Raw genomic sequence first — 55781 nt, forward strand, 5'->3', positions numbered from 1 at the left:
CCTGTACTACCTGCCCAAGATGACCCCCGCGGTCGCGACGGCCGCGGTGTTCTTCCTGCTGCTGAACGGCAACACCGGCGTGATCAACGAGTTCCTGCGCCTCTTCGGCATCGAAGGGCCCCAGTGGCTGGTCGACCCGGCATGGGTCAAGCCCAGCATCGTGATCATGACGCTGTGGACGGTCGCCGGGACCATGGTGATCTTCCTCGCGGCGCTGAAGAACGTGCCGACCGAGCTGTACGAGGTGGCGTCGCTCGACGGCGCCGGCAGTGTGCGCAAGTTCTTCTCGATCACCCTGCCGATGATCTCGGGCGCCATGTTCTTCAACGTCATCGTGCTGTCGATCGCGGCGTTCCAGATCTTCGACCAGGCGTACCTGCTGTTCTGGCGTGACCAGAGCAACTCATCGCCCGAGGCGTCGCTGTTCTACGCGATCTACCTGTTCCAGCAGGCTTTCCGGCAGTTCAACTTCGGGTTCGCCGCGGCCATGGCCTGGCTGCTTTTCGTGATCATCATGGTCATCACGGTCATCCAGGTGAAGTTCGGCAACCGCTTCGTCTACTACGAGGGAGACCGCTGATGGCGACGCCGCTTCAGAATCTGCCCCGCCGGAGCGACGGCGAGAGGCCAGACCCGTCGACGGTCGTGAACACGGTGCCGAAGCGCTCGAAGTGGCGCCGCAGCATGAGCCAGCCGCGCAGCTTCGCCGCGCGGATCGTGCTGACGATCATCCTCGTCGGCTTCGGGCTGCTGTTCCTCTACCCGTTCGCGTGGCTGCTCGCGGCGAGCTTCAAGCCCCGCGGCGAGGTGTTCGACAACTCGCTGATCCCGAAGACGTTCGTTCCCGAGAACTACATCGAGGTGTGGAACCAGCTGCCGCTGATGAGCTGGCTCTGGAACAGCGTCGCGATCGCCCTGCTCGCCGCCACCGCGGTGGCCGTGTCGAGCTCGATCGTCGCCTTCGGCTTCGCGTACTTCAAGTTCCCCGGGCGGGGGCTGCTGTTCGGCCTGGTGCTCGCGACCATGATGCTGCCCGGCGCCGTGACCATGATCCCGATCTACCTGATCTGGAAGGAGACTGGGCTGCTGGGCACCTGGGTGCCGCTGTGGGGCATGAACCTGTTCGGCTCGGCCTTCTACATCTTCCTGCAGCGCCAGTTCTATCTCGGGCTGCCTCGCGAGCTGTTCGAGGCCGCGCGCCTCGACGGCGCGAGCTACTGGGGCCTGTTCTGGCGCATCGCGATGCCGCTGTCGGTGCCGTCGTTCGTGATCGTGTTCCTGTTCGAGTTCCAGGCGAGCTGGAACAACCTGTACTCGGCGCTGATCTACCTGAACGCCGGCTCTGTCGACGAGTTCACCGCGCCGCTCGGCATCGCCTACGCCATGACCAAGTACAGCCCGACGGCCGGCGGCCACGGCGACTACCAGTACGTGATGGTCGCTTCACTCATCGTCACGGTGCCGATGCTCATCCTGTTCGCGTTCGGGCAGCGGTACTTCATCGAAGGCGTCGCGACGCAGGGGCGCAAGGGCTGAACAGGGCCGGCGTATCACAGCATCCGGATGGGGAATCCGGGACGGGAGAGAACCGCGGCGGAGCACAGCGACCGCCGCCAGACCGAGAGGGAAGAAGATGCACAAGCGCATTCTGGGAATCGCGGCGATCGTCGCGGCATCCGCTGTCGTGCTCACCGGCTGCGGAGGGGGTGGGGATGCCTCTGACATGGCCGACGAGGTCGACTGGGGCGCCAAGGCCACCGGCGACCTGAAGGCCTGGGGATTCGAGAACGCCGACGATGTCGGACAGTCGCGTCTCGACTACGCTGCAGAGCAGCTGAAGGACGTCAAGGTCGACCTCGACGCGACGGCCTTCGACGCGCAGAAGTTCACCACGCGCCTCGCGGGCGGCAACGTGCCCGACGTCGTGCAGATGGACCGCCGGTACGTCACCACCTATGCGGCGCAGGGCCTCATCATGCCGCTCGACGAATGCCTCGACGAGCAGGACGTGAAGCCGCGCGAGCACTGGTACCCGTTCGTCGTCGACGACGTGACCTACGACGACGAGATCTGGGCGGTGCCGCAGTTCTACCAGCCGCCGGCGATCATGCTGAACAAGAAGGTGCTCGACGAGGCGGGGGTGAAGGCCGAGGACTTCGACACCTCCAAGCCCGACGTGCTGCTCGAGGCGATCGGCAAGATCTATCAGGAAGAGGGCGGGGTGCCCAAGCGGCTCGGCTTCGATCCGCAGGCCACCGGCCAGAGCGGACTGTGGATCCTCGGGATGGGCGGGCAGCTCAACGACGAGAAGGGCGCCCCGACGCTCGACGACGAGAGCAACATCGCGGGCATCGAGATGCTGAAGAAGATCACGGATGCCCAGGGCGGCTTCGCCGCGGTGAAGAGCTTCACCGACTCCTTCGACACGTTCGGCGACAACAACCAGTTCGTGGCCGAGCAGGTCGGCGGCCAGGTGAACGCGCAGTGGTATCCGAACGTGCTCTCGCCGTACATGGACAAGCTGCAGCTCGAGGCGGTGCCGTTCCGCGGAGCGGACGGTGAGCCCTTCTCGGTGGCATCCGGAACCGCGTTCGTCGTGCCGGCCGGGGCGAAGAACCCCGCCGCCGCGTGCGCGTGGATGGTCGACCTCACGTCGGACGACGCCTGGGCGGCAGCCGGCGAGGCGCGCGGCGAGACCCGCAAGAAGGACGGCGGAGTGAACACCGGCCTCTTCACCGGCTCTCCCGCCGCCGACAAGGCGATCCGCGACGAGTGGGTGGTCGAGAGCGGCAACGCCGGCTTCGACCAGGTGATCTCGACGTACTACGACGTGGTCGACTACGGCCAGTCGTTCGGGTCGTCGCCCGCTGGTCAGGAGATCCAGAACGAGCTCAACAATGCCATCACGGCGGCGCTGCTCGGCGACAAGTCGCCGGAAGATGCGCTGAAGGATGCCCAGAAGGCGGCGATGCGGGCATACGAGAACATCGAGAAGTGACGCCGGTCGCCGCGAGCTGAGGTCGCGGCGGCCGTAACGGGATCCGGATGCCTGTGTCTCGGGCATCCGGATTCTGCGTGCTTCACGGGGCTGCGCTGCGGGACGGAGCGACGGTCGAAGATTCGGCGATCGGATCGGGCTTTCGGCGGGCCATGTCGAGGATCCCGCGCATCCGCGGCCCTACTCATGCAGAATCTGCGTGCTTGCATCCGGAGCCGCTCGGAATCTGCATAATCACACGTGTGGGTGCTTTCTCGCGCCCACGAACAGCTGTCTCAGGAGGACGCAATGTCGCGGACGATCGTCGTCGGTGCCGGAATGGTCGGGCTCGCCACCGCCTGGCACCTGCAGGAGCGCGGGGTCGAGGTCACGGTTATCGATCGGGTCGGCGTTGGTGCCGGCTCGTCGTGGGGCAACGCCGGCTGGCTGACGCCCGGCAAGACCATCCCCCTCGCCGACACGGGACTGTGGACCTACGGGCCGAAGGCCCTGCTCGACCCCGATGCCGCACTGCACGTGCCCTTCCGGGTGGATCCGGGGCTCTGGATGTTCCTCGGCCAGTTCGCCGCGCACGGCACGAACCGTGCGTGGGACAAGACGATGGCCGACCTCACGCCGATCGACAAGATCGCACTGGAATGCTTCGACGAGCTCATCGACGGCGGCGTGAAGTCATGGACCCGCGAGGGTCCGTTCGTGATCGGCTTCAAGCAGGAGGCCGATTCGAAGGGATTCCTGCACGAGATCGAGGGCGTCGTGCGCCACGGCCAGGACGTGCCCTTCGAACGGCTCGAGAACCCGCGCGAGCTCGCGCCCGTGCTGTCGGATGCCGTGACGCACGCCTACCGCCTCGATGGTCAGCGCTTCTTCGAGCCGGCGCCCTTCCTCGAGGCGCTCGGCGCCGCGGTGGTCGAGCGCGGTGCCGAGCTGATCACCGGCTACGAGGTCACCGACGTCTCGTCGACCCGCCGCCCCGTGGTGACCATGTCGAACGGGCAGCGGCTCGAGGCCGACTCGGTCGTGATCGCCACCGGCGCCTGGATGCCCGCACTGGCCCGCAAGCTCGGTGTGCGCACACGCGTGCAGGCCGGGCGCGGGTACTCGTTCACCGTCTCGACCGAGGTTCCGCAGGAGCATCCGGTGTACTTCCCGTCTCAGCGCATCGCGTGCACCCCGTACCAGGGCCGCTTCCGCATCGCCGGCACCATGGAGTTCCGCGGGCCCGACGAGCCGTTCCAGCCGCGGCGCGTGCAGGCGATCATCGCGCAGGCGCGCGAGATGTTCGTCGGGCTCGACCTCGACGATCGCCAGGACGAGTGGGTCGGCTCGCGCCCCGTCACGCCGGACGGACTCCCGCTCGTCGGCGCGACCCAGGCCCCGAACGTGTACGTCGCCGGTGGTCACGGCATGTGGGGCATCGTGCTCGGACCGGCGACCGGCAAGCTGCTCGCCGAGCAGATCACTACGGGCCGCATCGCCGAGGAGATCCGCCCCTTCAACCCGCTGCGCTAGCCCCGCGCGCCGCGCGCCGCGTGCTGCGGCGGGGCCGAGGTCGAAAAGGCACCGGTGCGGGGCGCTTCCGGTGCCTTTCTGACTTCTCGGCCCGGCGGCGGTGCCGTGGCGCGGGCTTCGCGTCGGGCGCGGGTGCCGAGGGGTCGAAAAGGCACCGGTACGGGGCGTTTCCGGTGCCTTTCTGACCTTTCGATCTGTGGCCGTGCCGTGGCGTGGGCTTCGCGTCGGGGGCGGGGGTGCTGAGGGGTCGAAAAGGCACCGGTGCGGGGCGTTTCCGGTGCCTTTGTGACTTCTCGATCTGTGGCCGCGGCGCGTGCCGCCCGGCGCGGCGCGCCCGCCTAGCCGAGCACGATCCGCTTCGAGTGGCCGTGCCCGTCGAGGTCGAACTCGAGCGTGAGGGGTGAGGTCGAGACGACGCGCGCCCCGGAGTCCGCCTCGATCACCGAGGTTCCGGCCGACGAGGGCAGCGTCACCCGCGCGACGGTCTGCGTGCGGCTCGGGTCCGAGAGCGCGACCGTCGTGCGACCGTCGGCCGTCCGCACGGCCAGCGAGCACGGCCCGGTCACCGAGAACCCGCCCGCCGAACCCGCCGCGAAGAAGTTCGCCAGGGTCAGCCCTGAGTCCGCCACAGCGATCATCTGAGCCGTCGAGTTGTTCGCGACCACTGACACCGTCGGCGTCTCGGACTCATCGAACGTCGCCGAGTGGTGCACGTTCGGCAGCACGACGTACGCGTACCCGCCACCAGACGGGTCGGTCCCGTGGTGGTGCGTGATCGTGACGTAGTCGCGGGTCTTGACCTCGTCGGATCCGCCGGTGTCGGAGCCCGAGTTGATCGTCATCCAGTCGCCGCTGCGCCGCACGACCCGCACATCGATGTCGCCGCTGACGCCCTCGCCCTTCAGGAAGACGTATCCGCCGTGACCGTCGATGTGCACGTTGCGACGCACCTTCACGGCAGCGGCATCCGCAGCCAGCGACCGGTAGCGGTTGTCGGGCCGCAGCATCGGCACAGCTCCCGCGGGGAACGACCGGTTCTCGATCGTCGTGAAGACGTCGAATCCGGATGCCGACGTCACACCGGCTCCGAGGCAGACCATCTTGTCGTCGAGGAAGAACCACGACTTGCGGGCGCTGAGCGTCTTGTTGTGGTTGAGGTGGTCCATGCCCTGGATGCCCCAGCGGTCGTCGAGGGCGAGTCCGCCGGCGAAGCGCTGGAATGCACGGGGGATGCCGGTGCCGTCTGCTGCTCCGTTCTTGCGCGGCTCGGCGGTGACGGTCGTGCCCGGAAGACGGTACGGGTCGACCGTGGGCCAGAAATCGGCGCTGAACTGGGCCTGGTCTGCCGTGCTGTAGACGTAGGTGAGGCCGTCCCCCTGGTACCAGCCGAGGTTGTTCTCGCGGTTGCCCCATTCGTAGCGTCCGATGCGGTTCGACGAGATGTTGACGACGGCGCTGAAGGTCGGGCGGTGGTGCACCAGGCGGTCCTGGTCGCCGAAGGCCTTGGTGTACACAGGGGCCGGCGCCGCCTGCACCGTGTCGTCGCCCAGGATCGAGGTGACCAGCAGCGACTTCGCGACGGTCTGCGAGGGCAGGCCGTACTGCTTCTCGCTGCTGCGCTGCAGCCAGCCCTTCACGAGCGACAGGTAGCGCTCGCGGTACGGCTCGCCCGCGCCCTGCGCGAGCAGCAGGATCGCGGTCATCGCGCCGGCTCCGTCGATGTAGTCCGGCGCCTTCTGGCGCGACACGGCGCGCCCGCGCACGGCATCCATCATCCGGCCGTTCCAGATGAACGGCGCGAAGGCGCCCTCGACGGCGTCCAGGATCACCGACTTGTTCGGGTCGACGACGTCCCACTCGCTGCCGCCGAGCAGGCCGAGGATCTCGGCCAGGCCGCCCAGCGTCACGACGCCGTAGGTGCCGACGTAGGGCAGGTAGCTGTGCTGCACGAACGAGCCGTCGCGATAGAAGCCGTCGCCGCTCGTCACGTAGCCGAACACGCTGTTGCGTCCCCCGCGGACGGTGTCGCTCAGAGCGTCGCGGGCGAGCGCGATCTCGTCGGGGCGGTTGTCGAGGATGCCGCGAAGCGCGCACGACAGTGACTTGTCGGTGCGGTTCGCGCCGGTCTCGGCGAAGCTCGTGCCGCGTCCGCGCCAGTTGGGGTTCGGGGTGAAGTAGCGGGCCGCCGCCATCAGCGCGGTGCGCACCTCGGCGGGCACGACGGCGTGCAGCAGGATGAGGGTGTCGGCGGCCTTGCGGGGCACGCCGATCTCCCAGAACCACCAGTTGCCGACGGCGGCGCGTCCTGCGATGTAGACGTCGGTGCTGAGGTAGGTGAGCGCTGCGACGAGGTCGGATGCCAGGGCCTGGTCCTGATGCTGGCGGGTGCCGGCCGTGGAGTAGGCGAGGGCCAGGCTGAACAGCCGGTCGAAGGTGACGCCCATGTTGCCCGACAGGGTGGTTCCGGTGACCCCGGCGACGGGCAGGTCGGCCCAGATGCCCGGTGCGCCGATCGGGCGGACCATGGCCTTCCAGCTGGCGTCGGCGGCGTCGCTCATGCCGCTGAGCACGCTCGCGAGCTCTGGTACGGATGCTGCGCTGCCGTCGCCCGCGAGCATGACGCGGCGCTTCTCGATGAGAGCGGCGAGGGGGTCTGCAGTGGCTCCGAACGCGCTGGTGGCGGTGCCTGCGGTCATCGTGACCAGGGCTCCGGCGCCGAGCAGCGCGAGGAAGGAACGGCGGTCTACTTCGAGGGGGGACATCATCGGCCTCCTGAGGGGTGGGAAGTGCTACCACGGTAAACGCTTGCCTGCACTATGTAAAGAGGGTGAACGAATTCCGTCCGCCGAGCAGGCGCGGGTGTCAGGTCATCGAGAAGTCGTATCGTGCGGGCACGGGGCGGTCGGGGAACGCCTGTCGCCACAGCTCCGACATGCTCAGCTCGCCCTCGCGGATGTCGGGCACGTCGAACTCATCTTCCAGCATCCGTCCTGCCTCGGCCCGGTCTCCGGATGCCAGTGCCGAACGCACCGCGAGCACGCGGAACCGGCCCCGTTCGCGTAGCTCCGCGGGCAGCGAGGCGACCAGGCGGGACGCCTCCTCAGCCCGCCCCGCGGCCAGCAGCGCGTCACCGAGCTCGAGTGCGATGGGGGCGAGGTCCGCGGCCAGCGTGAGGGCGTCGGAGAGGTGGGCGACACCGGCATCCGGATCCCCGCTCGCCATCTCGACCAGACCCAGCCCGCGCAGCGCCCAGGCCGAGCGGTGGGACCGCAGCGATGCCTCGTAGTGCGCGGTCGCTCCCGTCAGGTCGCCGCGAGCGTGCGCCATCACCGCGCGGTGATAGTGCGTGAGCCAGCTCGCCGGGGCCTCGGCGAGCAGCCGCTCCCACCGCGCGCCGGCGACGTAGCTCGCGGGCGGGGTGGCGACGTCGGCATCGCCGGCACGGTCAGCACCGTCAGCACTCGCGTCGGCACCGTCGGCATCGGCGTCGGCGCGGTCGGCACCATCGGCGCGGTCGGCACCATCGGCGAACCGCGAGTCGCTGTGCAGCAGATCCCGCCAGTACGCGGCGTCGTCTCCCGCCGACGGGTCGAAGCGCACCCCCGGGAGGCTCTCGAACGCCGCGCCGTACCGCTCGGCGAGCGTCGCCTCGAGCGCGCCCCATGGCGATCCGACGTTCAGCACCTCGCCTGGTTCGAGGTCCGCCACGGCCTCCAGGCGCGAGGCATCCGTGGCATCCGCCGCCCGGCCGATCTCAGCGCCGACCGCCTCGACGGCCGACGGCCAGTCGGCAGACGAGACGCCAGCTACCTGCAGCGGCAGGAACGTCTCGGTCCACTCCCACGTCGCCCGTCCGGGCATCCGCAGATGCTCGTACTGCGTCGTCGCGAGCCCGCCCTGGATCTCGAAGTACGAGCCTGTCGCGCCGCCCAGCCAGTGCTGCCAGTGCCTGCCGCCCGTCGTGTCACCCCACACGAACAGCTTGCGGCCGGCCAGACGCGGCGATGAGACGTGACCGAGTCCGGAGCCGTCGGGCTCGAGCGCCGCGATCCATGGGGTCTGCGAGTCGTCGAGCGCGTAGAACCAGTCGGCAGCCGCCTGCGCCTCGGCAGGGCGACTGACGTCGGGCGACGCGACGTCGACCTGCGCGAGCGTGCCGTCGTACTGCGTCTGATACGCGTGCGTCGCCGGGGCGAAGACCCGAGACCCGTCGGTCTGCGCGACAGCGATGTTCGTCCACCAGTACATGCCCGTCTCGTCGGCGTGAGGATTGCGCACCCTCACGTGCACGTGCAGGGCCGCCACGGTCGAATCGAGCGTCGCGTCCATCTGCACGATGAGTCCTCGTACGCGCTCGTACTCCCACATGCGCAGCACCGGCTCGCCGTCGGGCGCGGTGATCGCCGCAGCGTACAGCGGCGCGCAGGTCAGTGGCCAGTGCCCTCGCATGCCGATGTTCCACTCGACTCCGCCCGAGAACCACGCGTTGCGCAGCCCGAGGTTGGCCGGCTGGAAGACCTCGTTGCGGTACACGAGGTCCCGCCCTGTCGCCTTGTCGAGCAGACGAACGAGCCGGCCGCCGAGGTCGAGTGCGAACTCGGCCCTCATCAGGTCGTTCTCGAGCACGGCGAGCCGCATCGGCGCATCCGTCCGCTCGCGGGTGTACTGATCCTGCAGCAGATAGGGAAGGATGCTGGTGACCTGGCCGTACCGGATGTTCTCGGCGATGGCATCCGGAAGCCCGACGGTCGACGCCTCGTACGGAGCCTGCGGCATCGCCGCGACGGCCGGCAGGGGGTTGGGCGCGCCGACCGGCGCCGACGGGAGGGTGACCGAGGTGAGCGTCAGCGTGGCAGTCATGATGTCGCTCACGCTAGGGCATCCGGGGTCGGTCGTGCACGGTTTCGCGACCGACCGACCCCGCACCCTCACCGGGGGCCGCGGCGCGTCAGAGCGTGTGGGTGTCGATGACGAAGCGGTAGCGGACGTCGGCCGAGAGCACGCGCTCCCACGCCTCGTTGATGCCCTCGGCCGCTACCGTCTCCGTCTCGGGCATGATGCCGTGCTCGGCGCAGAACGCGAGCATCTCCTCGATCTCCGAGATGCTGCCCGTGGTCGACCCGGCCAGCGAACGGCGACGCGGGATCAGCGAGAACGCCGGCACGCGGAACGGCTCGGTCGGCGCGCCGACGTTCACCAGGGTTCCATCGACGTCGAGAAGCCGCAGGTAGGCGGCGATGTCGAGCTCGGCCGACACCGTGTTGAGGATCAGATCGAAGCTGTCGCGCAGCTCGCGCATCGCCGCCGCGTCGGTCGTGTCGACGTAGCGCGCCGCACCGAAGCCGAGCGCGTCATCGCGCTTCTTGGTCCCGCGCGAGAGCACGGTGACCTCGGCGCCCAGAGCCACCGCGATCTTCACGCCCATGTGCCCGAGGCCGCCCATGCCGACGACCGCGACACGCGTGCCGGGGCCAGCCTTCCAGTGCTGCAGCGGCGAGTAGAGCGTGATGCCTGCGCACAGCAGCGGGGCGGTGCGCTCGGGGTCGAGCCCCTCGGGGATCGCGACGACGTAGTTCTCGTCGGTCACCACGGCCTGCGAGTAGCCGCCCTGGGTGATGGTGCCGTCGGCCGGGTCGACCGAGGCGTACGTCTGGGTGTTGCCGTTCAGGCAGTACTGGTCGTTGCCCTGCTCGCACTGCGCGCACGTGCGGCACGAGTTCGACTGGCATCCGACGCCGACGAGGTCTCCGACGCGGTGCCTGGTGACGGCTGAGCCCACCTCGGCGACACGTCCGACGATCTCGTGGCCGACCACCTGCGGGTACTGGATCGGGCCCCAGTCGCCGCGGATGGTGTGGATGTCGGAGTGGCAGATGCCGGCGTAGTCGATGTCGATGCGCACGTCGTGCGGGCCGACGTCGCGACGCTCGATGGTCAGCGGCTCCAGGGGTGCGGTGGCGCTGGTGGCGCCGTACGCCTTCACGGTGGTGGTCATTCGCTCTCCTCGTTCATGTCGCCGAGACCTGCATTTCTCGCCGAGACCTGCAGTAGCAACTGTAGGTCTCGGCGGGAGGTGCAGGTCTCGGCGCGGGGGAGATCGCGGGGGAGATCGCGGGGGAGATGGCGGGGGGATCGCGGGGGGAGAGATGGCGGGGTGGGTCAGCCGCGCAGGTCTCGGCGCGACAGCGCGAGGGCGGATGCCAGTGCCAGCACGATCGCGATGCCCCACATCAGCAGCAGGCCGCCCACCTCGACGCCGTCCTTCAACGGCGGCTGCTGATAGACCCACGCGTACGGCGACAGCGCGTTCAGCCACTCGAGATCGTCGGACTGCTTCGCCACCGCCTGGAACACGTAGCCGAGTACGGCGACCGCCGCCGCGACCCCGGTCGCCCAGGCCTTGCGACCGGTCAGGGCGCCCGCGAGGAGTCCTGCCATCGCGCTGAGGAAGGCGAGTCCGGTGAGTGCGAGCGAGGCTCCGGCGATGTGGGGAGGATGGATGCCCAGCTCCGCAGGACCGTTCAGAGCGAGCACGACAGCACCCGAGAAGGCGCCGAGCCAGAGCAGTCGCACGAGCACCGCGAGCGCCGACTCGGCCGCGTACTGCGCGCGCCCGATGCCGTGGGCGAGGTCGAGCTCGAGCCGGCCCGACTCCTCGGCCCCGGCGATCGCGGCCGACCCCCACAGCACTGCGGCGATCGTGAACAGCAGAAAGCCCATCAGACCGAAGAACGTGCTCTGCGCGTAGCCCGCCCCGGTGGCGATCTGGTCGTAGCCGATCGTGTCGACGAGCTGCTTCGGCAGCGCCTTGATGACGCTGTCGAGCTGCCCGTTCGCCCCGAAGCTCGGGTACAGCGGCAGGTACAGGAAGAGCACGGCAGCGATGCCGAGGCTCCAGCCGATCAGACCGCGCCACGACTCGCGGATGCTGCGCCGGAACACCGGCAGCACGGCGCTCATCGTGCACCTCCCTCGTGGTCAGCGGCCGGGCCGTACAGGCGCAGCACGCTCTCCTCCAGATCGGGCTCCTCGATCGTCAGGTCGCGCACGGTCTGCTGCGCGAGCGCCTTCACGAACGGGTCGATCCCGCCCTCGACGGTCGCGGCCAGCTGCAGCGCCTCACCCTGCGCGGTCACCTCGAGCTCTGTCACGCCCGGGATGCCCGTGAAGCGGCGACGCAGGGCATCCGGATCCTGCGCGTCGAGCGCGACCCGCACGCGCCGCACCGATCCGAGACGCAGCGACGCGACGTCGCCCTGGGCGACGATGCGCCCGGCGGCGAGCACGGCCACCTCGTCGGCGGTCTGCTGGATCTCGCTGAGCACGTGCGAGCTGAGCAGCACGGTCTGCCCGGCATCGCGCGCCTCGCGCACCATGGCGAGGAACTCGCGCTGCACGAGCGGGTCGAGTCCGCTGGTCGGCTCGTCGAGGATCAGCAGCTCGGGGCGGTGCATGAACGCCTGGATCAGTCCGACCTTCTGCTTGTTGCCCTTCGACAGGCTGCGCACCGGCCGCGAGAGATCGACGCCGAGGCGCTCGGCCAGCTCGGCCGTGTATCCCCTGGAGACCGGGCCGGAGGTCTCGGAGTAGAAGGACAGCATCCGGTGCCCCGTCACCCGCCCCTCGAGACGCAGCTCGCCCGGCACGAAGCCGATGCGCCGGCGCAGGCGGGCACCGCCGTGCCGTGGGTCCTCTCCGAGCACGCGCACCTGGCCCGAGGTGGGCCGGATGATGTCGACGAGGGTACGCAGGGTGGTGGTCTTGCCGGCGCCGTTCGGCCCGATCAGGCCGTAGATCGTGCCGGGCCGCACGTGCAGGTCGAGGTCGTGCACGGCCGTGCGAGGGCCGAAGCGCTTGTGCAGCCCGGTGATGTCGATGGCGGAACTCATGATGCCCCTCCTTCGGTGGGGTGGTCGGCTCGCGGCGCGGCTTCTGGCGCCGTCTCGGATGCCACAGCCTGGCGCGCTCCGTCGAGGAACGCGGTGCTCGAGTAGATGCCGTGGGTGAGAAGTTCGAGGGTGGGAAGGGTGGTGCGCAGCATGCCGGCAGGGCTCAGCTGGTCTTGCCCGAGCACGCGCCCGACCTGTGCGCGCATCATCAGGGGCGCGAGGCCCATCATCGCGACCAGCACCGTGGTCATCTCGGGATCGCTCATCTCGACGAGCAGCCCGGCCGCGCGCTGCTCGTCGAGCACATCGCGGGTGACGCGGATGATCTCGTCGAACAGCCGGTCGGCGGCCGGTGAGCTGTCGCCGAGCATGCGGCCGAGGTAGTCGACGTAGGGTCCGTAGCGCTCGACGTCATTCAGTGCCGCGCGGATGCGATCGGCTGTGGGCGCCTCGATCAGCTCGTGCTTGTCGTCGATGAACGCTGCCACGACGTAGTCATCGCATGCCGTGCGCAACGCGTTCTTGTCGCCGAAGTGGTGCACGATCAGGGCGGCGCTGACGCCCGCATCCTTGGCGATGGCGCGCATGCTGACGGCGTCGAATCCGTCGCGGGCGAAGGCGCGGATCGCGGCTTCGCGGATGCGGGCGCGGGCCGTGAGGTCGTCGGAGGCTGAACGCATGTACAGCAGACTAAACGCATGTTCAGTCGGCGTCAAGGGGCGGCGCGACGGGGCGCCTCGCCCGGCGGATAGTGTGAGCAGATGGCCTTCGACTTCAGCGCCCTGCGGCGATTTCCCGACGTCGAAGCGCCGAATCTGCAGGCATGGGACGCCACCGACGAGCTGCTCGTGCAGCGGGCGCTCGACGCGGATGTCGCAGGTGACGCGATCGCCGTCATCGGTGATGAGTACGGTGCGATCTCGCTCGCTCTGACGGATGCCGGCATGCAGGGCATCCGTGTGCACCAGGACCTGATCACGGGTCGGCGCGCGCTCGCCGCCAACGCCCGCGCGCTCGCCCTCGCCCTGCCCGCGGCCCACGAGCTCGACAGCTCCCTGCTCACGGGCGCGCGCCTCGTGCTGCTGCAGCTGCCGAAGGGCCTCGCCGAGCTCGAAGAGGTCGCCGATGCCGTCGCCCGCTGGGCGGCACCAGACGTCACGCTCATCGCCGGCGGTCGGGTCAAGCACATGGCGCTCACCCAGAACCAGGTGCTCGCGAGCTACTTCGCACACGTGCAGCCGCAGCGCGCGGAGCGCAAGTCGCGGCTGATCGTGGCATCCGGAGCGCTGCCAGTGCCTGATCAGCCACGCTTTCCGGTCAGCCGCCAGCATGACGGCTTCACCCTCAGCGCATACGGCGGGGCCTTCGCCGGCGCCCGGCTCGACATCGGAACTCGCGTGCTCATCGATGTCATGGGGACGCTTGACCCGCCGGCGCGTTCACAACTCAGGAGATCCGAGCCGTTTCAGCCGTCGGAAGCCCCGATCGGCGGCAATCAGGGGGAGTTCTCCGGAGTTGTGAACGCCCGTCCGCTGAGAGTCGTCGACCTCGGCTGCGGAACGGGTGCGCTCGCCGTGGCCTTCGCGCAGCGGCATCCGGATGCGGTGATCACTGCCACAGACCGATCGGCGTCCGCGGCGCGCTCCGCGCAGGCCACGGTCGTCGCGAACGGCCTCGCGGGGCGCATCACGGTCACACTCGACGACGCCGGATCGGAGCTGCCGGACGGCTCGGCCGATCTCGTGCTGCTGAACCCGCCGTTCCACCTCGGCGCGACCGTGCACGAGGGAGCGGGCCAGAGGCTGATCCAGGCCGCGGCGCGGCTGCTGAGACCCGGCGGCGAGGTGTGGACCGTGTTCAACTCGCACCTCGATCATCGCGGTGTGCTGACCCGCGATGTCGGGCCGACCGAGCAGGTCGCGCGCACCCCGAAATTCACTGTCACCCGCAGCATCCGCCGGGGCTGATCCGCCGCGTTCGAATCGGTCGATTCGCGGGTTCTCGTGCCCGAGAACCGCAAGATGAGCGATCCGAACGGAGGGGAAGAACCCCCGGTGGGACCGCGAATCCACGACCCAGATTTGCCACCGGATCAGCCATTCGTTAGCGTGGACAGGTGGCCGTGAGGTCACCATGACCAGTCCGCGGTCGCGTCCTTCTTTCGACTTGAGCTGTACACGAAGAGGCGTGAGCGTACGGTCGATGTTCTATAGCGGGGATCCGAAATCCCCGTCTGTGCCGCCAGTACAGCAGTGTCGAAACGGCCTTGAGAACGTCACCCGGGCGTAACCGAAGCGGCCCGCCGAGACCCGAACAAATCGGTGGGCAACGGGGGAAACGTGTCCGAAACCGCTCTTGAAGCGCGCAATATCTACAAGGTCTTCGGTCGGAATCCGCAGCAGGCCGTGAAGCGTCTGAAGGCCGGTGAGACCCGCACCGAGGTGCAGGATGTCGGCACCGCCGCCGTGATCGACGCGAGCTTCACCGTGAACCGCGGTGAGATCTTCGTCATCATGGGCCTGTCTGGTTCTGGCAAGTCGACCATCATCCGCATGCTCAACGGTCTGCACGACGCGACCGCGGGCAGCATCACCATCGGCGGGGACGCGATCACCGGCATCCCGGCCTCGCGTCTGCGCGACATCCGTCGCGACCGCGTCTCGATGGTGTTCCAGCACTTCGCGCTGCTGCCGCACCGCACGGTCGCCGCGAACGTCGCCTACCCGCTCGAGCTGAAGGGCGTGAGCAGGACAGAGCGCCTGCGCAAGGCTGACGAGATCCTCGCCCTGGTGGGCCTCGAAGGCTGGGGCGACAAGCTGCCCAGTGAGCTCTCGGGCGGAATGCAGCAGCGCGTCGGCATCGCCCGCGCCCTCGCGGCCGATACCGACATCCTGCTGATGGACGAGGCGTTCAGCGCTCTCGATCCGCTGATCCGCCGAGAGATGCAGGAGCAGCTGGTCGAGCTGCAGGCGAAGCTGCAGAAGACCATCGTGTTCATCACGCACGATCTCAACGAGGCGATGTTCCTCGGCGACCGCATCGCGGTGATGCGCGACGGGCGCATCGTGCAGATCGGCACGCCGGAAGACATCCTGACCGACCCCGCCAACGACTACGTCGAGCAGTTCGTGCAGGACGTCGACCGCGCCCGCGTGCTCACCGCATCGAACGTCATGGAGCGCCCGCGCCCTGTCGTGGCCGAGTCGGCAGGACCGCGCACGGCGCTGCGCCAGATGCGCGATTCGTACATGTCGGCCACCTATGTGGTGGGCCGCGACCGCAAGCTGGTCGGCATCGTGACCGACCGCGACGCCGTGAAGCTCGTGCGCAGGGGCGAGTCGTCTCTGGCATCCATCCTGAAGCCGGCACCGCAGGTGGTCGACGAGAACGAGGTGCTGATGAACCTGTTCATCCCGTCGGTCGAGTCGCCGCTGCCGCTCGCTGTGACGGATGCCGAGGGGCGCCTCACCGGCGTGATCCCGCGCGTCACCCTGCTCGCGGCGCTCGGCCCCGGGCCCGGCGCGACGGGTGAGCTGACCCTGCCGCTCAATCCGATGCCGCAGGCCGTGATCGACGAGGTGCTCGCCGAGGCGAGCTCGTTCACCGAGGCGGCCGCCGATGACGCGGCCGGTGCTGCCGACACCGAGGAGGTGCGCTGATGGATTTCCGCATTCCGATCGGAAGCTGGGTCGCCGCCTTCGTCGACTGGGTCAAGGACAACCTCGATGGTCTGCTCGACGGCATCGCCTTCGTCTTCGGCTGGCTGGTCAACGGGCTGACGATGGGCCTGCTGTCGGTGCACTTCGTCGCGATCATCGCGATCGCGGCGCTGATCGCGTGGCTGGTGCGCTCGTGGCAGCTCGCGATCGGCACGGCGGTGTCGCTGCTGCTGATCGTCGGCATGGACCTGTGGGTTCCTGCGATGCAGACCATGTCGCTCGTGCTCGTCGCGACCGTCGTGGCCGTGCTGATCGCGGTGCCGCTGGGCATCTGGTCGGCGCGCAACAGCACCGTGCGCGCTCTGCTGAAGCCCGTGCTCGACTTCATGCAGACGATGCCCGCGTTCGTGTACCTGATCCCCGCGATCGTGTTCTTCGGCATCGGCGTGGTGCCGGGCATGGTCGCCACGATCATCTTCGCGCTGCCTCCTGGCGTGCGGCTCACCGAGCTGGGCATCCGCGGCGTCGACAGCGAGACGGTCGAGGCCGGCCAGGCGTTCGGCGCGAAGCCGGGGCAGATCCTGCGCGGCATCCAGCTGCCGCTCGCGATGCCGACCATCATGGCGGGCATCAACCAGGTCATCATGCTGGCCCTGTCGATGGCGGTCATCGCCGGCATGGCCGGCGCCGACGGCCTCGGCAAGATGGTGGTCGAGGCGATCTCGACGATCAACATCGCCAAGGGCGTCGAGGCCGGACTCGGCGTCGTGCTGATCGCGGTCTTCCTCGACCGCGTCACCGCAGCCCTCGGCACCCCTGCCGAGAACCACGCCTCGCTGCTCGGCATCATGGCGCGTCGTCGCGACGCGCAGCGCCGCGCCGCAGCATCCGTCCCGGTTCCGGATGCCGCGCTGCAGCCCGCGTGACCCGCACCCCGCATCACCCGCAATCACACATACGCAACAGGAAGAGAACATCGTGAAGAAGAAGATCACAGCACTTCTGGCCATCGGCGCCATCGGCTCGCTCGCGCTCAGCGGCTGCGCCTCGGGCGGCGCCGGAGGCACGGGCGGAACCGGCGGCGCCGCCGACAGCGGCTCCACGGGCGACAAGGGCACGATCACGCTCGGCTTCCTGCCGTCGTGGACCGATGGCCTCAGCACCGCCTACCTGCTCGAGAACAAGCTCGAGGAGCTCGGCTACGACGTCGAGATGAAGACCCTCACCGACGCAGGTCCTCTCTACACCGGCCTCGCGCAGGGCGATGTCGACATCTACCCGTCGGCCTGGCCCGAACTCACCCACAAGAAGTACATGGACGAGTACGGCGACGACATCGAAGACCTCGGCACCTACTACGAGAACGCGAAGCTGACCATCGCGGTGCCCGAGTACTCCGAGTTGACGTCGATCGAAGACCTGAAGGGCAAGGGCGCCGACTACGACGGCAAGATCATCGGCATCGAGCCCGGGGCGGGCCTGACCGAGCAGACCACCAAGATGCTCGAGGAGACCGGGCTGAACAGCGAGTACGAGCTGGTCACCTCGTCGACCGCCGCCATGCTCACCGAGCTGAAGAAGGCGACGGATGCGAAGGAAGACGTCGTCGTGACCCTGTGGCGTCCGTTCTGGGCCAACGACGCGTTCCCCGTGAAGGACCTCGAAGACCCGAACGGCCTGATGGGCGAGGCCGAGGGTCTGCACTTCCTCGGCACGAAGGGCTTCGCCGACGAGTTCCCCGAGGCTGCCGAGCTCATCGAGAGCATCCAGCTCGACGACGAGCAGTACGGTGCGCTCGAAGACCTGGTCGTCAACGAGTACGGCGAGGGCAAGGAGCGCGAGGCTGTCGAGGCCTGGCTGAAGGAGTACCCCGACGTGATCAAGTGATCTGATCGCCTGCTGAGGCCCCTGCTCCGGATGCTCGGTGCAGGGGCCTCAGTGCATCCGCGGTCAGTGCGTGTCGGCAGTGACGAGGGGGTCCGTGTCGTGGCGGGACGTGACGCCGTCCTTCTCGATGGGGAAGCCATTGCGCACCCAGTACTCGTACCCGCCCAGCAGTTCGCGGGTGTCGAGCCCGGCCGCGAGCAGCTCGCGCGCGGTGGCGGTGGCGCCGTTGCAGCCGGGCCCCCATCCGTACACGATGAGCGTGCGGTGGCGCGGCAGCTCGGCGATCAGAGCATCCATCGTCGCCTTCGGCAGGTGCAGGGCGCCGGCGATGTGGCCGTGATCCCATGACTCCTGCCGCCGGGTGTCGACGAGCACCGCCTCGCCGGCGTCGACGGCCGCGGCTGCTGCGACGACGTCGATCTCGAAGGCCAGACGCGTGTCGACGTGCGCGAGGCGGGCGGCGATCGATGCAGGCTCCGCGTTCTCAGCCACGGGTGCGGGTCTCGTCGAGGTACGAGTAGGCCGTGACGCGCGAGATGTTCAGCCGCTTGGCGATCGTCTGGATCGACTTGCGCATCTGGGTGACGCCGCGCTGGTCGAGCTTCTCGAGCACGGCGATCTTGTCGTCTCGCGTCATCTGCGCGACGGGGCGGCCGATCTCGCCGATCGCTTCGGCGATCATCTGGTCCATCACCGAGCCCATGTCGGTGCCGAAGTGCTCCTGGGGTGCGTCGGGAGCGGTGTTCGCCACCGGCAGCAGTGCCTCGAGCATGTTGCGTGCCTGCTGCAGCGGGCTGAGGTCGACGTTGATGCAGAACGAGGCGATGATGTCGCCGGCTGCGTTGTGGAAGTACACCGACGAGCAGCGCAGCTCGCGTCCGTCGCTGGTGACCGCGCGGTAGCCGAAAGCGTCGTGGTTCTTCTGGCGGTCTTTCATGACGTCGATGCCCAGCGAGGTCGACGGCCCGCCCACGGCGCGACCCGTGACGTGGCCGTTCTCGATCGCCATGATGGTGTGCCCGAGGTCGACGTCCGCACCGTCGAGGTTGTGCAGCACCACCTCGACCGAAGGCCCGGCGGCGGTCGCCAGGGCGCGCATCACGGGGCGGTACAGCCGCAGCACCTCTTCGGCGCTCTCGTACGTCTGTCGCGCGGCGTCTTCTGCCAGAGCCGTCGCTGCTTCACTTATCGCCGTCTGTGTCGTCATCGTCCACCTACAAACTGTTCAGCTTTACAAAAAATATTCAATCTAGACATTCTGTCTCTACTTCGGTTATCTTAGCGTCCACAGCACTTCCCGTCGAGGGTGACGAACCCGGACGGATCTCCACCCCCCACTGAGCAAGGAGGCTCCCATGGCCACAGTCGCATCGAGCGGCTTGACGCCGAAGCAGCGGAAGACCGTCGCCGGCGGCGCGATCGGCACGCTGATCGAGTACTACGACTACTACCTGTACGGTCTGGCCTCGGCCGCCGTCTTCCCGGCCGTCTTCTTCTCGACCGAAGACCCCGTGATCGCGCAGCTGTCGTCGTTCGCGACGTTCGCCGTCGGGTTCTTCCTGCGTCCGGTCGGCGGCATCGTCTGGGGCATCATCGGCGACCGCGTCGGCCGCAAGGTCGTGCTGATGAGCACCGTGGTCGGCATGGGGCTCGCCACGACGGGCATCGGCCTCATCCCCTCCGATCAGGCCATCGGCATCGCCGCTCCGCTGCTGCTGCTCTTCTTCCGCCTCTGCCAAGGCTTCTTCGTCGGCGGCGAGATGGGCGGTGCCGCGACGATGGTCGTCGAGGCCGCGCCGATCGGCAAGAAGGGCCTGTACGGCGCCTTCCTGATCAGCGGTGCCGGCGTCGCCAACGTCGTCTCGGGTGGTCTGATGGCAGGCCTCGGCCTGACCCCCGGCTCGTGGTTCATCGAGTGGGGATGGCGCATCCCGTTCGTGTTCTCGATGGTGCTCGCGATCGCCGCGGTGATCCTGCGTCGCCACCTCGAGGAGTCAGAGGAGTTCACGACCACCACCACGCTGCTCATCTCGGCGACCGGCAAGAAGCACAACCCCCTCGTCGAGGCGTTCCGTCACCCGAAGAACACGATCCTCGGCATCCTGATCGGCCTCCCCCAGTCGATCGCCGGCTACGTGATCCTCACCTACGGCCTCAGCTTCATGGTCTCGAACAAGAACCTGCCGGCCTGGATGGGCTTCGCGGGCACGATGATCGTCGGCCTGCTGCAGATCGTCGTCGCCCCGCTGTGGGGCCACATCTCCGACCGGATCGGTCGTCGCACGGTCTACGTCATCGGATGCCTCGGCTTCGCCGCCATGGTCTACCCGGCGTTCGCGCTGTTCAGCACCGGCAACATGTGGCTGATCTGGCTCGGTCAGATCGTCGGCTTCGTGGTCTTCGGCGTCGCCATGCAGGCCACACTTGCGACCATGCTCGCCGAGATGTTCGACCCCGAGGCGCGCACCACGGGCGTCAACATCGGGTACCAGATCTCGAACACCCTCGGCGGCGGCCTCGCGCCGATCATCTGCGTCGCCCTCGTGGCGGCAGCGGGCGGGGCGTTCTGGCCCGTCGTGGTCTACGCCGCGGTGATCGCGGTCGTGGGCGTGATCGCCACGATGATGGCATCCATCCGTCCCGACGTCGAGGGCGCCGGTCGCCTGCACGAGCTCGCCGTGGCGCCCCGGGTGTCGGCCGACTGACCTGCTGGTGCGCCGAGTGCACGTTGAAACGCCGAGTGCACCGCCTGTTCACGCGAACAGGCGGTGCACTCGGCGGCATGCGGTGCTCTCGGCGCCGCGTCCGTCTGACGCGGCGCCGCACGGGCCTCAGGCGAGCAGCTGGGCGAGCGCGGGCAGCTGGCTCTCGTCTTCGAGCGCCGAGCCGACGGCCACCACGCGCACGCCGGCGTCGAGGTACGACCGGGCGTTGCCCGAGTCCATTCCGCCCGTGGCGACGAAGTGCGCCTGCGGGAACGGCCCGCGCATGGCGGGGAACCATCCGGTGCCGAGCAGTGACGCGGGGAACGCCTTCAGCCAGGTCAGGCCCTCGCCGAGTGCGTGCTGCACCTCGGTCGCCGTCGAGACGCCGGGCAGCGGCGGAAGTCCGGCCTCGTGCGAGGCCCGCACGACGTCGACGTCGAAACCGGGGCTGACGGTGAACGCCGCACCGGCGTCAGCAGCCTGTCGCACGTGCTCGAGCGAGACGACGGTGCCGGCGCCGACGGTCAGCCCGCGTTCGCGCGCAGCCTGGGCGACAACGCGCAGCGCCTCGACATCGGTCGGCGTCTGCACGGGGACCTCGACGGCGGTGATGCCGAGATCCCAGGCGCGGGTCGCGGTGGCGAGCGTGCGCTCTACCCCCATGCCGCGCAGGATCGCCATCAGGGGCACGTCGCGGAAGATGTCTTCGAAGACGGAGTTCTCGGTCATGTTCGATCGCCTTTCAGGCTCGGTCGGGGGTTTCGTCGTGGGGAGGATCGGGCAGCAGGTCGCCGGTGGACTGCAGCACGAGGTGCGCGCGCCGGTGGCCGGCATGAAGTCGGTCGTCGGCCTCGGCGCCGTTCAGGTGCGCCGCGAGGTAGCCGGCCGCGAAGGCGTCGCCGGCTCCGACCGCCTCGACGACCTCGGTCGTGATCGCGGGGGCGAAGGTGCGCATGTCGGTGTCGCCTCGTCGCTCGTACTCGATGGCTCCCACGTCGCCGTCCTTGACGATGAGCAGCGCGGGCTCGGGCAGCAGAGCGCGCACCGCGTCGGCATCTGCGGTGCCCCACAGCCCATCGGCCTCGTCGAGGCCCACGAAGACGAGATCGGCCCGGCGGGCGAGGTCGAGCAGAGCGGGCGCGGCGGCACCCGGCTGCCACAGCGCCGCTCGGTGGTTGACGTCGAAGCTCAGGATGCCGTCGCCCGCCGCCACGCGGTCTATGACCGAGTCGATGAGCGCGGCGCAGCTGCGCGAGAGCGCCGGCGTGATGCCCGAGATGTGCACGAGGTCGGCCCGCTCGAGCGGAACGTCGGCGATCGACTCGGGAGTCATCGCCGAGGCCGCGGAACCGCGGCGGTAGTACAGCACGCCCTTGCCGGGGTCTTTGAAGTAGACGCCAGTGGGGGCCTTCGGATCGCTCGTCACCCAGCCGACGTCGACGCCGTGCGAGGCGACCTCGCCGCGCACGCGCACGCCCAGCGCATCGTCGCCGACGGCGCTGACCCAGGCGGTCGGGATGCCGAGCTGCGCCGCGTGGATCGCGACGTTCGACTCGGCGCCGCCGATCAGCAGCCGCACCTCCTGCGTGGTGGCGAGGGGCTCGGGGCGAGCGGGAGCGATGAGAGCCATCGTCTCGCCGATCGCGATCAGGCGTGGTGCGGAGGTGTCGGGCATGGTTACCATGATGAGGCGGCGTGTGCACACACTGCAATGCACGTTGCAATATACGCACAACGAGGAGAAGACCCACATGAGCGATGAGCTGCTGACGGCGCGCGACAAGGGCATCCCGGATCGGGCGATCGGCATGACGGCATCCGCCTTCCTCGCCACCGAGCCTCGACTCGACGAGTTCTGGACCCCGCTGATCGTGCTCGACGATGCCGCGATGCGCGCCAACGTCGCCACGATGGCCGACTGGTGCACCGCGAACGGCCTCGAGATCATGCCGCACGGCAAGACCACCATGGCGCCCGAGCTGTGGCAGCGTCAGCTCGATGCCGGCGCCCTCGGCATCACCCTCGCGACAATGGGGCAGGTGCGCACCGGCCGCGACCTCGGGCTCGACTCGATCATGCTCGCCAACGCGGCCGTCGATGCACGTTCGCTCGCATGGCTCGCCGGCGAGCTCGCCGACCCCGGCTTCCGCTTCGTGTGCTGGGCCGACTCGCTCGCCACCGTCGACGCGATGGAGCGGGGCCTGCGAGCCGCGGGCGTGCCCAGGCCGGTCGACGTGTGCGTCGAGCTCGGCGCCGCGGGCGGACGCACCGGTGCTCGCTCGATCGCCGAGGCCGTGCAGATCGCCGAGCGCCTCGCCGCGTCGGACGTGCTGCGGCTGGCAGGCGTCTCGGGGTACGAGGGCAGCCTCGCGCACGACCGCTCCGCCGCCGGACTCGACGGGGTCCGCGCCTACCTCGAGGCGCAGCTCGAGCTGCACCGCGCGATCACCCCGCTGTACGACGACGGCGAGCTCTACGTGACCGCAGGCGGCAGCGCCTACTTCGAGATCGTCGCCGACGTGTGGTCGGGTGCCGAGCGCGACGGCCGCACCCGCTTCACCCTGCGCTCGGGCGCGTACATCGTGCACGACGACGGGTTCTACCGCAGCATCTCGCCGTTCGACGAGGGTGGCACCGGTGCCGGTCCGCACTTCGTCAACGCGATGCACGGCGTCGCCAGGGTCGTCTCCCGGCCCGAGGCCGGTCTGGCGCTGGTTGATGCCGGAAAGCGCGACCTGCCGTATGACGAGGGCCTGCCGATCCCGCGCGCCGCGGCCCCCGATCTGGCCGGACCATGGCATCCGGTCGACGCGACCGTGTCGGCGATGAACGACCAGCACTCCTACGTGCGGCCCGCAGATCCCCTCGCGGTGGGCGAGGTCGTGCGCTTCGGTCTGTCGCACCCGTGCACCGCCTTCGACAAGTGGCGCGTGATGCCTGTGGTCGACTCGATCGAGTCGGGCGTGGTCATCGACCTGATCCGCACCTGGTTCTGAGGGGAAGCAGCATGTCCGGTCGCACAGTCCTGCGCGGTGGCTCCGTGGTGGCATCCGGCGACGTCGTCGCAGCGGATGTCGCTATAGAAGGCGACCTCATCGTCGCCGTCGGCGACGTCGACAGCCGGCCGGACGATCGCGTCATCGACGCGACCGGCCGCCTCGTTCTGCCCGGATTCATCGACGCGCACTCGCACGCCGACGGCATGCTGCGCGACCCCGACGTCACCAGGGCGCTGCTGCGGCAGGGCGTCACGACGATCATCGGCGGGCAGGACGGCGTCTCGTACGCACCAGGCGACGGCGCCTACGCCAGCGGGTACTTCGCGGCGATCAACGGGCCCCACCCGACCTACTCCGGCGGCGGCATCGCCGAGCTGCTGGATGCCGTCGACGGCGCCTCGGCGCTGAACGCGGGCTACCTGGTGCCCGCAGGCACCGTGCGCTTCGAGGTGTGCGGGCGCAGCAGCGCGGTCGCGACCGACGCCGAACGGCGGCGCATGGTCGCCCTCGTCGAGCAGGGGATGGCCGACGGCGCGCTGGGCCTGTCGACCGGGCTCGATTACGTGCCCGGCATCTTCCAGGACGCTGAGGAGATCGCCGCGCTCTGCACCCCGGTCGCACGCGCCGGCGGCGTGTACGTCAGCCACATGCGCGGCGGGTACGAGGCGAACACCGCGGCCGGCATCGCCGAGATGGTCGACATCTCGCGACGCGCCGCAGCGGATGCCGGTGCCGCCCTGCCCGTGCACGTCTCGCACCTGCACGCCGACGCCGACATCGTGCTCGAGCAGCTCGACGCGTTCGCGGCAGCCGGAGTCGAAGCCACCTTCGACGCGTACCCGTACATCCGCGGCTGCACCCTGCTGGGCATGCCGCTGCTGCCGCCCGAGATCTCGGCGCTGCCGGTCGACGAGGTCGTCGCCCTGCTCGGCGACCCGCTCGGACGCGAGGCCCTGCGCGACACGTGCGTGCAGCGCGCCTCGAACAGCCCGAGCCTCGGCCCTGACTGGCCCGACATGATCACGCTCGCCCACATCGCGGCATCCGACTTCGCCTGGGCGCACGGCCTCACCCTGCGCGAGGCCGCCGCGCGCGCAGGTGCCGACCCGATGCACTTCGCGCTCGATCTGCTCGCGGCCTCGCGCATGGAGAGCAGCGCCGTCATGGCCGTGCGGAACCCCCGACCCGCCACCGAGCTCGCCCGCATCTTCGCGCACCCGGGTCACATCGGCGGCTCCGACGGCATCTGGGTCGGCGCGCACCCGCATCCGCGGGCGGCCGGCTCGTTCGCGCGGTACCTGCGCGAGTTCGTGCGCGAGCTCGGCACGTGGACGTGGGCGGATGCCGTGCATCACCTCTCTGCTCAGCCGGCGCGTCGCTTCGGTCTCGGTCGCCGTGGAGTGATCGAGGAGGGCGCGATCGCCGACGTGCTGCTCGTCGACCCCGAGACCGTCGCCGACGGCGCCACCTACGAGCAGCCCCGCACCCTCGCCACCGGCATCGACGACGTCTTCGTCGCCGGGGTGCAGGTGCTCGCCGGCGGAGAGCCGACCGGGGCGCTTCCCGGCCGCGGCCTGCGTCACGAGCCACGCCGCGACGTGAGTCGAGGGGATGCCTGATGTCGCAGAGCGTCACCCGGGCCGCCGGCATCCTCAGCGCCCTCGCCGCCGAGACCGCGACGGTGAACGAGCTGGCCGAGAAGTTCGGCATACACCGCTCGACCATGTTCCGCGAGCTGCAGAGCCTCGAGCAGGTCGGCTTCGTGCGCAGGCAGAGCGACGGGCGCTACGCGGTCGGCATGCAGCTCGCCGTTCTGGGCGGCGCGGCCCTCGAGCAGCTCGACCTGCGCGGCGCGGCCTTCGCGCACGTGCGCCGGCTGCACCGGATCGTCGGCAACACCCTGCACGTCGGCGCGCTGATCGGCGATGAGATCGTCTACGTCGACAAGGTCGAAGACGCCGCGGGCGTGCGCATGTACTCCCGTGTCGGTGCATCCGTGCTGCCCTACTGCAGCGGCATCGGCAAGGCGATCCTGGCCGAGCTGCCCGTGGATCGCCGTGATGCCGTGCTGGCCGGCAGCGACTGGCATCCGCACACAGCTAATACGCTGACCACCCGCGCCGCCCTCGACGCCGACCTCGCCCTCACCGCCCGCCGCGGATGGGCGTTCGACGACGCCGAGTTCGAGGACTTCGTCGGCTGCGTCGCCGTGCCGATCGTCACGTCCGCCGGCGTCGTGGGGGCCCTGTCGCTCACGGCGCTGCGCGTCGCCCAGAACCGCGCGCAGCTCGAGCAGCGCGTGCCCATGCTGCGCGAGACCGCAGCCGAGATCTCCCACCAGCTGGGATGAACAGAACCGAGAAAGAAGGAGAAGAGAAGATGCCCAAGATCGGTTTCTACGCCGAAGGCGCCCCCACCCCCGCAGGCCCGTACAGCCACGGAGTGGTCGCGAACGGCTTCCTGTACACCGCCGGCTTCGGCCCGCAGGACGCGGCGAACGACCACGCGATCGCCGACAACGTGGGCGACCAGACCCGCCAGGTGCTGCGCAACATCCAGCTGGTGCTCGCCGAGCACGGCCTGACCATGGACGACGTGGTCAAGTCGACCGTGCACCTGCAGGACCTCGCCGACTTCGCCGAGTTCAACGCGGCGTACGAGGAGTTCTTCACGGCTCCGTTCCCCGTGCGCACCACCGTGGGCTCACAGCTCGCGAACATCCTCGTCGAGATCGACGTGGTCGCCGCGCTGCCGCAGGGCTGACCCGCCCCCCGGCGTTCGAATCGCTCATCTGGCAGCTCTGCCCGCAGGTACGCGGCCGGATGAGCGATTCGAACGCTGTCAATACCCCTCCATCGGGCTGGGCGCCGTCGTAGCCTGTGGAGCATGGACGGATTCGCCGCCGTCGAGTTCGGCTTCGCCCGCGAGGTTCTGCAGAGGGGCATCGCGGCGCTCTACCTGGTCGCGTTCCTGTCGACGCTGAACCAGTTCCGTCCCCTGCTCGGCGAACGAGGGCTGCTGCCAGCGCCTGAGCTGCTGGACTGGGTCGCCGGATCGAAGAGCAGGCGACGGATGCTGCGCCCCACCGTCTTCGCGAGAATCCGCTACACGGACCGCCGACTCGTCGTCCTCTGCTGGGCTGGCATGGTTATCGCAGGGCTGCTGGCGATCGGCATCCCTCAGCTGGCGCCGCCCTGGGTGCCGATGATCTGCTTCCTGCTGCTGTGGGGCGGCTACATGTCGATCACGAGCATCGGGCAGACGTTCTACTCGTTCGGCTGGGAGATGCTGCTGCTCGAGGCGGGGTTCCTTGCGGCGTTCCTCGGCTCGGCGGATCAGCCGCCGCCCACCGTCGTGATCGTGCTGTTCTGGTGGCTGGTGTTCCGCCTCGAATTCGGTGCGGGCATGATCAAGCTCCGCGGCGGGCGTGAATGGCGCGACCTCACCGCACTCATGTACCACCATGAGACGCAGCCGATGCCGGGGCCGCTGAGCCGGCAGGCCCACCTGCTGCCGAAGTGGTTCCACCGCGGTGAGGTGATCGGCAGTCACTTCGCGCAGCTGGCGGTGCCGTTCTTCCTGTTCGCGCCCCTCGGCGCGCTCTGGCTGCCCGACGGGCCGTGGCTGCTGATCGGCGCGATCGCTGGGGCGATCATCATCCTCACTCAGCTGTGGCTGGTGCTGACCGGCAACTTCGCGTGGCTGAACTGGGCGACGATCGTCATCGCGTTCTCGGCGATCGGGCTCCCTGCGGGCGCGGAGGGCAGGCAGGAGCCGGGCATCCCGCTCTCCTGGATCGTCGTGACCTCGGCCATCGGCATCCTGTATCTGGTGCTCAGCTGGCCCGCCCTGCGCAACCTCTTCGCGAGCCGGCAGCTGATGAACGCCAGCTTCAACCGCTGGCAGCTCGCGAACGCGTACGGCGCCTTCGGCACCGTGACGAAGCAGCGCATCGAGTACGTCGTCGAGGGCACGACCGACGCCGATCCCGATGCCGCTGACTGGCGCGAGTACGAGTTCAAGGGCAAGCCCACCGATGTGCGGCGGATCCCGCGGCAGTTCGCGCCGTACCAGCTGCGCCTCGACTGGCTGATGTGGTTCCTGCCGCTGGGGCGGTCGCTCGACGACTGGTTCACGATGCTCCTCGTCCGCCTGCTCGAGGCCGACGCCCCGACGCTCCGGATGCTGCACCGCGACCCCTTCGACGGCGAGCAGCCCGCATGGGTGCGCGTCATCTCGTACCGCTACCGCTTCGCGACCCGCGCCGAGCACCGCGAGTCGGGCGTCGTCTGGGTGCGTGACCGACGGCACGTGCTCGTGCGCCCGCTGGGCCTTTCTGGTTCCTGAACGAGCCGAGCCGCGTGGTGGTGCGCCTGCTCGGTCGTTCCCGCCCCTGCTGAGCGCCCCCGCCCCTGCTCAGTGACGTGAATGAGCAGGGGCGGCGGCGATGAGCGGGGGCGAGGAGCAGTCAGAACGTGACGGGGCGCTTTCCCGCGAGGGATGCATAGGCGGCATCCACCAGAGCCACCGCGGCGAGCCCGTCGTCGGCGGTGACCCGCGCCTCGCCGTCGGTGCGGATCGCCTCGGCGAAGTCGGCGAGCTGGGCACGGTATGGCTCGGCGCCGATGGGGTCGACGTCGGTGTCGTAGCGGAGGATGCCATCGGCGCCGGCCACCTCGACCGTCGACCGGAACGGCGTGCCTGGCTCGAGCCAGTCGGCGCGCAGGTGACTGATCGCGCCGTTCGCGTGCGTGAGCGTCGCGTGCGCCGACACCGGGGGCGCGACCCGGCCCCCGACCGCGGGCGGATCCTGCGTGGCCGACACCTCGACGACCGAACCAGCCAGCCACAGCGCCTGGTCGATGTCGTGGATCATCAGGTCGCGGATGAGTCCGCCGCCGGCGTCTTCGGCGTAGAACCAGGCAGAGTCGGGGGCCGCGACCGTACGCCGGAACGTCAGCTCGGTGAGCGTGCCGACCGTGCCGATGCTCTCTTTCAGCGTGCGGTAGCCCTCGAAGTACCGCACGACGTGCGCGGGGAAGAGCCTGACCCCCGCCTCGTCGGCGGCGTCGATGAGCGCCCGCGCGTCGGCGGTGCTGACCGCGAGCGGCTTCTCGCACACGACGTGCCGGCCGCGGGCGAAGGCCGCCCGCGCGATGTCGAGGTGGGTCGAGGTCGGGCTGATGATGTCGACGACGTCGACCGCGTCGATCAGCTCGTCGAGTTCGCCAATGATCCGGATGCCGAACCGGTCGGCCAGCACATCGGCATCCGTCCTCCGCAGGATCGCGACCTCGGCGCCCAGGGCCAGCCAGCCCTCGATGTGCGGCGGCGCGATGCCTCCGGCTCCGACGATCCCGACGCGCAGCGTGTGCGAGTTCTCCATGTGCCCGAGCCTACGGCGCCCCTCTCTCCGCCGAAACCTGCACGTTCCGCCGTCGCGGGAAACGCGGCCGGGCGCTGCGTGCACGTATCGGGGGAACGCGAGGGCGCGAACCGCGAAGGCACAGGGCGCGGCGCGGGGCCCAGGGCCCAGGGCGCAGGCCCCGGCGCCAGGGTCAGCCGGCGAAGGGCAGGGTGGGCAGGCCGCGCACACCGAGGTCGACCGCGAAGAGCGAGCCGGCCTCAGTGCCGTGGTCGGGGTCGAGGCCCTGCGCCGACGTGGTGATGAACAGGGTGCCCAACCCGGTGCCGCCGAATGTGCAGGCGCTCACCTGGGGCACGGGCAGCTCGATCCGCTCGATCAGCGCCCCCGATGCGTCGTATGCCTGCACGGCCGACCCGCCCCACAGCGCCACCCACACGTTGCCGTCGTGGTCGATGCAGAGCCCGTCGGGCGCGCCGATCTCGGAGGGGATCGTGACGAGGGGGCGCCGGCCGACGAGCTCGCCGTCGGATACGTCGAACACGTCGACCCGGCCGGTCGCGGTGTCGGCGTAGTAGGCCTGCGATCCCTCAGACGTGAAGCCGATGCCGTTCGAGACCGTCACCTCTGGCAGCACGGTGCTGATCGACAGGTCGGCATCGATCCGTCGCAGCGAGCCGCGACCGGCGGCGGAGTCGTATGCCATCGAGCCCGCGAGCAGCCGGCCGTCGGGGTCGCAGCATCCGTCGTTCATCCGCACACCGGGGTCGTCGCCCAGCCGTGCCACGGCACGGGTCTCGCCGTCTGCCTCGTCGGCGAGGTAGAGCGTGCGGGCGCCGGCGGCGACGAAACCGCCCGTGCGGCGCGGGCGCACGAAGGCGACGAACTCGTCGTCGACGTGCTGCCTGACGACACCGTCGTCGCGCAGCGTGAGCAGGTCGCCGGCAGCGGCATCCACCCACCGCAGCCCGCCCCACGCCGCCGCCCAGACCGGGCCCTCGGCATGACCGGCGATCGGGCCGGTGACGTTGTGCACCCTCATTGCTCTTCCCGGGGAAGGCGCATCGGCTCCGGCTCAGGCCCGACTTCGGATGCCGGTGCCGAGCCGATCTGTCCAGCGACCTTCTTCTCGAGCACGTCGACGGCCTCGTCGGAGATGAGGATGAGCCCGTCGAGCTCTTCGCGTACGCGCTTATAGGCGAGGTTGCGCTCGGCCTGGGTGGCGGCGTCGTCGAGGGCGACGGTGAGCAGGTGTCGCGCGCGGTCGAGGCGCTTGCGCTCGACTTCGCTGAAGTTCGCGTCGCGCAGCCGGCGCGCATCGCGCTCGGCGACGTCGAACGCCACCGAGTAGCTGCCAACGGCGTCGAGGTATTCGGCGATCTCGGCTTCGGTCAGCTGCGCATCTGCCGATGCGGGGCGCAGGGTGTCTGCGATCTTCTTGGCGCGCAGGAAGGCGGCGGTCAGCGGCTGGCGTCCGTCGCTCATGGCGGGGAAGGCGATGAGCTTGGCCACATCGAGCTCGTACTCGAGCCAGCGTGCGGTGATCTCGTCGTGCTCGGCGAACAGCTTCTCGAGCAGCTGGCGGGTCGAGGCGCGCTCGTCGGCCGCGACCTGTCGCGCGGTCTGCCTGGCCGGCAGAGGGGTGCCGCCGCGGGCGGCGAGCTGAGCGGCCTTGATCTCGCCCTTCAGGCGCAGCGTCTCGAGCCGGCGCTCGTGGCGCCGCTTCGATGCGCGCTCCCACGACTTGCCGATGCCGCCGGCGACGCCCATGAGCGGGAAGACCAGCCACCAGTAGCTGCCCGCGAAGACCCAGAAGCCGTGCATGAACTGTTCCATGATGCCCTCAGCCTACTTCTGCGTCTCGTCCGCCACGGGGCGGATCCAGGCGGTTCACAGATACCCCCGGGGGTATCGCATAGGCTGGGCGGGTACCCAAGACGACGAGGAGAACATCGTGTGCCGAGCAGTGACCTGCCGCCAGTGCGGAAAGACGACGTGGAGCGGCTGCGGTCAGCACGTCGACAGCGTGATGGCCGGCGTGCCCTCGAGCGACCGGTGCCGCGGTCACGAGAGCACCCCCGGCTTCTTCGCCCGGCTGTTCGGCAAGGGCTGACCCGTGCGCGTCATCATCATCGGCGGTGTCGCCGGTGGCATGTCGGCGGCGACCAGGCTGCGGCGGCTCGACGAGCACGCCGAGATCATCGTCGTCGAGCAGGGCGACCATGTCAGCTTCGCGAACTGCGGACTGCCGTACTACGTCGGCGGCGTGATCACCGACCGAGAATCGCTGCTGCTGCAGACGCCCGCCTCGCTGCGGGCGCGGTTCGCCCTCGACGTGCGCACGGGCGCCGAGGCGGTGGCGATCGACCGCGATGCCCGAATCGTCAGCATCCGCGACGTGACCACCGGCGCGATCGTCGACGAGCCCTATGACCACGTCGTTCTCGCGACGGGCGCCGCGCCGCGCGAGGCGTTCGAGCAGACCGCCGGGGCGCCCGTCGTCTCGACCCTGCGCACGATCGACGACGTCGATCGCATCACCCTCGCGCTCGCCGACCTGCCGTCCGCAGGCCGCGCGGTCGTCGTGGGCGGCGGCTTCATCGGCCTCGAGGCGGTCGAGAATCTCGTGCGCCGTGGACTCGAGGTCACTCTCGTGCAGCACGGCATGCACCCGCTCAGCCCCCTCGACGTCGAGATGGCCGCCCTCGTCGTCGACGAGCTGCGCGAGCACGGCGTCGACCTGCGGCTGCGCACCTCGGTCGAGTCGATGGATGCCGACGGCGTGCACCTCGATGACGGCAGCACCGTCGCGGCCGACATCGTCATCGATGCGCGGGGCGTTCGTCCTGCGGCATCCATCGCCGTCGCCGCAGGACTCGCCATCGGCCCGACCGGCGGCACCGCGGTCGATGCCCTGCAGCGCACGAGCGACCCGCGCATCTTCGCCGTCGGCGACGGTGTTGAGAAGATTGACGCCGTGTCTGCTGGGCCGGCGCTCGTCACCATGGCCGGTCTCGCGAACCGTCACGGCCGCACGGCCGCAGACGCGATCGCCGCCGACGCCGGCCTGCTCGACGGCCATCCGGCCGACGCACTGCCCGCGCTCGGCACGGCGATCGTCGGGGTCTTCGATCTCGCCGTCGCGATGACGGGGTGGAGCGAGAAGCGGCTTCGGGATGCCGGTCGCGCCCATCGCGTGATCCACGCCCATCCCGCCGATCACGCGGACTATTACCCGGGTGCCGAGCGGCTGAGGATGAAGCTGCTCGTCGACCCCGAGACCGACCTCGTCCTCGGCGCGCAGGTGATCGGGCGCCGCGGGGTCGACAAGCGCATCGACGTGATCGCCACCGCGATGCAGGCGGGGCTCACCGCCTCGCAGCTGAGCCGGCTCGAGCTCGCCTATGCGCCGCAGTTCGGGTCGGCGAAAGACCCGGTGAACATGCTCGGCTACATCGCCGACAACGCGGCGACGGGCCTCACCGACGGCATCCAGTGGCACGAGCTCTCTGCCGCGGTGGCCGACGGGGCGACCCTCGTCGACGTGCGCAGTGCGGGCGAGTATGAGGCAGGGGCCATCCCCGGCAGCGTGAACATCTCGGTCGACGAACTGCGCGACAATCTCGACCGGCTGCCCGCAGGCGAGCTGATCGTGCACTGCCAGGTCGGGCAGCGAGGGCACACCGCCGTGCGCCTGCTGCGCCAGCACGGACGCGAGGCCCGCAACCTCGACGGCGGGTATCTGACGTGGGCTGCAGGCATCCGGATGCTCGCCGCCGACCGCTCTTTCGAGAAGGAGTCCGCATGAGCGCCGCACCCGATGACGAGATCCGCAAGGTCGTGAACCGGCTCAAGCGCGCCCGCGGTCAGCTGAGCGCGGTGATCGACGCGATGGAGACCGATGCCGACTGCCGTGACGTCGTGATCCAGCTCGCGGCCGTCGGCAAGGCCATCGATCGCGCGGGCTTCGCGGTGATCAGCACGGCGCTGAAGCACTGCATCGCCGACGACGCCGACGAGGGCGCGCCGAGTCTCGATGAGCTCGAGAAGCTGTTCCTCACGCTCGCGTGATCGCCGGGGCGGGGTTCACGCCAGCAGCGTGAACCCCGACTCGTATCGCGTCTTGCCGAGCGCGGCCATGATGATCTGCAGGAACCCCATGGCCTCGAGCTCGCGGGCGCGGGTCAGCGGTCCGGCATCCACCGCCCGCATCCCGGCCCCCTCGATCAGCTGGGCGACGGCGATCTTCGCCTCTGCGTAGTCTCCGGCGTACAGCACGGTCGTGGTGGTGGTGCCGTTCGTGCCGGTGGTGAGCGTCTCGCCGAGGTTGACGTTGAACGCCTTCACCACGGCCGATCCCTCGGGCAGCATCTTCGCGAGCTCGGCCGCTGTCGACGAGTCGGCGGGTGAGCGCAGCCGGTCATAGGTCGAGAAGTCGATCGGGTTGCTGATGTCGATCACCACCTTGCGGCTGAGCTGGTCGCGGTAGTGCTGCAGGATGCCGGGGTACGCGCCGTACGGAACCGCGAGCACGACGAGGTCGCCGGTGAGCTCGTCGCCCATGACGCCGTAGTCGTAGCCGTCGCGTGCGGCCGACGGGCTCGTCGCGCTGCGCTTGATGATCTGAACCGCGGCTCCCGCCCTGGTGGCCACTTCGGCGATGGCCGCGCCCATCTTGCCGCTGCCGATGATGCTGATCGAGGTCATGCGACCTTGTCCTTCCTGAATCGGGTGAGCGCCTCTTCGGCGACCTTCTGCGCGTCGTAGTCGAACACCGCGCTGCGGCGGAAATCGCGGCCGACGCGGATGTCGGCGTCGCGCTTGTCGAGGTTCTCGAACTCGTACTGCGCGTCGAACATCGCCCCCGCGCGGCGAGATCCGTGCTGCAGGATGGCGGTGCGCTGCATGCGCACTGCCGTGTAGCGACGGAACGCCTCGGGGATGTCGGCCACCGTCTGCGCTGCGGCGAGGAACGTGGCCAGCGCCATGCTGTCTTCTATGGCCTGGTTCACGCCCTGTCCCTGGTGCGGCAGCATCGTGTGCGCGGCGTCGCCCAGCAGCGCGATCGGGCCGCGCGACCAGTTGGTGAGCGGCTCGTGGTCGAACAGGCCCCACCAGAACGTCTTCTCGATCGAGCTGATGAACCGCTGCAGTCGCGGGTCCCACCCGTCGCCGGCGAACTCGGCAGCGAGCTCGCCGACCTCGGCCGAGCCTGACCACGGGCCGTTCAGCGGCCGGTCGCTTGGTACGCCGGCGACGAAGTTGAACAGCCTGCGCTGCTGCAGGGGATAGCACATGAAGTGCCTGCTGTCGCCCATCCATACCTGGCTGATCATCGGCCAGTCCTCGGGCAGCCGCGACGCATCGACCACACCTCGGTACACGATGTACCCCGAGTAGACCGGCTCGGGATGCTGCCCTACGGCCCTTCTGACGACGGAGTGGATGCCGTCGGCGCCGATGATCGCGTCGAACTCCTCGCTCGCGCCGTTCTCGAACTCGACGCGCACAGCATCCGGTCCGTCGGTCGAGGGCACCGTCTCGACCGCCGTCAGGCGGTGGCCGAGACGGATGCTCTCGGGGTCGATCTCGCGCGCGAGGATGTCGATGAGGTCGGGGCGGTACATGCCGATGTTGCGGTACTGCTTCGCGGAGTCCTCCCACGCGGCATCCGTGACCATCTCGCCCATCGCGTTCAGATACACGCCATGGCCGTCGGGTACGGCACCCGCGTCGCGCACGCTCTCATAGACGCCGAGGCGGTCGAGAACGCGGGCGGCGTTCGGCGCGACGGTGACGCCCGCGCCGACCTCGCCGAGGCGGCCGGCCTGCTCGAACACCGTGACCTGAATTCCGGCGATGCGCGTGAGGGCGATGGCGGCCGTGAGGCCGCCCATCCCTCCGCCGATGATCGCGATCCTGGTGCTGTGGGGTGCCATGCGGGTCTCTCCTTGTGCTCAGTCGGTCTGCGTGGGGCGCTGTCAGCGCACTCCGGCCAGGTCGGCGGTGTTCTTCGGCTCGAAGACGGTCGCTCCGGTCGCCTGCTCGGCCGCGTTGCCTGAGCCGAGGTCGATGCCGCTGCGGTCGCGCAGGCACAGGGTCGCGCCGGCGCCAAGCAGAGTGGCGAAGAGCAGATACGACGACACGGCGACGGTGGTGCCGGTGGCATCGAGCAGCATCTGCGCGATCATCGGGGCGAACGCGCCGCCCAGCACCGCGCCGAGAGCGTAGGTGATCGAGACGCCGGAGAAGCGGATGGATGCGGGGAAGATCTCGGCGTACCAGGCCGCCAGCGGGCCGTAGGTGAGGCCCAGACCGGTCGAGATCAGCAGCAGGGCGGTGTAGAGGCCCACCAGACCGCCGGCGTCGACGAGCCAGAAGACGGGGAACACCACGGCGGCCTGCAGCGCGAAGCCGATGAGGAAGGTGCTGCGGCGGCCGATCACGTCGGACAGGTAGCCGGCGAACAGCGTCGAGAAGAACCAGACGGCGGCGGCGAAGACCGCGGCGACGAGCACGTCGGTGCGAGCGAGATCCTGCACGCTGATCGCATAGTTGTTGAGGAAGCCGCCGGTGGTCATGTAGCCGAGGGTGCCGTTGCCGACGAAGACGAAGGCGGCGAGCAGTACCAGCTGCCAGTGGCGGCGGAACAGGGTGATGATCGGCAGGCTGGCCTGCTTGCCCCGTTCGGCGATCTCGGCGAAGACCGGGCTCTCGTCGACCGACCGGCGCATCACGAAGCCGACGACGATCAGCACGATGCTGAGCAGGAACGGCACGCGCCAGCCCCACTCGAGGTAGGCGGCGCCGGGCGAGACGACACCGGTCATCAGCGCGGTCACGCCCGAGGCGAGCATGAAGCCGAGAGGGACACCGAGCTGCGGCCACGATCCCGCGCGGCCGCGGTGGTTCGCGGGCGCGTGCTCGACGGCCATCAGCACCGCGCCGCCCCATTCGCCGCCGGCCGAGAGGCCCTGCAGGATGCGCAGGATCAGCAGCATGATCGGGGCGGCGATGCCGACCTGCGCGTAGGTCGGCAGCACGCCGATCAGCGTGGTGGCGCCGCCCATGAGCACCAGAGTCGCGACGAGCATCGCGCGACGGCCGATGACGTCACCGTAGTGGCCGGCGAGGAAGGCGCCGAGCGGACGGAAGAGGAACGAGATGCCCACGGTCGCGAACGAGAACAGCAGGCCGAGGCCCTTGCCGGCGGGTTCGAAGAAGAGCTGGGCGAAGACGAGCGCTGCGCTCGTCGCGTAGATGAAGAAGTCGTACCACTCGATCGTGGTGCCGACGATGGTGGCGAAGGCGATCCGGCGCTGTGATGCCGGAGTGCCCGTGGCGGGTGAGGAGGTCATCGAATTTCCTGACGTCGTTGTCTGCCCTCGATGACGAGGGTCGGGAAGGGTTTTGCCCATGCTCCCGCGGTTGCCACTGCGTGTAAATCACAGTTATTCAAGGAACTAATTCGGCTAGACTGAAGATATGGTCGACGTCAGCCTGCGGCAGCTCGAACTCTTCGCCGCTCTGCCCAACTTCCCGACTCTCAGCGCGGCGGCCGCCGACCTGCACATCTCCGAGTCGGCGCTGTCGCAGGCGATCACGGGCCTCGAGAAGGCCGTCGGCGAGCAGCTCTGCGTGCGGCGCAAGGCCCGGGGGCTGACACTGACACCGGCCGGTGTGCAGTTCGCCAAGCGAGCGAGGCAGATCGTCGCAGACACGAATGAGCTCGTGCTGGCCGCCGGCGACGGCGACGAGCTGCGGGGGCCGGTGAAACTCGGATGCTATGACAGCTTCGCCACGAGTGTCGTGCCCGAGCTGCTCGAGGGGTTCCCCAAGCGGCACCCGGGTGTGCACATCGAGATCATGGTCGGCACCAACGAGGAGCTGCTGTCGGCGCTCGAGGCGGGCAGGCTCGACGTCGCGCTGGTCTACAACGTGTCGCTGCCGCTCGGCTACAGCCGCCGCAAGATCTACGCGACCGAGCTCGAGGCGTACCTGCACCCCGATCACCCGCTGGCCTCTGCCGAGTCGGTCGACCTCGCCGACCTCGCGGATGAGCCGTTCATCCAGTACGACGCGACTCCCGGTGTCCGCAACGTGACCGACGCGTTCACGGCCCGCGGTCTCTCGCCGCGGGTCGAGGCCCGAGTGGCGCAGATCGGCCTCGTCGAGGCCCTCGTCGGTCGTGGGCTCGGCTACGGGCTTCTGATGTCGCGGCCGAACACCCTGCCGGTGAGCGTCGAGGGGCTGCCTGTGGTCATCCGGCCGTTCGACCCGCCGGTCACCGTCTCGCACGTCGTGGGGATCTGGCCGGAGGACATGCAGCTCACGCCTCGCGCGTCAGCCCTTCTCGACTTCGCCATCGAGAGGCTGGGCGGCTACGGCCGGGCCGACGTGAGCGCGCCGTAGCGGCGGCGTCCGCCCCGCACTCACTTCTTCTCGGCGCACGGCACACAGAGCCGGGCGAAGGGGCGCACCTCCAGCCGGCCTTCCGGGATCGGCCTTCCGCAGCTCGCGCAGATGCCGTAGTCACCGGCATCCCACCGTGACAGCGCATCGTCATACTGCCGCACCTCGTCTGCCGCCGCGTCGGCCAGGGCCGACAGACGCGACCACTCCGACGACAGCGTGACGCCCTCTGGGTCGTGCTCGTCGTCATCGTTCGACCCCTGGCGGTCGTGCACGAGATCGGCGAGGGCGGATGCCGCATGCTCGGCGCGCGCGACGGCATCGGCTCTCTGCTCGGCGAGCACGTCACGACTGATCATCCCGACACCCTAGTGCTCGACGGGTGAGGGGGCACGGGGGTTGCCAGGCCCTCCGAGGGTGCGTGACGATGGAGACGCCGAATCGACGGGAGACATGATGCAGCTGGGAATGATCGGACTCGGACGAATGGGCGCCAACATCGTGCGCCGTCTGATGCGCGACGGGCACGAATGCGTCGGCTACGACGTGAATCAGGAGGCGGTCGAGGCGATCGCCGCCGACGGGGCGGTCGGCGCGACCGACCTGCAGGACTTCGTCTCGAAGCTGCAGACTCCCCGCGTGATCTGGCTGATGGTGCCCGCGGGCCTCACCGGCAGGATCGTCGACCAGGTCGCCGATCTGCTCGACGAGGGCGACATCATCATCGACGGCGGAAACTCGAACTATCGCGACGACGTGCGCCGCGCGGCGGCGATGCGCGAGCGGGGCATCGAGTACGTCGATGCCGGAACGAGCGGCGGCGTGTTCGGACTCGAGCGCGGGTACTGCCTCATGGTCGGCGGATCGGATGCCGCCGTGCAGCACATCGAGCCTCTGCTGAAGACCATCGCTCCGGGCGTCGGCGAGATCGAGCGCACCCCCGGTCGCACCGGCGAACTGGCTCCGGAGGAGCAGGGGTACCTGCACTGCGGCCCTGCCGGTGCCGGCCATTTCGTGAAGATGGTGCACAACGGCATCGAGTACGGCATCATGGCCGCGATCGCCGAGGGGCTCAACCTGCTCGAGAACGCCGATGCCGGCGTGCGCGAGGCCGAGCATTCGGCCGAGGTCGCGCCTCTCGAAGAGCCGGAGTTCTACCAGTTCCCGATCGACACCTCGAAGGTCACCGAGCTGTGGCGCCGCGGATCGGTGATCTCGTCGTGGCTGCTCGACCTGACCGCGACGGCGCTCAATGAGAACCCGACCCTCGACGGCCTCGCCGGCCGCGTCTCGGATTCGGGCGAGGGCCGCTGGACGGTCAAGGCCGCGGTCGATGTGGGCGTGCCCGTTCCCGTGCTCGCCGCGTCGCTGTTCGAGCGGTTCGCGTCGCGCGATGAAGACAAGTTCGCCAATCAGGTGCTGTCGGCGATGCGCCTGCAGTTCGGCGGGCACAAGGAGCTGCCGGCCGGTGACGTTCTCGAGGCCGGCGGTCGCAAGTCCGAGTCGAGCGACCGGGGCCAGTCCGACACCGCCTGACGGATCTCACCTGCCGGTGAGGTCTTCGGCGAGCATGACGAGGATGCCGCTCGGCCCGCGCAGGTAGGTGAGCCGGTAGATGCCCTGGTAGTCGGCGACGCCGCGCAGCGGATGGCATCCATGCTGCGCGGCGATCGCCAGCGCCTGGTCGAGATCGTCGACCTGGAACGCGACCCGGTGCATCCCGATCTCGTTCGGCAGCGTCGGAGCCGTCTCGATCGCGTCTGGATGCACGTACTCGAACAGCTCGATCCGGCCGCCGCCATCGGGCGTCTGCAGCATGGCGATCTTCGCGTGATTGCCGTCGAGCCCGACGGCCGTGTCGGCCCAGTCGCCGCTGACCTCGTCTCGGCCGACGACCGCGAGGCCGAGCGCGGTGAAGAACGACACGGCCGCGTCGAGGTCGCGCACGGCGATGCCGACGTTCTCGAAGCGGATGGTCATGCCCGGGATGCTACTCCCCGGCGCCGCGACGGGTCAGTGGATGCTCATCATCGGCGATGACCGCTCAGAGGTCGTCGCCGTCGCCTTCCTCTTCGGCGAGGTGCTCGCGCACGGCCTCGTCGTCGACCTGCGCCGGCGGCGTGCTCTGAAGGTAGGCGCGGTCGTCGTTGGGGTCGCCGGTGCCGTCGTCCAGGCCGTTCACGAGCAGCTCCTGCTCGTCGTTCTGGTTCTGGTCGTCGCTCTGGGGTGTGCTGTCGCTCATCGCTGACTCCTTCGGTCGGTGTGCATCCACCCTCGACGAGTCCGAGCAGGGTGAGGAGAGGGTTGACAGCCACGCACGCGCGTCGAGAGCACCCCCGGCGTCACCCGTGCGTGAGCGCTCCGTCGATCAGGGTCAGCAGCACCTGAGCTCCCATGAGCTCTTCCGGCGTCACGTCGAGCGGATCGCGGTCGACCACGACGAGGTCTGCCGGCGCTCCGACCGTCAGCGCTCCGCCGGGCGACCCGATCGCCCGATGCGCGTGGGTGGTGTATCCCTCGAGAGCCTCGCGGGCGGTGAGCGCCTGGTCGAGTCGCACGGGGGCCGAACCCGGATGCGCGACCGAGGTGCGCGCCTGGGCATCGGCCATGATCTCCCACGGGTCGAACGCCGCGACCGGCCAGTCCGACCCCAGCGCCAGCACAGCTCCGCTGCGGCGCACGTCGCCGGTGCGCCATGCCCGCTCGGCGCGGGTGCGTCCGAGACGCCGCGACCAGTCGTCGCCGCCGTCGGGGCGCACGTGATGGGTGCAGTGGGTGGGCTGCATGCTGGCGGCGATGCCGCTGCGGCCGATGAGGTCGATCACGTCGTCCTCGACCGACTCGAGGTGCTCGATCCGATGCTGAGGACCGTCCGCCGGCAGGGCCGCGAGCGTCTCGGCGACGAATCGGATGCCGCGCTCGCCGATCGCATGCGTCGCCGTCGGCACGCCGCGCTCGTGGAAGAGCCGGATCCGTGAGGCGTACTCTTCGGCATCCGGCCACACCGATGCCAGACCCTCGCCGGCGGTGTCCGGCGTCGCCAGCCAGGCCGTGCCGCCCTCGACCGTCCCGTCGATGAACAGCTTCACGCCCTCCACGCGAAAGCGGCGGCCGCCGCGGCCCTGCATCGCGATGAGCGCGTCGATCTCGTCATCGGTCATGCCCGGTTCGCACCACGGCGATATCCGCAGCCGCACGGGAAGGTCGCCGTCGCGCTCGAGGGCGTCGAGCAGATCGAGCGCGTCGGGGTCCTTCAGGTCCATCACGTGCGTCGCGGTGATGCCGTGGGCGGCCATTCCGCTCAGCAGCGCATGCAGTCTCTGCAGCCGGTCCTCGCGGGTGTCGGCCGGCAGCACGCTCTCGACCAGCTCCATGGCGGGGAACTCGATCAGGTGACCCGTGAGCCTGCCCTGATCGTCGCCGGCCACGGCGGAGCCGTCGGGATTCGCCTGCGGCTGCGTGACGCCTGCGCGTGCGAGCGCGGCCGACGAGGCGATGCCGGAGTGCGCGTCGAACATCTTGATGTAGGCCGGCCTGTCGGCGCCGAGCACGGCGTGCAGAGCGTCGTTGCTGATCGGCCGCCCCTCGAACGCGGTGGGGTCGAGCCCCCAGGCCAGAAACCACTCGGCGTCCGCCTGCTCGTCGCGGCCGCGTTCCAGGGCAGCGACGAGCTCGTGGTGATCGTGAACGCCGACCAGGGAGAGTCCGCGGACGATCCCCAGGCTGTAGATCGGATGCGTGTGCGCGTCGACCAGGCCGGGGATGATCGTGGCATCCGGATGCTCGCGCACCTCGGTCCCCTCGCCGGCGAGCTGCATGATCGCCTCTCGCGAGCCGATCGCGGCGATGCGGCCGTCGGCGATTGCGACGGCCTCAGCGGCTGTGCGAGCGCTGCCGGTTTCGGAGGCTGAGGCGCCGGCGAGCGCGTGCACGCGACCGGCGATGACGATGGTGTCCGGGGCCGTCATGCTCACTCCGTCAGGTCGAGGGTCGGGGTCGGTCGGCGGAAGAACCGCGTGACGATCATCAGGACGACGACGCCGACGGCCAGCCACGACAGTCCGATCGCGAAGCTCGCGCCGGTGAGGTTCGTCCAGAGCCAGACCGTCAGCGCGAAGCCGATGCCGGGAAGGATGAGATTGTTCACGAGGTCCCAGCCGCTGCGCTCGCCGCGGTCGAAGAAGTGATGCTTGATGACCGACAGGTTGACGCACGAGAACGCGATGAGCGCGCCGAAGCTGATCATGTTCGAGACCGTCAGCAGATCGGCGACCAGCGACAGCAGGGAGACGGCCGACACCAGCAGGATCGGGATCGTCGGGGTGCCGAAGCGCGTGCTCAGGCGGCCGAAGATCCGGCGGGGCAGCACGCCGTCGCGGCCCATGGCGAACAGGATGCGGGATACGGATGCTTGAGACGTGAGCGCCGATCCGACGCTTCCGGCGATGAAGCCCGCGATGAACAGGGCGGAGAGCCACTGCTGACCGAGGGAGGCGACGACTTCGATGCTCGCGGTGTCTGCCGACGAGAACTCGTTGGAGGGGAAGGCGACCTGCGACAGGTAGGTGAGCAGGATGAAGAGCAGGCCGGCGCCGATGGTGACGATCATGATCGCGCGGGGCACCGAGCGGCGGGAGTCCTTCGCCTCTTCCGCCAGCGTCGACACCGAGTCGAACCCGAGGAACGACAGGCAGAGGATCGCGGCACCCTGGAACAGAGGAAGGATGCCGTCGACCGTGCCGTCGCCGGTGAAGGGGACGAGCGGGTCGACGCCCTGCCCGGCCGCTGCGCCGATGGCCAGTGCCGCGAAGGCGACGATGAACACGGTCTGCACCGCGATGACGACGAAGTTGGCGCGCGCGACCGAGACGATGCCGACGATGTTCAGCACCGTGACGAGGGCGATCGCGATGAGGATCCACACGGAGCCGGGCACGGCGGGGAATGTGTCGCTCAGGTAGAGCCCGATGATGAGGTAGTTGATCATCGGCAGGAACAGGTAATCGAGCAGCAGCGCCCACCCGGCGAGGAAGCCGACCGCGCCGCCGAAGCTCTGCTGGGTGTAGATGTACGCCGAGCCAGCGTACGGGTAGGCGATCGACATGCGGGCGTACGAGCGCGCGGTGAAGATCATCGCGACGAGGGTGACGACGTATGCAGCCGGCACCCGGCCGCCGGTGAGCTGGGTCACGATGCCGTAGGTGGTGAACGCGGTGAGCGGCACCATGTAGACGAGTCCGAACAGCACGAGCGACGGAACACCGAGGACGCGCTTGAAGCGGCCCTTGGTGACCTGCGCGGTCAGTTCAGTGGGTGGGATCTGGTTCTCGGGGGCGTGAGACACGGGTGCTCCTGCTTCGCGGGTCGACGTCATCGTCGCCGTCGGAGCGTCGGCCGAGGGGCGTCCGACGCTCCGACGAACGGAGACAGCGTAGCAATATCGATAAAGCAGAACAAGCACGAGTCGTCACTATGACGGTGAGGTGCTTTCAGCTGTCGCGAGTCCCGAGCGTCGATGCGCGCCGCCGGACCGCGACCGGCACGATCTCGCGAAGCGGCGCACGTGGTGCGTCGCCGGCCTGGCGGGCGTCGCCCGCCTCGATGGCGGCGATCGCCACGCGCACGCACTGCCTGCCGAACTCGCGAGGATGCAGGTCGATAGCGGTGATCGACGGCTGGGTCAGCGGAAGCACGTCGGTGTCGACCAGGGCAGCGACGAGCAGATCCTCACCGACCCGGCGCCCCAGCTGCTGCGCGCTCGTGACGATGCTGAGCACGGTGCCGTCGGACACCGCGAGGATCGCGTCGGCCGGGTCATGCTCGGACAGCACATCGGCCACGGCGGCGTGGATCTGCGACGGGTTCGCCGGGTGCGGCACCTCGGCCACGCGGGGGCGGATGCCGCGCTCGGCGCACCATGACTCGAAGACCGCGCGCACCGTGAAGGCCCAGTGATTCTTGAGATCGGGGAAGACCATCGCCGGGCGCTGGGCGCCGCGCTCGACGAGGTGATCGAGCAGCTCTCGCACGGCGGAGTCGTGGTCGCTGATCACCTCACCGCTGCCGGCGGGCAGCCCTTCGGGGACGGGTTCTCCGGTGACGACCGGAACACGTCCGTTCAGCATCGCGTGGGTCACCGGGTCGTCGATGGCAGGGTCGAGGATGATCACCGCGTCGGCGGGCAGGTGGCGCAGCCGCTCGGGGTCGGGATCGGTCGTGAGCAGGAAGACGATCAGCCCCGCGCGCTCGGCCTCTTCGACCACGCCGAATGCCGCCTCGGTGTAGTACGACATGGTGGTGCTGTGCGGCGGGATGCGCAGCGCCAGCATGCCGGTGCGGGCGCCGCGGAGGTTGCGCGCGACGGTGTTCGGCCGGTAGCCGAGTTCGTCGGCGACGTCGAGCACGCGGCGGCGCATCTCATCCGAGACGCGGCCGCGCCCGGTGATCGCGAAAGACGCGGTCGAGCGGGACACGCCCAGACGGTCGGCGATGTCCTGAAGGGTGGCCCGGCGGCCGTCGGATCGCATGCCTCCGAACCTACCGCGCGGCAGCAGGAGCGGCCGCCGGGGCGTTCGGCCGGGTCAGCCGAACAGCAGGGTGAGCGCAGTCACCCCGCCGCCGCCGATGATCAGTGCGCCGATCGTGATCCACGCGACGATCCGGATGCGGCGGCTGCGGCGCTCGCCGAGATCGCCGTAGTCCTCGTCGGTCGGCACGTTCGTCACGCGACCGGCTCGGTGACGGTCGGGCCGAACACCGCGGGCAGCGTGCCCCGCGAGGTCTCGCGCAGCTCGTCGACCGAGATGGTGAAGACGTCCTGCACCTCGAGGGCGGGCTCGGTGTCGGTGACGCCGATGCGCAGCACCGGGTAGTCGCGACCCTCGCACAGCCCGCGGAACTTCACGTCCTCTTCGCGCGGCACGGTCACGATCACGCGGCCGGTCGACTCCGAGAAGAGCGCGGTCGCCGCATCCACGCCATCCCGCTCCATGAGCTCGGTCAGCCAGACGCGTGCGCCGACGCCGAAGCGCATGACGGCCTCGGCGAGGGCCTGGCCGAGGCCGCCCTCAGAGATGTCGTGCGCCGACGAGATCAGCCACTCCTCGCGGGCGGCACCGAGCAGGCCGGCGAGACGACGCTCGGCGGCGAGGTCGACCTTCGGCGGCAGACCGCCGAGGTGGTCGTGCACGACGTCGGCCCAGGCCGAGCCCGACAGCTCGGTCGAGGTGACGCCGAGAAGGTAGATGTTGTCGCCGGCGTCCTGCCAGCCGGACGGGATGCGACGCGAGACGTCGTCGATGATGCCGAGCACGCCGACCAGCGGGGTCGGGTGGATCGGCACGTCGCCCGTCTGGTTGTAGAACGAGACGTTTCCGCCGGTCACCGGGGTGCCCAGCTCGTAGCATCCGTCGGCCAGACCGTCGACGGTCTGCCCGAACTGCCACATGACCTCGGGGTTCTCGGGGGAGCCGAAGTTGAGGCAGTCGGTGATAGCGGTGGGGGTGGCGCCCGTCACGGCGACGTTGCGGTACGCCTCGGCGAGGGCCAGCTGGGCACCCGCGTACGGGTCGAGCTGGCAGTAGCGGCCGTTGGCGTCGGTCGAGACGGCGAAGCCGAGGCCCGACTCCTCGTCGACGCGCACCATGCCGGCGTCGTCGGGGAAGGCGAGGGCCGTATTGCCGCCGACGTAGTAGTCGTACTGGTTGGTGATCCAGCTGGTGTCGGCGAGGTTCGGCGAGCCGAGCAGCTGCAGGAACTGCGTGCGCAGCACGTCGGCGTCGTTCGAACGGGGAAGGTCTTCTGCGGCATCCGCCTGCAGCGCGTCGATCCACGTCGGGTACGCGACGGGGCGGTCGTAGACCGGGCCGTCGACGGCGACGGTCGACGGGTCGACGTCGACGATGCGCTCGCCCTGCCAGTCGATGACGAGGCGGCCGTCGCCGGTGACCTCGCCGAGCACGCTGGTCTCGACCTCCCACTTGCCGACGATCTCGAGGAACGCGTCGAGCTTCTCCGGCGAGACGATCGCCATCATGCGCTCCTGCGACTCGCTCATCAGGATCTCTTCGGCGGTGAGCGACGGGTCGCGCAGCAGCACGTTGTCGAGCGAGACGTGCATGCCGCTGTTGCCGTTCGCGGCGAGCTCGCTGGTCGCGCACGAGATGCCTGCCGCGCCCAGGTCCTGGATGGCCTCCACCAGCTCGAGCTTGTACAGCTCGAGGCAGCACTCGATCAGCACCTTCTCGGCGAACGGGTCGCCGACCTGCACGGCGGGACGCTTGGTCGGGCCGGTGGAGTCGAAGGAGTCGGATGCCAGGATGCTGGCGCCGCCGATGCCGTCGCCGCCCGTGCGGGCGCCGAACAGCACGACCTTGTTGCCGACGCCGGTGGCGTTGGCGAGCTTGAGGTCTTCATGGCGCAGCACGCCTACCGCGAGGGCGTTGACGAGCGGGTTGGCCTGGTAGACGGCGTCGAAGACCGTCTCGCCGCCGATGTTCGGAAGGCCCAGGCAGTTGCCGTAGAAACTGATGCCGCTGGTGACGCCGTGCACGACGCGCGGCGTGTCGGGGTGGTCGATGGCGCCGAAGCGCAGGGCATCCATCACCGCGACCGGGCGCGCACCCATCGAGATGATGTCGCGGACGATGCCGCCGACGCCGGTTGCGGCGCCCTGGAAAGGCTCGATGAAGCTGGGGTGGTTGTGCGACTCGGCCTTGAAGGTGACGGCCCAGCCCTCGCCCACGTCGACGACGCCGGCATTCTGGCCCATGCCGACCATGAGCCGTTCCTTCATCTCGTCCGAGACCTTCTGGCCGAAGCGGCGCAGGTAGTTCTTCGACGACTTGTACGAGCAGTGCTCAGACCACATCACCGAGTACATGGCGAGCTCGCCGGAGGTGGGGCGTCGGCCCAGGATCTCCTTGATGCGGGCGTACTCGTCGTCTTTGAGTCCGAGGGCGCCGTACGGCTGCTCCTTCTCAGGAGTCGCGATGGCGTTCTCGACCGAGTCGGGAACGTGGGTGGTGGGGGTGTTCGGGGTGGTCACGCGCACTCCAAGAGAAAGGGGCCGGCGGGCAACGCCAGTCTACCGGCGAGACGCGAGGTCTCGTGCTCGGCGTCTAGCATCGAGGCATGCTGCAGGTCTGCGTGAACGGAGCTCGCGAATCGTCCGCGCATCCGGAGCTGAGCACCGAACCAGCCCGGATGGCAGCGCATGCGGCGTATGCCCTCAGCGCCGGCGCCCGCGAGATCCATCTGCATCCCAAAGACGAGCGGGGTCGTGACAGCATCGCGCCGGCAGACGTCGATCGGTGGGTGCTGGCCTTCCGCCGCGCCTGCCCCGGTGTCCCGCTCGGGGTGACGACCGGCGAGTGGGCTCGCGTCTCGCCGCAGGGGCCGGGCGATCCGGCATCCCGGCTGTCTGCCATCGGGGGATGGACGCAGCTGCCCGACTACGCTTCGGTCAACTGGCACGAAGAGGGCGCGGATGACCTCGCGGATCTGCTGCTGAGTCGGGGCGTGGCGATCGAGGCCGGCATCTGGCACGAAGCCGGCGCGGACGCCTGGCGCGCATCGCCGGTGCGCGGCCGGTGCCTGCGCGTGCTCATCGAGCTGCCCGACCTGCCTGCGGTGGACGTCGGCAGCAGGGCGGATGCCCTGGCCGCGGCCGTACGGGCGGCGGAGCCGACGATGCCGATCCTTCTGCACGGCGAGGAGCGCTCGACGTGGCCCGCGATCGATCTCGCCCGCGCGCACGGGTTCGATTCGCGGATCGGCCTCGAAGACACGCTCGCCCTGCCCGACGGCACTCCTGCCGCGGGCAACGCCGACCTTGTGCGCGCGGCGCTGCGCCGCTGAGCCGGTCGCGTGGCGGCCGCACGGTCATAACTCAGGAGAACTGCGCCCGAAACCGCCCGAAACGCCCGCAAGCCGGCCGGACAGGGCTGGATCTCCTGAGTTATGACGCCGCCCCGCGGCAGCGACGAGGGTGCTAGAGCTCCACGGTCGCGTTGTCGCCGCCGTCGTAGCGCTCGCCGGTGATCTTCGACTTCACGAAGCTGAAGGCCGTGGCGATCTTGCCGCCGGGGCTGTCCCAGTACTCGGCCGACTCGGCGTCGAACTTCAGCACGCCGACCGCAGGGTCGTCCGGTCCTTCGGGGAACCACGCCTCGACCATCGGGTTCCACAGCTCGCGGATCTTCTGCCGGTCCTCGATGAGCCGAGCGGTGCCCGACAGCGACACCCACGACGAGTCGCCGCTGAACGAGACGTTCACCGGGGCATCCGGCACCAGGTCAGCGATGGGGCCGGCGACCTTCGACACGAGGAACCACAGGTCGCCGTCGAATTCGGCCTCCTGCACGGTGAGCGGGTGCGCGACCAGCTTGCCGTTGTCGGGATCCTGCGTGACGAACATCGCGAACCGGAAGTCCTTGATCAGCTCTGCGACCTTCTTGTGCTCGTCGGTATGAGTCATGGCATCGCACCCTTCGCGTCGAATCTGCGTCGAAGCCTCCACAATGGCGCGGATTCAGGCATCGGCACAGGGGGTTGAGAGGCGGGCGCACGTCGCCTAGGCGTTGTGAGGGGTTGACACGAAGCGAGACTCGTGGGAGATTAACCAAATCGATTTGGATGCTTCAAGGAGGAGGCGCGATGGCAGAGAGTTCCCCGGCGGAGACCGAGCAGGCCGCAGAGGGTGCCGTGCACCCCGTCGACGAGTTCCGGCCGGTCGGCCGGCTCATCCCCTTCGCCATCCAGCACATCCTGGTCATGATCGCGACGCCGATCTCATCGGTCTTCCTGATCGGCAAATCGCTGAATCTGTCGGATGAGGTCACCGCGGCGATCCTCACCGCGGTCTTCGTCTTCAGCGGCCTCGGATCGCTGCTGCAGTCGCTGGGGCTCTGGGCTATCGGCGTGCGGCTTCCGTTCGTCATGCTTCCCGGCGGCGCCGCGACGATCCTGTTCATCTCCACCGCGCAGGGAACGAATCTGCAGACCGCGGTCGGAGCGGTCATCCTCACAGGCGTGTTCTATATCCTCGCCGTGACCGTGTTCGTCAAGGTGCTCAAGTACTTCCCGCCGCTCGTCATAGGCAGCATGGTCGTCGTCATCGGCATCAACCTGATCGGCGTCACCGGCACTCTCATCACCGGACGCCCCGGTCAGGAGGACTTCGGTGACCCGATGAACCTGTTGCTCGCGCTGGTCACCATCGTGCTGACCGTGCTCGGATACCGCTTCCTGCCTGGCATCCTTCGCCAGCTCTCGGTCGCCATCGGCCTGATCGGCGGCACGATCTTCGCCGCCTTCTTCGGCATGACCACGTTCGCCGAACACGTCGAGGGTCCGGCGTTCTCGGTGCCGACGCTGATGCCGTTCGGTCCACCGGAGTTCAACCTGGTCGCCGCCATCCCGATGCTGGTCTGGAGCCTCGCCTCGATGGCGGAGGCAACAGGGCAGACGGTCATCAACTCCGAGATCGTCGGACGAGAGGTGCGTCCGGTGCGCGACGTGCCGCGTGTCATCCGCGCCGACGGCGTGGTCACGATGATCGGCGGCCTCTTCGGCACCCCCGCCATGGTGACCAGCGGAGAGAACGTCGGCATCGTGCGCGCCAGCGGTGTGCGCAGCCGTTACGTCACGGCATTCGCCGGCGTGTTCCTCATCGTCATCGGCTTCAGCCCTCTGGCGCGCCTGCTCGGCGGCATCCCGGCTCCGGTCGTCGGCGGAACCGCTGTCGTGGTCTTCGCGATCATCGCCGTGCTCGGCATCCAGATGCTCGCACGAGTCGACTTCCACCAGAACGGCAACCTGATCACCGCCACCCTCGCGATCGGCATCGGGATGCTGCCGGTGCTGATCCCGGGGATGTACGCGCAGCTGCCCGGCCCCGTGGCGTCGCTTCTCGGCAGCGGTGTCGCCATGAGCGCTGCGGTCGGTGTCGCGCTGAACCTGCTGTTCACCCACACGGGCCGTCGCGACAGGGCGGATGACGAGAAGGCCGACTCCGCGGGGGAGGCCAAGCCCGGCGTCAACACCAGCATCATCAAGACGGTGAAGCGTCGCCCCGGCGACTACCGGATCTGAGCCGGATTCAGCCCGCGGTGGAGGCCCGCGGGCGCAGCGTGGGCAGCGGAGGCGCTGCGGGCTCGGCGTGGGGAACCGCGCCGAGCCTCTGCAGCAGCAGTGAGACCGCGGCGGACGAGACCTGGCTCAGGTGCAGATCGAAGGCGGTCAGCGCCGGCGTGCTCGTCTGTGCGCGCACGCCGTCGTAGCGGGTTGCGATCAGCAGGTCGTCGCCGACGACGCGGCCGGACGCCTGTGCGGCGCGCACCGCTCCGGTCGCGAAGGCGTCGACGGGAACGCCGATGGCGTCGATCTCGGGGTGCTCCGCCAGCATCCGCTCTGTTGCGGCTGCCCCCGCACTCTCGCCCTTCCGCTCGTCAACGATCGCGACGACAGGGGGGAAGCCCTCTCGGGCGGCGAGGGCGAGGTAGTGCTCATGGAAGATGCGCTGGGACTCCCGTCCGCTGGAGCCGATCAGGATGCCGGGGGCGCGGGCGCCCCTCTCGGCGAAGTGCTCGAACAGCAGTCGCGCCGTCTCGTCGTGATGCAGGTCGACGTTGTCGGGTCCGAGAGCGGCGCCGATCGTGACGAACGGGATCCCCCGCGTGGTGAGCTCGGACGCCAGCTGATCCGATTCGACCGGCTCGAGCAGGATGGCTCCGTCGATATCGAGACGATCGAGCACATTCTGCTGGTCGGGCGGCGTCAGCACCAGCGTGTACCCGTTCACGAGCGCGGTCTCGGCGCAGCCGACGGCGAGCTCGGTGAAGAACCCGAGGCGCGATACGCCTGCCGAGACGGCGGACGGCATCGACGAGAGGATGGCGATCGCCTGCGACCTGCCGGAGCGCAGGCGCTGAGCACGGACACTGGGGCGGTAGCCGAGCCGCTTGGCGGTTTCGAGCACCCGTGAACGGGTCTCGTCGTTGACGTGACCGAGGCGGCTGAACGAATGCGAGACAGTGGTTCGCGACACGCCCGCTTCGCGAGCGACATCAGCGATGGTGATGCGCGCTGACGCGGTCGGGTGGGGCGGGATGTCGGGCACCGCTCCAGTCTGCCGCCTACCACGCCTGGATGATGACCACGACGCCCGAGACCACGGCGAAGCCGAGCACGATGTAGCGCAGCAGCGGGCCGTCGAGGCGGTGGTGCACGAACCGGCTCGCCCACGAGCCGACGGCGAGGAACGGCAGCAGAGCGGCGGTTGCGAGCAGCGTGCCGAGCGTGAACCTGCCGCTCACCGCCAGCACCACGACCGAGATGACCTCGCCCACGAGAAAGCAGAGGGCGACCGTCGACCGCAGCACGGGGGCCGCCTTGTGCTGGAATGCGAGGGCCAGCGGCGGGCCGCCGACACCCGTTGAGGTCTCGGTGATGCCGGTGATCAGCCCGACGACGACCAGACCGGTGCGGTTCGGGTCGAACGCGGGTGCCACCAGCGCGACGGCCGCGGCGAGCACGGTCGACCACCCGATCAGCAATGACAGCTGCTGCAGGTTCACGATGAAGAGGATCCACAGGCCGAGGAAGGTGCCAGCGAACCTGCCCAGGCTGACCCATCTCACGCCGCGCCAGTCGATGGCGGTGCGCTCCCGGAAGCCGATGTAGCCGTTGAGCGGGATCATGAGAAGCAGGATCGCGACGGGGATCAGGGTCGGGTCGAGCAGCGTCACGACCGGGGCCGCGATCATCGCGAATCCCATTCCGGTCGCGCCCTGAACGAAGGCGCACACCAGGACGGTGAGGCCGATGATGATGAATGCGGTGAGCGTCATGCCGTGGCTTCCGTCCGAGCGATCCGGTGCTCGGAGGCGCGGGGGTCGACGGTGACGATCGGGGACGAGTGCACCACCCGCTCGGCGGTCTCGCGGGCGAGGTCGAGCAGGGCGTCGCCGTCGGCGTCGACGAGCTGACCCTTCTGCACGCGAAGCCGGCCGTGAACGATGACCGACTCGATGAGGTCGCGGTTTCCGAGACGCACGAGCTCCCACAGCGGATCCCACGAGGGGACGAGCTCGGGTACGCGCAGATCGAGCACGAGCAGGTCGGCATAGGCACCGGGCGCAATCGCGCCCACCCGACCCTCGAGGCCGACGGCGTCGGCGCCACCCTGCAGGCCGGTCTCGAGCCAGGTCCAGCCGCCGCCGGCGGAGGAGTCGCCGGTCGCGAGGGCGTGGGTGAGACGCTGAGCAGACTCGGCCGCGTCGAGCAGGCGGAAGGCGTCGCTGCGGGTGCCGTCGGTTCCGAGCCCCATGCGCACACCCAGTTCGTGCATCAGCAGCGCGGGGGCGACCGCGTTGCCCTTCCATGCGCTCGCGACGGGGTTGTAGCTGATGGCTCCTCCGGCGTCGAGCAGCAGGTGGATCTCACGCGGGGTCAGCATGGTGGCATGGGCGGCGAGCAGCTCGGGGCCGAGTGCGCCGATGTCCGCCAGGCGCTCCATCGGACGCTTGCCGGTGGCGACGAGCGAGCGCTCGATCGCGGCGAGGTGCTCGTTGACGTGCATCTGGAAGGGCACACCGGCTTCACGCGAGAGCCGGGCGACAGCGACGAGCGCCTCGTCGGTTGCAGCCTCGGGGATCGAGATCGCAAGGGATGGGTGGATCAGGTCGTCGCCGTCCCATCGGGCGAGATGCTCGCGCGCGCCGGTCTCGACCTGATCGAGGGGGATGCGGGTCTCACCCTGCAGGTCGTTGCAGATGGCGCCGAGCACGCAGCGCAGACCCATGTCCGAGACGGCGGTCGCCACAACGGAGAGGTCGGCGGTGGCACGGGTGCCGGCATCGGCGACGGTGGTGAAGCCGCCGCGCATCGACTCCCACGCGGCGAGGCGGGTTGCCACGTCGATGGCCTCGGCGTCCATGTTGCGCTCCATGGGAACCCACACTCGACGGAAGATCTCAGACGGCTCACCGAACACGAGCGACTTGCCGAACGTCTGAGTGACGTGGTGGTGCGCATCGATGAAGCCCGGCATGAGCATCCGGCCGGGCAGATCGATGGTCTGTCCCTCCCAGGCAGCGAACTTCTCGACCCGGCCGACGTCGGTGATGATGCCGTTCTCGACCAGTACCGCGTGATCGCAGACGGGGCCGGACGGCAGCAGGATGCGCTCGGGACGGACGAGTGTCGTGTGCCGGTGCAGCGACGTCAGATCAGGCATGAAGCTCCTCGGAGAAGTGATGCACTCCAGGGTACCAAATCGATTTGGATTCGGGAACCAGGCGACTGAGCGATGTCGCCTCTGCGGTGGTCAGACGCGGTTGTACGCGGCGCCGTCGAACTGGGCATCCGCGATTGCGACGGCGGCCGACGCCGTCGTCACAACGCCCGGCTGCAGTGAGTCCACCGGGATGCCGCGGCCGCGCAGCCCGCCCTCGCAGATCTCGATCGAGGCGAACCCCGGCACCTCGAGCGGATCCGCATCGCGGGTCGCGCCGCGGACTGCTGGTCCGTTGACGATGATCCGGATGCTGTACTCCGGCCGCGCGTCGTGCAGGGTGTGCGCGATGCCGATCGCGCGCGCGATGTCGTCCGGGCGGTCGGAGACGTGCAGGAGGACGGTGCGCTGATCGCTCATGGCTCGGAGCCTAGACGACCGCACCCGCACCCCGTCGGATCATTCCGGTTCGGGCGCCTCGCCGGGGATGAAGTACCGTACGGGAGACAGCCCGGTGCGCACGATGGCGTCTCCGCCGGCGTCGAGGAACTGGTCGAACGTGGCGACGCTGAGTGTGCCCGACCTGTCGGCGATGATGACGTTGTCGACGACGGGGAGCAGCGACGCGACCCCCTTCGGCCAGGCCGCGAACGTGGTGGTGACGCCGGTCTCGAGCATCCGGGTCTTCGGAATGAGGAAGCGCACGTCAGGACGCTGCAGCGCCTCGCCCTGTCGTTCGTAAGCGCGCACGCTGAAGAAGCGCAGCACGCGCTCGATGCGCATCTCGAGCGCGGGATACCGCTGGATCCAGTCGAAGCGCTCCCACCCCGCCGGGGTCAGAGCCACAGGATGAGCGCTGACCAGCGGACCGCCCTGGTCGTAGAGCCGCTCGGCGAGGTCGAGCACACGCGCCACCGCGGCCTCGTCGTCGGCGCCCACGATCGCGACCTGATCGCGGGCGAGAGCGAACAGCACGGGTGCGCCCGCCAGGGCATCCGCCGGGATGCGGCCGGGCGAGACCAGCACGGATGCCGAGACCACCTCGTCTTCGATGAGGATCATCCCGTCGTCGCCGGCGGGGACGGGTCCGGCGGATGCCACGGCATCCGCCATCACGTCGGCGAACGCGCGGGTCCAGGTCTCGACCTGCCCCTGTGTGACCGCCGATCCCGCCGGTTCGTCGAGGCCGACGAACAGCTCGCCGCCGATGTACTCGACGCGCGGGTGGGCATCGCCGGGTGCGGTGACGGCGAGCACCCCCAGTTCGCTGGCTGCGTAGATGCGCGCCACAGCATTCATTCCGGTGTCTCCCCACACATTCGTCACGACGTCTCGTCCTGCCTTGCAACACTATCGGCCGGGTCCGACGCCCCCGGCGCGAGCGGTGCCGCCGACCGACTCGGACGGCGCGCCATCGTGAGCGCGGTGATAGACGAGTACGATCGCGTGCTCACCGACCGCCCACCACGCGCCCGCAAGGGGTACGAGCGCCGCTCATCGTTACGATGTCTGGGGCGCTGTTCCCCGGAACGCGCCAGGTCGGGATCGTCTCGGCCGGCCGTTTATGAAGGATGCCGATGAAGCTCTTCCGTCTTCCGCTGCTGGCCTGGATCGTCATCGCGATCGTGCTGGGCGTGCTCGTCGGGCCGGTCATGCCGGTGTGGCTCGGCAACGTCTTCCTGACGTACAACTCGATCTTCTCGGGCCTGCTCGGCTTCGCGGTGCCGCTGATCATCTTCGGCCTCGTCACGCCGGCGATCGCCGAGCTGGGGCGGGGCGCGGGCAAGTGGCTCGGCCTGACCGCCGGCATCGCCTACGCATCGACGGTGCTCGCCGGCCTGCTCGCCTATTTCGTGAGCCGGTGGCTGTTCACCGAGTCACTCAGCGCAACCGACTCGGTCATCTTCGATGAGAAGTCGTCGGCGTTCACTCCGTACTTCTCGGTCGTGGGCGAGGCGAGCGGCGGGGCGACCGAGATCGTGCTCGCGCCGGTGATCGACGTCATGTCGGCGCTCGTGCTCGCATTCGTCGTCGGCATCGGGCTCACCGCGATGCGCGGCGGCGTGGTGCTGCAGGGTGCGATCGAGTTCCGCACGATCGTCGAGGGGCTCATCCGCCGCATCATCGTGCCCGCGCTGCCGATCTACATCTTCGGCATCTTCATGGAGCTGTCGAACAGCGGCTCGGCCGTCGACGTGATCGGCAAGTTCCTGCTCGTGGTGGTCGTGTCGTTCGCGCTCACGCTCGTCGTGCTTCTGCTGCAGTACTCGGCCGCGGGCGCGATCGCGGGCGTCAACCCGTTCAAGGCCCTGTGGGGCATGCGCGACGCGTACGTCACAGCCCTGGGAACGTCGTCGTCGGCGGCGACGATCCCCGTCACGCTCGAGTCCGCGAAGCGCAACGGGGTGACCGATGCCGTGGCCGGATTCGTCATTCCGCTGTGCGCGACCATCCACCTGTCGGGCTCGATGGTGAAGATCACGTGCTTCTCGATCGCGGTGCTGCTCCTCTCGGACGGAGACGTGAGCCTCGGCTCGTACCTGCCGTTCATCCTCATGCTCGCGGTCATGATGATCGCCGCCCCCGGCGTTCCTGGTGGGGCCATCGCGGCGGCTGCCGGGCTGCTGGTGCAGATGCTCGGCTTCGGCGAGGCCGAGGTGGGTCTCATGTTCGCGGCCTACATCGCTCTCGACAGCTTCGGCACCGCGACCAACGTCACGGGCGATGGCGCGATCGCGCTGATCGTGAACAAGCTCTCGCGCGGGCGGCTCGGTGCGGATGCCTCGGATCCGGCCTCCCTGGTCGCCGAGCGCGCGCAGGCGGGCGAGACCCCGCGAACCTCCCTCTGAACCCGGCACCCTTTGACCCGGCCACCCGCGATGTTCCGCCGCCAGATCCGCATCCACGTCGACCGCGACAGCGTCGCCGCCGGCGACGACATGCGCTCGCACGCCGCCGATGTGACGGCTCGGCGCGGCTCGCGCCTGAGCGAGATCATCGACGGCGTCACGCCCGACGTGCGGGTTCCCGGCTGGTCGTGGGTGGTGATCGTCGACCGCGAGACGGCCGCGGTGTGGTCGGTCGACGGCGGCATCCGGATGCTCGTGCCCGACCGCACGG

The 55781-nt window shown here is 69.3% G+C and carries 53 protein-coding genes (2 of these 53 cut by a window edge); 23 read left to right on the forward strand and 30 right to left on the reverse strand.

What is annotated here, in order from left to right:
- From JOE67_RS08985 to JOE67_RS09000, 4 genes are all read left to right on the forward strand, one after another.
- On the forward strand, positions 1-580 hold the 3' portion of the coding sequence (locus JOE67_RS08985) for a carbohydrate ABC transporter permease (RefSeq protein ID WP_204975239.1). It extends 413 nt beyond the left edge of the window; 580 of the gene's 993 nt are visible here — the last part of the coding sequence; its start codon lies beyond the left edge, outside the window; its stop codon occupies positions 578-580.
- Complete coding sequence (locus tag JOE67_RS08990) at positions 580-1536, forward strand: carbohydrate ABC transporter permease (RefSeq protein ID WP_204975240.1); 957 nt, start codon at positions 580-582, stop codon at positions 1534-1536. Before JOE67_RS08985 ends, JOE67_RS08990 begins: the two co-directional genes overlap by 1 nt.
- 97 nt (positions 1537-1633) lie before the next feature.
- Positions 1634-2998, forward strand: coding sequence for an extracellular solute-binding protein (locus JOE67_RS08995; protein ID WP_204975249.1), 1365 nt, complete (start codon positions 1634-1636; stop codon positions 2996-2998).
- A gap of 288 nt (positions 2999-3286) precedes the next feature.
- Positions 3287-4510 (forward strand): NAD(P)/FAD-dependent oxidoreductase, encoded by a 1224-nt coding sequence (locus JOE67_RS09000; protein ID WP_204975251.1) that lies wholly within the window; start codon positions 3287-3289, stop codon positions 4508-4510.
- 338 nt (positions 4511-4848) lie between these two features.
- On the opposite strand, the gene JOE67_RS09005 is transcribed toward JOE67_RS09000, so the two are convergent.
- From JOE67_RS09005 to JOE67_RS09030, 6 genes are all read right to left on the reverse strand, one after another.
- On the reverse strand, positions 4849-7275 hold the full coding sequence (locus tag JOE67_RS09005; protein WP_204975253.1) for a polysaccharide lyase 8 family protein: 2427 nt from the start codon (positions 7273-7275) through the stop codon (positions 4849-4851).
- 97 nt (positions 7276-7372) lie between these two features.
- Positions 7373-9370, reverse strand: a complete 1998-nt coding sequence (locus tag JOE67_RS09010; protein WP_204975255.1) for a DUF5107 domain-containing protein — start codon at positions 9368-9370, stop codon at positions 7373-7375.
- Between the two features lie 88 nt (positions 9371-9458).
- A complete protein-coding gene (locus JOE67_RS09015) occupies positions 9459-10505 on the reverse strand; it encodes an NAD(P)-dependent alcohol dehydrogenase (RefSeq protein ID WP_204975257.1) in 1047 nt (348 codons plus the stop codon).
- A gap of 164 nt (positions 10506-10669) precedes the next feature.
- A complete protein-coding gene (locus JOE67_RS09020; protein WP_204975259.1) occupies positions 10670-11470 on the reverse strand; it encodes an ABC transporter permease subunit in 801 nt (266 codons plus the stop codon).
- On the reverse strand, positions 11467-12399 hold the full coding sequence (locus JOE67_RS09025; protein WP_204975261.1) for an ABC transporter ATP-binding protein: 933 nt from the start codon (positions 12397-12399) through the stop codon (positions 11467-11469). The genes JOE67_RS09020 and JOE67_RS09025 overlap by 4 nt, the downstream gene beginning before the upstream one ends.
- Positions 12396-13079, reverse strand: coding sequence for a TetR/AcrR family transcriptional regulator (locus tag JOE67_RS09030; protein WP_204975263.1), 684 nt, complete (start codon positions 13077-13079; stop codon positions 12396-12398). Before JOE67_RS09030 ends, JOE67_RS09025 begins: the two co-directional genes overlap by 4 nt.
- An 81-nt stretch (positions 13080-13160) precedes the next feature.
- On the opposite strand from JOE67_RS09030, the gene JOE67_RS09035 reads away from it, so the two are divergent.
- The 4 genes from JOE67_RS09035 to JOE67_RS09050 all read left to right on the forward strand — a co-directional run bounded on the left by JOE67_RS09035 (position 13161) and on the right by JOE67_RS09050 (position 17945).
- Positions 13161-14366 (forward strand): class I SAM-dependent methyltransferase, encoded by a 1206-nt coding sequence (locus JOE67_RS09035; RefSeq protein WP_204975265.1) that lies wholly within the window; start codon positions 13161-13163, stop codon positions 14364-14366.
- Positions 14367-14738: 372 nt separating this feature from the next.
- Positions 14739-16058, forward strand: a complete 1320-nt coding sequence (locus JOE67_RS09040) for a betaine/proline/choline family ABC transporter ATP-binding protein (protein ID WP_204975267.1) — start codon at positions 14739-14741, stop codon at positions 16056-16058.
- Positions 16058-16984 carry an ABC transporter permease gene (locus JOE67_RS09045; RefSeq protein WP_204975270.1) on the forward strand — a complete coding sequence of 309 codons (927 nt, stop codon included), beginning with the start codon at positions 16058-16060 and terminating at the stop codon, positions 16982-16984. The genes JOE67_RS09040 and JOE67_RS09045 overlap by 1 nt, the downstream gene beginning before the upstream one ends.
- A gap of 49 nt (positions 16985-17033) precedes the next feature.
- Positions 17034-17945: a glycine betaine ABC transporter substrate-binding protein gene (locus JOE67_RS09050; RefSeq protein ID WP_204976810.1), complete on the forward strand. Its 912-nt coding sequence runs from the start codon at positions 17034-17036 to the stop codon at positions 17943-17945.
- Positions 17946-18008: 63 nt separating this feature from the next.
- Here the strand turns inward: JOE67_RS09050 and JOE67_RS09055 are convergent, their stop codons facing one another.
- Both JOE67_RS09055 and JOE67_RS09060 read right to left on the reverse strand, forming a co-directional pair.
- A complete protein-coding gene (locus JOE67_RS09055; protein ID WP_338041546.1) occupies positions 18009-18437 on the reverse strand; it encodes a rhodanese-like domain-containing protein in 429 nt (142 codons plus the stop codon).
- Entirely contained in the window at positions 18430-19152 is a 723-nt protein-coding gene (locus JOE67_RS09060; protein ID WP_204975271.1) for a helix-turn-helix transcriptional regulator, read from the reverse strand. Before JOE67_RS09060 ends, JOE67_RS09055 begins: the two co-directional genes overlap by 8 nt.
- Positions 19153-19300: 148 nt before the next feature.
- On the opposite strand from JOE67_RS09060, the gene JOE67_RS09065 reads away from it, so the two are divergent.
- A complete protein-coding gene (locus tag JOE67_RS09065) occupies positions 19301-20650 on the forward strand; it encodes an MFS transporter (RefSeq protein ID WP_204975272.1) in 1350 nt (449 codons plus the stop codon).
- A 126-nt stretch (positions 20651-20776) separates the two neighbouring features.
- On the opposite strand, the gene JOE67_RS09070 is transcribed toward JOE67_RS09065, so the two are convergent.
- Entirely contained in the window at positions 20777-21379 is a 603-nt protein-coding gene (locus tag JOE67_RS09070; protein ID WP_204975273.1) for a bifunctional 4-hydroxy-2-oxoglutarate aldolase/2-dehydro-3-deoxy-phosphogluconate aldolase, read from the reverse strand.
- A gap of 13 nt (positions 21380-21392) precedes the next feature.
- Positions 21393-22325 (reverse strand): sugar kinase, encoded by a 933-nt coding sequence (locus JOE67_RS09075; RefSeq protein WP_204975274.1) that lies wholly within the window; start codon positions 22323-22325, stop codon positions 21393-21395.
- 76 nt (positions 22326-22401) lie between these two features.
- Here JOE67_RS09075 and JOE67_RS09080 point away from each other — a divergent pair, with 76 nt between their 5' ends.
- From JOE67_RS09080 to JOE67_RS09100, 5 genes are all read left to right on the forward strand, one after another.
- Positions 22402-23646, forward strand: coding sequence for an alanine racemase (locus JOE67_RS09080; protein ID WP_204975275.1), 1245 nt, complete (start codon positions 22402-22404; stop codon positions 23644-23646).
- An 11-nt stretch (positions 23647-23657) separates the two neighbouring features.
- On the forward strand, positions 23658-25268 hold the full coding sequence (locus JOE67_RS09085) for an N-acyl-D-amino-acid deacylase family protein (protein ID WP_204975276.1): 1611 nt from the start codon (positions 23658-23660) through the stop codon (positions 25266-25268).
- Positions 25268-25999, forward strand: a complete 732-nt coding sequence (locus JOE67_RS09090; protein WP_204975277.1) for an IclR family transcriptional regulator — start codon at positions 25268-25270, stop codon at positions 25997-25999. Before JOE67_RS09085 ends, JOE67_RS09090 begins: the two co-directional genes overlap by 1 nt.
- Before the next feature lie 29 nt (positions 26000-26028).
- Positions 26029-26412, forward strand: a complete 384-nt coding sequence (locus JOE67_RS09095; protein ID WP_204975278.1) for a RidA family protein — start codon at positions 26029-26031, stop codon at positions 26410-26412.
- 123 nt (positions 26413-26535) lie between these two features.
- Positions 26536-27996, forward strand: coding sequence for a lipase maturation factor family protein (locus JOE67_RS09100; protein WP_204975279.1), 1461 nt, complete (start codon positions 26536-26538; stop codon positions 27994-27996).
- A gap of 121 nt (positions 27997-28117) precedes the next feature.
- Here the strand turns inward: JOE67_RS09100 and JOE67_RS09105 are convergent, their stop codons facing one another.
- From JOE67_RS09105 to JOE67_RS09115, 3 genes are all read right to left on the reverse strand, one after another.
- Positions 28118-29035, reverse strand: a complete 918-nt coding sequence (locus JOE67_RS09105; RefSeq protein ID WP_204975280.1) for a Gfo/Idh/MocA family protein — start codon at positions 29033-29035, stop codon at positions 28118-28120.
- Between the two features lie 172 nt (positions 29036-29207).
- The gene (locus JOE67_RS09110; protein WP_204975281.1) at positions 29208-30056 is read right to left on the reverse strand and encodes an SMP-30/gluconolactonase/LRE family protein; all 849 of its coding nucleotides are present in this window, start codon (positions 30054-30056) and stop codon (positions 29208-29210) included.
- Positions 30053-30850 (reverse strand): hypothetical protein, encoded by a 798-nt coding sequence (locus JOE67_RS09115; RefSeq protein WP_239528058.1) that lies wholly within the window; start codon positions 30848-30850, stop codon positions 30053-30055. The genes JOE67_RS09110 and JOE67_RS09115 overlap by 4 nt, the downstream gene beginning before the upstream one ends.
- Before the next feature lie 118 nt (positions 30851-30968).
- Here JOE67_RS09115 and JOE67_RS09120 point away from each other — a divergent pair, with 118 nt between their 5' ends.
- The 3 genes from JOE67_RS09120 to JOE67_RS09130 are packed head-to-tail and all read left to right on the forward strand — an operon-like array spanning position 30969 to position 33085.
- Complete coding sequence (locus JOE67_RS09120; RefSeq protein ID WP_204975282.1) at positions 30969-31127, forward strand: hypothetical protein; 159 nt, start codon at positions 30969-30971, stop codon at positions 31125-31127.
- A 3-nt stretch (positions 31128-31130) separates the two neighbouring features.
- Complete coding sequence (locus JOE67_RS09125) at positions 31131-32822, forward strand: FAD-dependent oxidoreductase (RefSeq protein WP_204975283.1); 1692 nt, start codon at positions 31131-31133, stop codon at positions 32820-32822.
- Positions 32819-33085 (forward strand): metal-sensitive transcriptional regulator, encoded by a 267-nt coding sequence (locus JOE67_RS09130; protein WP_204975284.1) that lies wholly within the window; start codon positions 32819-32821, stop codon positions 33083-33085. Before JOE67_RS09125 ends, JOE67_RS09130 begins: the two co-directional genes overlap by 4 nt.
- Positions 33086-33100: 15 nt before the next feature.
- Here the strand turns inward: JOE67_RS09130 and JOE67_RS09135 are convergent, their stop codons facing one another.
- The 3 genes from JOE67_RS09135 to JOE67_RS09145 are packed head-to-tail and all read right to left on the reverse strand — an operon-like array spanning position 33101 to position 36372.
- Positions 33101-33721: an NADPH-dependent F420 reductase gene (locus JOE67_RS09135; protein ID WP_204975285.1), complete on the reverse strand. Its 621-nt coding sequence runs from the start codon at positions 33719-33721 to the stop codon at positions 33101-33103.
- Positions 33718-34953 carry an FAD-dependent monooxygenase gene (locus JOE67_RS09140; RefSeq protein ID WP_204975286.1) on the reverse strand — a complete coding sequence of 412 codons (1236 nt, stop codon included), beginning with the start codon at positions 34951-34953 and terminating at the stop codon, positions 33718-33720. The genes JOE67_RS09135 and JOE67_RS09140 overlap by 4 nt, the downstream gene beginning before the upstream one ends.
- Before the next feature lie 42 nt (positions 34954-34995).
- Positions 34996-36372: an MFS transporter gene (locus JOE67_RS09145; RefSeq protein WP_204975287.1), complete on the reverse strand. Its 1377-nt coding sequence runs from the start codon at positions 36370-36372 to the stop codon at positions 34996-34998.
- Between the two features lie 127 nt (positions 36373-36499).
- Between JOE67_RS09145 and JOE67_RS09150 the strand changes: the two genes are divergently transcribed.
- The gene (locus JOE67_RS09150; RefSeq protein WP_204975288.1) at positions 36500-37426 is read left to right on the forward strand and encodes a LysR family transcriptional regulator; all 927 of its coding nucleotides are present in this window, start codon (positions 36500-36502) and stop codon (positions 37424-37426) included.
- A gap of 20 nt (positions 37427-37446) precedes the next feature.
- Here the strand turns inward: JOE67_RS09150 and JOE67_RS09155 are convergent, their stop codons facing one another.
- Complete coding sequence (locus JOE67_RS09155; protein ID WP_204975289.1) at positions 37447-37785, reverse strand: TraR/DksA family transcriptional regulator; 339 nt, start codon at positions 37783-37785, stop codon at positions 37447-37449.
- Between the two features lie 94 nt (positions 37786-37879).
- Here JOE67_RS09155 and gnd point away from each other — a divergent pair, with 94 nt between their 5' ends.
- On the forward strand, positions 37880-38962 hold the full coding sequence (gnd, locus tag JOE67_RS09160) for a phosphogluconate dehydrogenase (NAD(+)-dependent, decarboxylating) (RefSeq protein ID WP_239528060.1): 1083 nt from the start codon (positions 37880-37882) through the stop codon (positions 38960-38962).
- Between the two features lie 6 nt (positions 38963-38968).
- On the opposite strand, the gene JOE67_RS09165 is transcribed toward gnd, so the two are convergent.
- The 7 genes from JOE67_RS09165 to purL form a co-directional block, all read right to left on the reverse strand.
- Positions 38969-39406, reverse strand: coding sequence for a VOC family protein (locus tag JOE67_RS09165; RefSeq protein WP_204975290.1), 438 nt, complete (start codon positions 39404-39406; stop codon positions 38969-38971).
- Positions 39407-39470: 64 nt separating this feature from the next.
- Positions 39471-39668, reverse strand: a complete 198-nt coding sequence (locus JOE67_RS09170; RefSeq protein ID WP_204975291.1) for a hypothetical protein — start codon at positions 39666-39668, stop codon at positions 39471-39473.
- A 100-nt stretch (positions 39669-39768) separates the two neighbouring features.
- Positions 39769-41394, reverse strand: coding sequence for an amidohydrolase (locus JOE67_RS09175; protein WP_204975292.1), 1626 nt, complete (start codon positions 41392-41394; stop codon positions 39769-39771).
- Positions 41395-41396: 2 nt separating this feature from the next.
- Positions 41397-42770 (reverse strand): APC family permease, encoded by a 1374-nt coding sequence (locus JOE67_RS09180; protein ID WP_338041547.1) that lies wholly within the window; start codon positions 42768-42770, stop codon positions 41397-41399.
- Between the two features lie 145 nt (positions 42771-42915).
- A complete protein-coding gene (locus JOE67_RS09185; protein ID WP_204975294.1) occupies positions 42916-43953 on the reverse strand; it encodes a LacI family DNA-binding transcriptional regulator in 1038 nt (345 codons plus the stop codon).
- A gap of 54 nt (positions 43954-44007) precedes the next feature.
- On the reverse strand, positions 44008-44151 hold the full coding sequence (locus JOE67_RS09190; protein WP_204977173.1) for a hypothetical protein: 144 nt from the start codon (positions 44149-44151) through the stop codon (positions 44008-44010).
- On the reverse strand, positions 44148-46472 hold the full coding sequence (gene purL, locus JOE67_RS09195) for a phosphoribosylformylglycinamidine synthase subunit PurL (RefSeq protein WP_204975295.1): 2325 nt from the start codon (positions 46470-46472) through the stop codon (positions 44148-44150). Before purL ends, JOE67_RS09190 begins: the two co-directional genes overlap by 4 nt.
- An 86-nt stretch (positions 46473-46558) precedes the next feature.
- Between purL and JOE67_RS09200 the strand changes: the two genes are divergently transcribed.
- On the forward strand, positions 46559-47284 hold the full coding sequence (locus JOE67_RS09200) for a 3-keto-5-aminohexanoate cleavage protein (protein ID WP_204975296.1): 726 nt from the start codon (positions 46559-46561) through the stop codon (positions 47282-47284).
- A 133-nt stretch (positions 47285-47417) separates the two neighbouring features.
- Here JOE67_RS09200 and JOE67_RS09205 read toward each other — a convergent pair whose 3' ends face one another.
- Positions 47418-47903 carry a pyridoxamine 5'-phosphate oxidase family protein gene (locus tag JOE67_RS09205; RefSeq protein WP_204975297.1) on the reverse strand — a complete coding sequence of 162 codons (486 nt, stop codon included), beginning with the start codon at positions 47901-47903 and terminating at the stop codon, positions 47418-47420.
- A 179-nt stretch (positions 47904-48082) separates the two neighbouring features.
- On the opposite strand from JOE67_RS09205, the gene JOE67_RS09210 reads away from it, so the two are divergent.
- Positions 48083-49519, forward strand: a complete 1437-nt coding sequence (locus JOE67_RS09210) for a uracil-xanthine permease family protein (RefSeq protein ID WP_204975298.1) — start codon at positions 48083-48085, stop codon at positions 49517-49519.
- Positions 49520-49526: 7 nt separating this feature from the next.
- On the opposite strand, the gene JOE67_RS09215 is transcribed toward JOE67_RS09210, so the two are convergent.
- The 5 genes from JOE67_RS09215 to JOE67_RS09235 all read right to left on the reverse strand — a co-directional run bounded on the left by JOE67_RS09215 (position 49527) and on the right by JOE67_RS09235 (position 53987).
- Positions 49527-50546 (reverse strand): substrate-binding domain-containing protein, encoded by a 1020-nt coding sequence (locus JOE67_RS09215; RefSeq protein ID WP_338041548.1) that lies wholly within the window; start codon positions 50544-50546, stop codon positions 49527-49529.
- Positions 50547-50562: 16 nt separating this feature from the next.
- Positions 50563-51276: a sulfite exporter TauE/SafE family protein gene (locus JOE67_RS09220; RefSeq protein WP_204975299.1), complete on the reverse strand. Its 714-nt coding sequence runs from the start codon at positions 51274-51276 to the stop codon at positions 50563-50565.
- Positions 51273-52664: an amidohydrolase family protein gene (locus JOE67_RS09225; RefSeq protein ID WP_204975300.1), complete on the reverse strand. Its 1392-nt coding sequence runs from the start codon at positions 52662-52664 to the stop codon at positions 51273-51275. Before JOE67_RS09225 ends, JOE67_RS09220 begins: the two co-directional genes overlap by 4 nt.
- A gap of 90 nt (positions 52665-52754) precedes the next feature.
- A complete protein-coding gene (locus JOE67_RS09230; protein ID WP_204975301.1) occupies positions 52755-53081 on the reverse strand; it encodes a hypothetical protein in 327 nt (108 codons plus the stop codon).
- Between the two features lie 39 nt (positions 53082-53120).
- A complete protein-coding gene (locus JOE67_RS09235) occupies positions 53121-53987 on the reverse strand; it encodes a hypothetical protein (RefSeq protein WP_338041549.1) in 867 nt (288 codons plus the stop codon).
- Positions 53988-54238: 251 nt separating this feature from the next.
- Here JOE67_RS09235 and JOE67_RS09240 point away from each other — a divergent pair, with 251 nt between their 5' ends.
- Positions 54239-55510: a dicarboxylate/amino acid:cation symporter gene (locus JOE67_RS09240; RefSeq protein WP_204975302.1), complete on the forward strand. Its 1272-nt coding sequence runs from the start codon at positions 54239-54241 to the stop codon at positions 55508-55510.
- Between the two features lie 12 nt (positions 55511-55522).
- Positions 55523-55781, forward strand: the 5' portion of a protein-coding gene (locus JOE67_RS09245) for a hypothetical protein (protein ID WP_204975303.1). The gene runs 137 nt beyond the window's last position; the window shows 259 of its 396 coding nt (coding positions 1-259); it begins with the start codon at positions 55523-55525; its stop codon lies off the right edge, out of view.

This window comes from Microbacterium esteraromaticum (genome assembly GCF_016907315.1).
Lineage (GTDB): Bacteria > Actinomycetota > Actinomycetes > Actinomycetales > Microbacteriaceae > Microbacterium > Microbacterium esteraromaticum.

What these genes read in the sequence shown, in the direction of transcription:
- JOE67_RS08990 (WP_204975240.1), top strand. Translation starts at nt 580, where the DNA reads ATGGCGACGCCGCTTCAGAATCTGCCCCGCCGGAGCGACGGCGAGAGG.
- JOE67_RS08995 (WP_204975249.1), top strand. Translation starts at nt 1,634, where the DNA reads ATGCACAAGCGCATTCTGGGAATCGCGGCGATCGTCGCGGCATCCGCT.
- JOE67_RS09000 (WP_204975251.1), top strand. Translation starts at nt 3,287, where the DNA reads ATGTCGCGGACGATCGTCGTCGGTGCCGGAATGGTCGGGCTCGCCACC.
- JOE67_RS09005 (WP_204975253.1), bottom strand. Translation starts at nt 7,275, where the DNA reads ATGATGTCCCCCCTCGAAGTAGACCGCCGTTCCTTCCTCGCGCTGCTC.
- JOE67_RS09010 (WP_204975255.1), bottom strand. Translation starts at nt 9,370, where the DNA reads ATGACTGCCACGCTGACGCTCACCTCGGTCACCCTCCCGTCGGCGCCG.
- JOE67_RS09015 (WP_204975257.1), bottom strand. Translation starts at nt 10,505, where the DNA reads ATGACCACCACCGTGAAGGCGTACGGCGCCACCAGCGCCACCGCACCC.
- JOE67_RS09020 (WP_204975259.1), bottom strand. Translation starts at nt 11,470, where the DNA reads ATGAGCGCCGTGCTGCCGGTGTTCCGGCGCAGCATCCGCGAGTCGTGG.
- JOE67_RS09025 (WP_204975261.1), bottom strand. Translation starts at nt 12,399, where the DNA reads ATGAGTTCCGCCATCGACATCACCGGGCTGCACAAGCGCTTCGGCCCT.
- JOE67_RS09030 (WP_204975263.1), bottom strand. Translation starts at nt 13,079, where the DNA reads ATGCGTTCAGCCTCCGACGACCTCACGGCCCGCGCCCGCATCCGCGAA.
- JOE67_RS09035 (WP_204975265.1), top strand. Translation starts at nt 13,161, where the DNA reads ATGGCCTTCGACTTCAGCGCCCTGCGGCGATTTCCCGACGTCGAAGCG.
- JOE67_RS09045 (WP_204975270.1), top strand. Translation starts at nt 16,058, where the DNA reads ATGGATTTCCGCATTCCGATCGGAAGCTGGGTCGCCGCCTTCGTCGAC.
- JOE67_RS09060 (WP_204975271.1), bottom strand. Translation starts at nt 19,152, where the DNA reads ATGACGACACAGACGGCGATAAGTGAAGCAGCGACGGCTCTGGCAGAA.
- JOE67_RS09065 (WP_204975272.1), top strand. Translation starts at nt 19,301, where the DNA reads ATGGCCACAGTCGCATCGAGCGGCTTGACGCCGAAGCAGCGGAAGACC.
- JOE67_RS09070 (WP_204975273.1), bottom strand. Translation starts at nt 21,379, where the DNA reads ATGACCGAGAACTCCGTCTTCGAAGACATCTTCCGCGACGTGCCCCTG.
- JOE67_RS09075 (WP_204975274.1), bottom strand. Translation starts at nt 22,325, where the DNA reads ATGCCCGACACCTCCGCACCACGCCTGATCGCGATCGGCGAGACGATG.
- JOE67_RS09080 (WP_204975275.1), top strand. Translation starts at nt 22,402, where the DNA reads ATGAGCGATGAGCTGCTGACGGCGCGCGACAAGGGCATCCCGGATCGG.
- JOE67_RS09085 (WP_204975276.1), top strand. Translation starts at nt 23,658, where the DNA reads ATGTCCGGTCGCACAGTCCTGCGCGGTGGCTCCGTGGTGGCATCCGGC.
- JOE67_RS09090 (WP_204975277.1), top strand. Translation starts at nt 25,268, where the DNA reads ATGTCGCAGAGCGTCACCCGGGCCGCCGGCATCCTCAGCGCCCTCGCC.
- JOE67_RS09095 (WP_204975278.1), top strand. Translation starts at nt 26,029, where the DNA reads ATGCCCAAGATCGGTTTCTACGCCGAAGGCGCCCCCACCCCCGCAGGC.
- JOE67_RS09100 (WP_204975279.1), top strand. Translation starts at nt 26,536, where the DNA reads ATGGACGGATTCGCCGCCGTCGAGTTCGGCTTCGCCCGCGAGGTTCTG.
- JOE67_RS09105 (WP_204975280.1), bottom strand. Translation starts at nt 29,035, where the DNA reads ATGGAGAACTCGCACACGCTGCGCGTCGGGATCGTCGGAGCCGGAGGC.
- JOE67_RS09110 (WP_204975281.1), bottom strand. Translation starts at nt 30,056, where the DNA reads ATGAGGGTGCACAACGTCACCGGCCCGATCGCCGGTCATGCCGAGGGC.
- JOE67_RS09115 (WP_239528058.1), bottom strand. Translation starts at nt 30,850, where the DNA reads ATGGAACAGTTCATGCACGGCTTCTGGGTCTTCGCGGGCAGCTACTGG.
- JOE67_RS09130 (WP_204975284.1), top strand. Translation starts at nt 32,819, where the DNA reads ATGAGCGCCGCACCCGATGACGAGATCCGCAAGGTCGTGAACCGGCTC.
- JOE67_RS09135 (WP_204975285.1), bottom strand. Translation starts at nt 33,721, where the DNA reads ATGACCTCGATCAGCATCATCGGCAGCGGCAAGATGGGCGCGGCCATC.
- JOE67_RS09140 (WP_204975286.1), bottom strand. Translation starts at nt 34,953, where the DNA reads ATGGCACCCCACAGCACCAGGATCGCGATCATCGGCGGAGGGATGGGC.
- JOE67_RS09145 (WP_204975287.1), bottom strand. Translation starts at nt 36,372, where the DNA reads ATGACCTCCTCACCCGCCACGGGCACTCCGGCATCACAGCGCCGGATC.
- JOE67_RS09150 (WP_204975288.1), top strand. Translation starts at nt 36,500, where the DNA reads ATGGTCGACGTCAGCCTGCGGCAGCTCGAACTCTTCGCCGCTCTGCCC.
- JOE67_RS09155 (WP_204975289.1), bottom strand. Translation starts at nt 37,785, where the DNA reads ATGATCAGTCGTGACGTGCTCGCCGAGCAGAGAGCCGATGCCGTCGCG.
- gnd (WP_239528060.1), top strand. Translation starts at nt 37,880, where the DNA reads ATGATGCAGCTGGGAATGATCGGACTCGGACGAATGGGCGCCAACATC.
- JOE67_RS09165 (WP_204975290.1), bottom strand. Translation starts at nt 39,406, where the DNA reads ATGACCATCCGCTTCGAGAACGTCGGCATCGCCGTGCGCGACCTCGAC.
- JOE67_RS09170 (WP_204975291.1), bottom strand. Translation starts at nt 39,668, where the DNA reads ATGAGCGACAGCACACCCCAGAGCGACGACCAGAACCAGAACGACGAG.
- JOE67_RS09175 (WP_204975292.1), bottom strand. Translation starts at nt 41,394, where the DNA reads ATGACGGCCCCGGACACCATCGTCATCGCCGGTCGCGTGCACGCGCTC.
- JOE67_RS09185 (WP_204975294.1), bottom strand. Translation starts at nt 43,953, where the DNA reads ATGCGATCCGACGGCCGCCGGGCCACCCTTCAGGACATCGCCGACCGT.
- JOE67_RS09200 (WP_204975296.1), top strand. Translation starts at nt 46,559, where the DNA reads ATGCTGCAGGTCTGCGTGAACGGAGCTCGCGAATCGTCCGCGCATCCG.
- JOE67_RS09205 (WP_204975297.1), bottom strand. Translation starts at nt 47,903, where the DNA reads ATGACTCATACCGACGAGCACAAGAAGGTCGCAGAGCTGATCAAGGAC.
- JOE67_RS09210 (WP_204975298.1), top strand. Translation starts at nt 48,083, where the DNA reads ATGGCAGAGAGTTCCCCGGCGGAGACCGAGCAGGCCGCAGAGGGTGCC.
- JOE67_RS09220 (WP_204975299.1), bottom strand. Translation starts at nt 51,276, where the DNA reads ATGACGCTCACCGCATTCATCATCATCGGCCTCACCGTCCTGGTGTGC.
- JOE67_RS09225 (WP_204975300.1), bottom strand. Translation starts at nt 52,664, where the DNA reads ATGCCTGATCTGACGTCGCTGCACCGGCACACGACACTCGTCCGTCCC.
- JOE67_RS09230 (WP_204975301.1), bottom strand. Translation starts at nt 53,081, where the DNA reads ATGAGCGATCAGCGCACCGTCCTCCTGCACGTCTCCGACCGCCCGGAC.
- JOE67_RS09240 (WP_204975302.1), top strand. Translation starts at nt 54,239, where the DNA reads ATGAAGCTCTTCCGTCTTCCGCTGCTGGCCTGGATCGTCATCGCGATC.